Consider the following 42,642-nt stretch of genomic DNA (forward strand, 5'->3'; position numbering starts at 1 on the left):
CGCGATAGCGGAAGCTCACCTGACCATCGACGCAGGCGGCGATGTCCTGCTCACGGATGACGCCGCGGCAGGGATAGCGCCCGAGATAGACGAGTGCCTTCTCGCTGCCGACCGCTTTGCAATCGACCGCCCAGGCGCACGGATGACGAGGTGGAAGGTCAGCCCGGGCGTCTCGATGCCGGCGAGCATCTTGCCCCGGAAGACCTTCGCCAGGGCCTTGTGGTTGAACAGATAGCCTTTGCCGGTCTTGCCACGGCGCCGGGTGCGCCAGCGCTTGTGCTGCGCATCGCCGGCAGCCGCCGGCATCACCAGATGGACGTGCGGGTGGTAATCGAGCCGGCGCGTGTTGGTATGCAGCACGGCGATCACGCCGGGCGTGCGCTGCAGGTGTCGGTCGTTCTCGCTGAAAGTCCGCGCGATCTGCCAAGCACAGCGAATCAACAGATCATAGAGCACATCCGGATGCGTCCGGGCCAGTCCGCGGAATTCGGCGGGCAAGGTAAACGGGTGCTTTTGCTTTGTAACCAGTCAATCAAGTTCGTTCCGGCCTTCGGCCTCCACCGGACGCCCCTGACGGGCCGCCCCTTATTTCAGCATTATGTTTCTTGATCGCACCTGTTAACTGGTGCTATTAATGACACCAAATCGTTGTCTAGGTAATCATTATGCAAGTGAAATTTTCCGAGGATGTCATTCCTCTGTCAGACCTTAAAATCAATCCCGGAAAGGTGGTTGGTCGAGCACAGGAGACGCATCGCCCAATCCTGCTTACCAGCCGTGGCCGCGGCATAGCTGTTGTGCAGGGGCTCGAGGATTATGAGAGAACTGCCGAGGAATTGCGGTTTGTAAAGGCGGTGGCGCAGGGGCTTATGGATGTTCGCGAAGGCAACACCGTATCGTTGGAGGACGCCAAGAAAACGTTGGGCATCAAGTAAATGGAATTACGCATCGCACAGTACGCTCTTGAGGATTTACAGGCCATTCAGGAGTATTACAAAGAGCAGGATGTGCCACATATCGGTGATGATTTTGTGGCTGCTATCCTGGAGCATAGCGAAATGCTCCAACTCCACCCTGATGCTGGCCGGGTTGTTCCTGAATTCAACCTGGATCATATTCGCGAATTGATTCACGCGCCATTTCGAGTTGTCTATCTCAGGCACGCTAAAGAGGTTGTGCTCATACGAGTCTGGCGAAGTGAGAGGCAGTTCGAATTACCAGCAAACGAAACATAACCAAGCCAGTGTTCAGGTCGCGGGGCACTCCGACGCATTCATTGGGCAATTTCCGTCCATTGAGTGCGCTCCTAATTTTCCGGTGAGCAAGGCGTTAGCTACGTGAGTACAAAAAGCACACAATGTGCTAAACTTTGGCTCATGAAACCTATCACATGGAACCCAGAGAAGAACAAGCTTCTCCAAACAGAAAGGAACGTCTCTTTCGAGGATGTGGTTTTGCATATCTCGACTGGAGGCATCTTGGATACGTTCGAGCATCCGAATCAGAAGCGATATCCGGGGCAACAGATTCATGTGATTGAGATTGAGGGGTATGCGTATTTGGTGCCCTTTGTGGAGTCAGAGGATGAGGTTTTTCTGAAAACGATCATCCCGAGCCGGAAAGGGACCAAAACCTATTTGGGAGGTCAAAAATGAGTAGGCTGGATAAAGAAGAGCAAGAAATTCTGTATGCATTCGATACAGGAGAGCTGCAGCGGTCGCCAGACAGTGAAGACAGAAAACTGCGGCATCAACAGTACGCCGAGGCCATGTTCAAGAAAGATGCCCGTATTAACATCAGACTATCCTCCAAGGATCTTAGGGGGCTCCAGAAGAAAGCCCTGGCAGAAGGCATCCCCTACCAAACACTTGCTGCCAGTATCCTTCATAAATATGTGGAAGATCGCTTGCACGAGGATCGATAACTAGGCCATGCACCGGATGCCAAAACCTCCGCCTCGCGCTGGGTTTGTCACCGGTGATGGCAAGCGTTATGTGTGAGCCGCGTCGCGCAGTCCGAGGTGTTCCACAAACGGTCGGAAGTCCTTGTCGGAGAAAAGCAGAGGAAGAGATCAGCACACTAAAAGGCTGCCGGGACGTGCCTTGCGCAGGAGCACCAGTCTAAGGTCGAAACCAAGCGGCAGCATCATTACCAAGCTTTCGTTGTAGGTCAGGGGCAAGCTGCGATTGGCCTTCTTACGATCCTTGAAAACGCACAGCGTATAGCCGGACATGTTTAGGATATTGCGTCGCGCATAGCCGTCCAGCCACGAACCGTTGAAATGGTGAATGGTGAAGTTCTTTTTTTGCGGCGCCGGCGTACAGAAATAATGAACTGGGTAGATAAACGAGTAACTATCCAACACGGTTGGCTCATCGGTCTTGTAGGGCTTTTTCAGGCCGAACCTGCGCGCGTAGTACAGCGTCATGCGTTTGGTATTGGCCGTAAGGTCGAGATTGCCGTTGCGGTCCACTAGACTCAACGACGCATACTCGGCCAGCAGATCACCAATAATGGCGTTATTGGGAACCGCGCCGATGAACGCCGACATCGGATAGCGGTTGCCCTGATACTCCTCGAAGCCAGCGACAAAGTCATGTTCGCGAAACGGCTCGATATCAGCTGTCACTTCCAGATCGGAGTCGAAGTAAAAGCCGCCATAGCGGTGCAGTGCGTATAACCTCATGTAGTCCGACGCGAACGCCCACTTGCGGTGCTCCAGCGCCTGACGGACATAGGGAATGTCGATTTCCGCGAGCTGCGAGTTACCCCATTCCTTGACTTCGTAGTCCGGCAGATACTTCTTCCAGCTCTCGATGCAACGCAGAAGCAGCTCATTCTTTGGCGCATCGCCGATCCAGACGTAATGAATGATCTTTGGAATCATCTTCGCCTCCTTCATGCATTAGATAGATCGCCCGCTCCCTTAGCGCGAGCAGGAATACGAGGAGATATGAGACGTTCGTTCAAGTTTGATCTGAAGCGAGATGCCTTTTCGCAGACTTGCCGTGGGCATCCAGCAGCGTACGGAACAATTCTCCCTTCTGCTCCCACAGGCAATGCTTCTGAATGTTCTCCAGTCCCGCCTGTGCGTAAGCTCTGAGCAATTGCGGCGCATCCATCAGCTCAAGTATGGCGCTTGCAAACTCTTTGACCGCCTCATTGTAGGAGCGCGCATCGATCAACCGTCCGCCCCCGTTCTGCAGGATTTCCCGGGGTCCCTGGTGATTGAGCGCTATAGCAGGCAGGCCGCTGGCCAGCGATTCGAGCAGCACGTTACCGGAGGTATCCTGAACGCTGGTGAAGACGAAAAGGTCGGCGCCCTCGTAGAGCGGCTGGACCTCGGCGAAAGGCAACGCGCCGAGCAACTCGACTTTGCCGGCCAACCCTAGTGCAGCTACTTCCACTTGGGTCTTCTGCGCATCCGGCCCAGTACCGAGTACCTTGATCCGCAATCGCTCGTAAGCCTGAGGCTGATCTGCCTTGATCTGTGCGATGGCGTCGAGCAGCAGCTTGAGAGCCTTACGTGGCTCCAGCCGACCGACCCAGAGCAATGTGAAACTTTCCTTCGGCTCCTGCACCGCATGGCGAGCGGTTACGCCGCTCACCGCTGTTTCAAGCGTCTTGATGCATTTGTGGTGCGCGAAGCGAGGCAGCATTTCGAGGGTGTCCTGGTTGGCCACCAGGATTGACGATGAGCAGTACGATGCTAGGCAGATATACGGGTTGAACCGCAACGTGCGTTTCATCAGCGTGCGCCAGCGCTGCTTGATCCAACCCCGCCCATAGAGCGGTTTTGCCCAGGCCGGTGGTATCTGACCACCACCCACCGGCCCCCAGATGAACCGCGTTCCAGGTACCAGCCATAGCAACCCAGGCATATCCACCACGTTGTAAGTGCACTGGTGGATCACCGCGAGCGAACGATGGCGCAGCTGGTAGGCCAGCACGACAAACAATGCGGCTACTTGCCAGAACACGTAGTACGGCTTCATCAGGCTATGGTGGTGAGCCATACCGGCACAGCCGGGCAAATCGAAAGCAACGATCTCCAGACGCGCGCGGCTGGTCGGTTCGAGCGCCTCGCGCACTGGCCGCTCATGCATCCGGCGAGTGAGCAGCACGACATTCCCGTCGGAGACAGTCAGGATCTGTTTGAGCCAGTTCCAGCCTACGTATGGCTCTGAGCCCATGGACGGGTCGCAGGCAAACGCGGAAATCAAAACGCAATCTTTCATGGGCACTTCCTGTACTGACATGCGGGCGAGGATTCAGCGGGTGAGCGTTAGGAGGAGTTGTCAGCTTGGCGACTTCGCAACATCAGCCGCGCAAGACCCGGCACGCACCACTGCGGCGTTGGGCGCGCGCTGGTGTCGCGAGGTCCTGCGCGGTATCAGAAGCATCAGTCCGATAATGAAAGCGGCGAAGGCATGCGATAGACGCGTTGAGTCCAGATACGCATTCACCGATAGCGAGAACAGGGAGACAAACAACAGGGCGTAGACGTAATGATTGGTCGTCTTGTCTAGCCAGATGACGCGCAGGAACACAACGGCAAACAGTGCGTAGACGAAGACCCCAAAGCGGAAGAATACGTCGAACAAAGAGTTGTGATTAGACACCTGATGCGCCAGAAATCGTGTATCGAGCAGCGGATGCCAGAAAGCATATTTGAAGCTCACGTCGCGATAGGGGCCGCCAAATCCGACCCCGTGCAGGAACTCGGAAATACCAATCATCGAGCTGGCGCCCTTGAGCATCTCCAGGCGGATCTCCGCGTTGTCGTCGACATCCGCCATGCTGGAAGACAGATCCAGGCCCATCAGAAAGAAACCCACCACTGGCGTCAGCAAGATCACACCCAGGAAAACCGCCTTGAGCAACCCCTTCGGCGGTTTCAGAAGACAGCAGCCGGCAACAAGCAGGGCGATACCCAAAGGCGTTGTGCGGGTCGAGATGAGAAACATCAGCACCAGGTAAGCCAGCAGCATCGCCAACATCAAACCGCGCTGCCGCGGCTGGAGCGCCAGGCGAATCAGCATGAAGGCTTCCAATACGCCAACTTCGTAGGTGTAGCCGACCTTTACCTGAACAATGAGGTAAACGACACACAGAAGCAGATAGTGGAAGAGCGGCAGATTGGTGATGAAGTTCAGCAGATCCTCTCGACAGACGTAGAAGAAACGTAGGCTGAACAAAAAAACATAGTAGGACGAGACCTGCGGCGCGATGAAGCTGCGCTCATAGCCGTCCACCGTCAGCCAGGAATAGGCGGTGATACCGAGCAGCCCGAGCAGCAGCCAGTCAACCAGCGACAAACGCCTATTGATAACTACAGAAAGCAACAACAGGAGCAGTGAGATCCGCAACGCGATTACGGAGTCAATGAACCCGATCGGGTACAGCGCTACCAGGTAGCCGAGCTTCTTCATCTTGAACGCTCTCAGTCGTGCATCAATGCACCAACATCCGTTTCCGGAAGTGCCATCCAGGGTATTTACGGCTGGTCCGTAGCCATGTGGCATCCAGGTAGAGCCAGTGCAGGGGTGCTCAAAGCTTCGGAGCAGCTATGGCAAAGCTTGTCCGGGCCATACGCAGATTGGTCCTGCCTAGCCGCGCTTGGTTCCTTCGCCATAGCGATATCTTCAAGGCGTTTTGCCGCTGCATCGGAACGCACACCAACACCCTCTGGCGCTCCTAAAACAGCGCCTCGACCAGTTCGGGGATAAGGCGCTCGCCATGCTCCCCCACCGAGGTTTGCTGGAACAGATTGAAGTCACCAAGCGCCTGATGCACGACCCATCCGGCGAAATTGTTTGCCTCAGTCTGCACGCGGATCTTGTGCATGAAGTAGGCGCGTGAAGCGACATCCGGCAGTGCGGGGGTTCCGTTGTAGTTGAACTCGGAAACAACGCCGAATTCACCGACGATGATCCGCTTGGGATTGATCCCGCTCGAATCAACCCAACGTTGCAACTCGGTCCAATCCTCCCAGCGCACTCCTTCGTTCCACCACAGGTGATCGATGATTCGGCCATAACGGCTGATTTCTTCGATCTTGCGCTCGGGCGTCAACGTTGTATCCGCGCCTATGCGCGCGCTGACGTCCGTCAGCATCTGGGTCTTGCCGCCGACGTAGCGGGTAATCGGCATCGGAACGTTGTACAGGTGCGGCTGGCTGCCAGTGCCCTGATGAGTGAACTCGCCCGGTGCGTAAGGATGGAAAGCGAACATGGTGTTTTCATCGTAGTGGCTCAGGTTGAAGTACCCGAGCGCGCCATGCCAGCCGGCTTCCGGTTGGAGAATGATGGTCAGGTTCGGTGCCTTGGAGCGGCAGGCCGAGTACCAACCTGGCGCAACTGAGGTGTAATAGCTCGGTGCGAGCTGTTCGCCAGGAGGCTCGTTAAGCATCTCCAGCGCAACCTGCTCTTCCGAGAATGATCTGTTAAGAGCGCCGCACAGGGTACCGAGAGCCCTCTCAAAGCGCGCACCTGTCGTCGACTCGTTAATCACAGCGATGCGCTGCTCCCAGGTAGATGCCCAGGAAACCTGTACCCGGAAACCGGTTTCTGCCGCGCGACTGATATAGCCGGTCCAGCGCAAAATGGTGGCCTCCATACTGACTGGCGGGGCGAGGAACTCTTCCAGCGAGATCCAGATCCTCAGGGTGTTGAACCCAGCCTGCTCCAGGGCGTCCAGCCGCGCCTTTGTCAGGCCGTAGGCCGGCGCTTCCCAGTTGCTAATGGGCGGACTGACCCCGATTCCCTTGATAGGTCCGCTACGGGTAAATGCAGGGTCACCGGTGTCCGCAACGGCAACCGGTACGTTTATGAGCAGCGAGACCAAGGCGTATGCATATTCTCGGAAAGCCAACATGGTTCGGTTCCTGAGGTGCATTAATAATAATTGGAGCTGGAAACAGGCTGATGAAAAGAAACTCTGAAAGTGCTGGCGCGTTACCAATCGTCGGAAATAAGCGATATCTAAATGCCAGCTTTTGCGGCAAACGGGCATGTAAATTTGACCTGAAATCTCTAAAAACGCCGTTAGGCTTAATTCTTACGAAATATCAAAACAGTGGCACATGATTTAGAGCTGTTGCCAGTCTGTTGGTCTAGGTTTTGTCGCTTATTCCTAACAGACTTAAACGGAACTATCCTCAATCCGCAAACGAAAAACACCCAAACCCCCACAAGGTATATCTTCAGGAGAATATTACTTCTAGTTATATAGAACTGAGCTAATCGCCGTTCCGATTCATCACACCCTGTATCCACTCCCGCTACTTTTCCACGGCACACGCCTGGAAGTATTAGGTCGCTGAGAGCCATCATGCTTAAGATTTTTTTCAACCAGACGCGTCGGGGGCTAGTGCTGTCGGTTGCGTCAGCAGCTCTGTGCTGTGCACCCCTGGCAATCACTCAGGCTCATGCAGCCACTTCGGTCACGACGGAAACCGCGTTTGTTTCCAAGATCAACTCATTTACCAGCAAAGATTTCTTGCGGGGTATCTGGCGGCAATATGCAGGGCTTTCGGTTCCTGCCACTCAAGCGAGCATCGACGCATTCAAACCCGCCGTGCATCTGCGCTTCGCCGATGGGCAGGTGCGTGAGATCAGCAAAGTGTTCCGAGTCGGTAACAACCTCAGCGTCTACGTCAAGGGCGCCCTCCTTGACGGCAACAAGGTTGGCGCTCCAAACACGGTAAGCACAGTGCCAGCGCCGCGCAGCGAGCCCTCCACCTCGGCGAGGTCAGATCTTTCGCCAACAACTTCCTCAACCATTCCCGCATTCATGGCCCGAGGCGACATCAAGGGTATCGACATCACTCCACCAGTGAATGACTGGGAAGCGCCCGCCTACGGCATGACCCAGACGCGCCTGACCGCACTGTCGGCCGCGGGCTTCAATACCCTGCGGATCTGGATTTCGCTGGACGAGTTCCTAACTCCGCCGGTGAGCATGGAAGCTACCTTGTCGCGTTGGATTGGCTATATCGATCGGGCCGCGCAAACCGGCTTCCGCGTGCATGTTGCCTGGGCATCGACGTGGGATGAGCGCATCGCCCTGGTCAACGAACCTGCTCAGCAAGCGCGCTTTCATTACGCTCTCAACAGGCTTTGCTCAGCCATGGGCAGCTATTTCCCGAAGCAGCAGGTGGCGCTGGAAATGATAAACGAGCCACCGGGAGAGCATCTCACACCGGGCTATTACCGCTCAGCTGCACCGGGCTGGTATTCCGCCTGCCGCTCTACCGCTCCTGATATGACCATCATTCTGCAGCCTGAGGGTGGCTGGCACGGCGCCCTGGGGCGCTTCGATCTGAGCGATTTCGACAACAACACCATGTTTTCTTTCCACCCTTACGCACCGGGCGAGTTCACCCATCAGGGCATCGGCAGCCAACCTCACTTGTATAACGTCCCGATGCCAATCACCCGCTATGTCGGTGGCAAAACTCAGATGCTGGCAGACGTCAGCGCTCGTGTTTATGCGGATCCGCGCTTGAGTTCGGATCAGAAAAACTCGGAGATAACCCGTTACGGCCGCCTGATCAATGACCTGTGGTATGACAACGGCTCGCGCTGGGAGGACTGGTCCGAGCTACAACGTTGGGTGGTTTCGAGCGGGATCAATCCCAAGCGAATCATCGCCGGAGAATTCGGCGTCGTATCCGAGTTCAACTACAACGGAACACCTGCACTGAAAGACGTAGCCTCACGCGCGCACTTCATGCGCAAGATCCGCGAGCAAACCCAGGCGAACCAGTTCGCAGGCTGGGTCGTGCATCAGGCCTTCGGTGACTTCAATCTGTTCCAGCAGAACGCTGTAGGCGAACACGGTGACCGTCTCATCCCTGAACTGACAGAGGCGCTATTTGGTAGCCAGCCTCTACCATTAGGCCCGCCAGTAACCGGTCACTAACAGACGCGGCGCAGGGGCAGCTGCAAATCCACTCCTGCGTTATCAGCCAGCCTCCACAGCAACCGCAGCCTCGACGGAACAGGCATAGCCGTTGGGGTTGGCGGACTGCCAGCGCCAAGCATCACGCACCATCTGATCAAGACCTCGCTTGGCTTTCCAGCCAAGCTCCAGAGCCGAGAGCGATGGATCTGCCCAGCACTCGGCTACATCACCGGGCCGTCGAGCGACCACTCGGTATGGTATGGCGCGCTGGCTAGCACGCTCGAAGGCTGCGATGATTTCCAGAACGCTCTGGCCGACGCCAGTGCCTAAATTCCAGACCGACACCCCGTGACGATCGCGCAGGGCATCCAACGTTTTGACGTGTCCTTCGGCCAGATCCATGACATGGATGTAGTCCCGAACGCCGGTGCCGTCTCGGGTCGGGTAGTTGTCGCCAAACACTGAAAGCTCCGCCAGCCGACCGACTGCCACTTGGCTGAGGTAGGGCAGCAGATTGCTGGGTACGCCATTGGGGTCATCACCGATCAAGCCGCTTTCATGGGCACCAATCGGGTTGAAATAGCGCAACAGGGCGATGCTCCAGCGCGGGTCGCATGCAGCCAGGTCACGCAGCATTTCCTCAACGATCAGCTTGGACCGCCCATAAGGGTTGGTAGGCCAGTTGGTGGGGGTAGTTTCGCGTAGCGGCATCTGGCTGGCGTCGCCGTAGACCGTAGCGGAAGAACTGAACACCAGGCGATAAACCCCCGCCCGAGCCATGGCTTGATAAAGCTCGCCACTGCCACCGACATTGGTCGCGTAATATTCAAGCGGCTTGCGTACGCTCTCGCCAACAGCCTTGAGGCCGGCAAAGTGCAGCACGGCAGTAATCGGGTAACAGGCGAAAAGGCTATCCAGCAGGGCAGCGTTACGGATATCGCCGTGCACGAATATGGGCGTCCGGCCGCAAAGCGTGGCGACCCGGTGCAGCGACTCGGCCGAGCTGTTGCACAGGCTGTCCAGTACTACTACTTCATAGCCGGCAAGCATGAGCACCAGGGTAGTGTGAGAGCCGATATAACCGGCTCCTCCTGTTACAAGTATGGTCTCTCTCATCGTTAGTCCTTTGCCCAGCTGTGTCGCCAGCTCGGCGAGCTGATTGGTACGCAGAAGCTATGACCGCATCGGCTGGCAACCACGTACGCCCCGGTCGCTGGCTATACGGGTCGGTGAGGTCAATGCCGTCGGACACGCGAGAAATGCACAACCCACAGCATGTTGCCCAAGGCAAACTTCCACTCCCGGCCCTTGTGCTCCAGGTCAACCGCCCCTGATGCCGGCGCCGGCGTCGGCGCAATCGACGCGGCAGGAAGAAGCCCCAGCAGTTGGCGACCTGCAAAGACGATGAACAGCGAGTTGGTGACGAAATAGCGCTTCCATAGACGCCTCGGCTCACTGCACAGACGGTGAAACCATTCCAGGCCGCCGCGTTGCATCCACATGGGTGCTCGCCTGATGGTTCCGGCGTGGTAGTCGAAAGCAGCCCCCACACCGATCATCGCGGCCTGGATCCGACCCTGGTGCGCCGCCATCCACAGCTCCTGTTTGGGGCAGCCCAAACCGACCCAGACAGTGCCGGCACCCGATGCATTAATGAGGGTGACGATTGCATCGTCTTCTTCCTGGCTAAGCGGTCGATAGGGTGGCGAGTAGGCGCCAGCAATACGCAGCGACGGGAAGTTCTGCAGCAACACGCGCTGCAGCGCGTCAAGCGTCTCCTGCTTGCCGCCGAACAGAAAGAGCGACTCATCGCGATGGGCCGCGTCCGCACAGTACCGCCACATCAGGTCCGGGCCGTTAATCCGTTCCTGCCGCACCATGCCCAGCCGACGCAACATCCAGGCCAGTGGTGCACCGTCGGGCGTCGCCATGTCCGCCTCGTGAATGACCCTGGCGAACGTCGCGTCGCCGCGCGCTGTCACTAAGGAGTGCGCATTGCAAATGCACACGTATCGGCTTTCGCGCCGGCTTGACCATTGCGCCAGAAGAGACAGCGCCGTATGCCAACTCAGTGCGTTTATTGGCAGGCCGATCACCGAACATACGGACCCGTCGGGCGACTGTTGTTTTCCCATGTAGGTATCCCTCTGCGTTGAAGATGCACATTGCAAGCGTCTAGGCAGGTACCAACCGGTCGAACACAACTAGAGTCGCGCCGGAAAGCGTCTGCGTTGGAAATCAATCAGCCCTGTCCGGACGAGGTGCTTGCGGTAGCGACAAAGCGGGGGCGTGCAGACACACGCACGCCTGGCTAACCGACGATGAACTCAATCAGTCGTCGCTGCAGTCAGTTGTCGAGCAGGTTTTCCGCGCAATGGAAGAAGGGAGTTACAGGCGAGCGTGGGTAGTACTCGCTGTCAGTGCTCCAGGGCCGGACGTGCGCTGCGACACGCCAGCCCCAGAGAAGTTGTCAGTACGATCATCATCACCACCTGATTGACCAGAATGCCAAACATCACGCCAGCCACTCCGAAGTCTGTTACCAGCGTTCGAGCTGCAAGCAGCGCAAAGGCGGTACCCAACACATAGGCGAAGAAGATTGCTCGCGTTTGCTCCAGCGTCCGCAGCCCTGCGCGCAGCGGCAAAGCTAGCGCCACCAGCAGGTAGATCGGCACGTACCAGCCCAGCGCCTCGACGCTGATCGGATCGGCGGCACCATAGGCGAGGTTCAGCAAGGGCCTGGAAAATTGGGCCGCCAGCGCCGCGACTAACCCTGTGCTGGCCAGCAGCGCCAGACTGATCCTCACCAAATAACTGCGCAGAGCCGGGATCCCGCCCTGATGAAAGCGTTGACTGGCCTCGCCCGGCACCACGTTTTCCAGCCCAAGGAAGAAGATATGAGTCAACGCCAACAAGTTCTGCGCGCCCCGGATCGCTCCGACCGCAGCCGGGCCCAGCACGACGCCAGCGATGATTAGAAAATAGTTGTCGGACAGCCACTGCAACAGTGTCGAGCCCAGCAACCACCGCGATGAACGCCAATGTCTAACGGCCACGTCGCGGGTATTCAGCGCCTGCCCTTCAGCCCGAGGCAGCCAGCGTCCGCCCACCAGGATCGACACCAGCATGGCCGCGACGATACTCAATAGGGCCGCCTGGAATGACGGATACACTGCCACCACCATGAGCATTAATGGCAGCTGTGCGCCGTAGGCAATCAGGTCGACATAGAACGCCCGCTGCGGTGCAAGCCGCGAGAAAAGATTGCGCCGCAAAAAATCCTGTAGTTGCAGGAAGACCATGCAGCTGACCAAAGGCAGGGTGGCACCATCAGCAAGCCACTGCGGCCGATAAACGGTCGGAATCAATGACAGCGCCGCGACCAGTAAGGCAGCAAGTGCTATCAGCAGCGTTTGCAGTCTGAGCGTCGCGGCGTAATAGCCGCTGCGCCTGGTGCCACTCAACTTTGGCGCGATGGACATCATCGGCGAGACAATCAATGCGTTCTGCACGCCCATGACGAACTGCACCGCCATCCAAGCGAGTACAAACAACCCGTATTGCTCGAAACCGAGGTAGCGCACCAGCAGCACACCCATGAGGAAATTGGTGCCGCTGACCAGGGCTTGGTCGAGCAGCGCCCAATTCCATTGCGCGCCTCGTGCAAACAATGTCTTCATTGGACCTCCATGACTCGCCAGCGTAGCGACGGGCAACCGGCGCGATCAGGAGTGCACTGTGCGGTAGTCCAGCCGGTAGCAGCTCTTGCTGTACCCATACCGCGTGGACGTCCGCTCTTCCACTGAGTTGAAGATCGCTCCATGCAACTCCGTATTGTTCTGCTCGAAGCGGCGCAAGACGAGTTCAACTTCGCGTGTAGCAGTAAAATCGAAGCGCAACACCATCAGATTGATTCCGGTGTACTGGCCGATGATCAACGCATCGGACACAGCCAGCAGCGGAGGCGTGTCGATTACGACCAGATCGAATAGCTCGCCGACGCGCTGCAAAACTTGCTCAAGGGTCGGCTCGAGCAACAGTTCAGCAGGCCACAGCGGGGGCTTGCCACGCGGCAGGAAAGACAGATTCTCGACTGCGGTTGGGCGGATCGCCGCCGTCACATTGCTCTGGTTTTGCAGCACTTCAGCGAAACCATTCTCCTCGCTTAGCGCCAACGCTTCGTGCAGGTGCCCACGCCGCATGTCTGCATCGATGAGTAACACGCGCTGCCCGGCACGGGCAGCCAGGACGGCAAAGTTTAACGAGATAAAACTTTTTCCCACGGCCGGACTTGGACCGGCGAGCATGATCAGGTTGTTGCGTCGGTTCGGCAGGGACAAGCGCAGGCAGGTACGCAGGCTGCGGAGGGCCTCCGTGTATGGATCATTTGCGCGCATCAACACCGCCGGTTGTTTCGCCGGCGCACCGTCGCCCACAACACCATCAAGCTGCTTTGCCGAAAACATCGGCACTGCCGCAAGGACCGGCAACCCCAGCCGCTCGATTTCATCGATGCTCTCGATGCTCGGGAAGAGCTTGCGGCGAATAAAGACAATCGCCAACGCCAGACCGAAGCCGAAAACCAGACCGCCCAACACGACGAGCGTGCGGTTTGGCCAGGCAGGGTTGATGGTATTCACTACAGGCTGGTCAAGCACATGCACATTACCGGCAATGCCGTTGCGCATCACTTCCAGCTCCTGGGCTCGGTTCAACATCAACAGATAAATCTCATTGTTGACCTTTACGTCGCGGCTCAAACGCACCAGCTCCTGCTGGGTTTCGGGAAGGGTGCCAATTTTCCTGGACAATGACTGCTGCTCGAGCGTCAGGCTCTCGATCTGGTTGACCAGCGTCTGATAAGCCGGATGTTCGCTGGTAAAGCGACTCGCCAGCTCCGTCTGCTGCAGCCGCAGGGCCGAGATTTTCGAATCGAGCGCGACCAGCTGATTCAGATAGCCCTCGATCTCAAGACTGATGTCGACAGAACCCGCCTGTGTTTGGAAGCGGTTCAGCGCCAGTTCCGATTGTTCGAGCTTTGCCCGCATGGCAGGCAATTCTGTGGTGAGGAATTCCAATCCGCTGCTGGCATCAGCCGCAGCGCGCTCAATGTTCTGCGCCACGTAGGCTTTCATCACTTCGGCAAGAATGTTGACCGCTCGCTCTGGATCGGCATCGGTAATCGACAGCACAAAAATTCCTGAGCCTTCCTCCACTTCGTCGATCTGCAGCTTGTCCTGCAGTCGCAGCAACGCAGCCAGGCGCGGCTCCTTTATTAGTACGAATTCGCTGCCCGGCTCGGCATCGATCTGGCTGATCGCCAATTGCACGCCACCGTCGGCACTTTTCGCGCCATGCGGGGCGCTGCCGACAAGCAGCTCGCGCCCCTTGGGGTCGAACAACTGATACCCCCCATCCTGGCCGACCAGCAGCCTGAGCGGCTTATCGCGCAATACCTTGGGTACATCCAGTAACTCGATACGCGGCAGCTCATCTCGGTTTGCATCGAATATGAAATGGCGTGAAAGAAACTCACCGATGATTGGGATTGCCTTCGGCCGAACCGAAATATCCAGTGCCAGGGCGTCCACTGCCGCTCCGAGTACGGCTGCAGATCTCATCACGTGCGTCTGAGCAATGGCGGGCGGGACATTAAGTGCCACGCTTTCGTGGCGCTCGGAGAAGCTCGCAGCGCCGGGGCTCTTCGGCTCGACCTCAAGCATCGATACCGCTTCAAACAAAGGTCTCGCAGACAGCGCATAGGCTAGCGCCAAGGCTCCAAAAAGGCCTGTAATTAGCGCTATGAACCGCCAGTTATCTATAACTATGGCGAGTATCTGAACCGGGTTGATTTCCTGTCCGTCTTCTTCACTTCTGTTTGAAGAGTTTTCCGTACGCATAGAAGGTTCCTTTTTCAACCCAGCCACTAACGTTCATTCGCCCTTTTCGAGGCAAGGCTACCGCCAGACCGCGACCTAATAACGGCGCGGACAGTAAAAAACAAACGAAACGCTTATCGCAACATCAAAACTAATCATCTTCGCCGGCTATCAATATACGATAACAATGCTCCGACCTAGCCTGTCAAACTCGAGTCCGATAGACGTACAACCAGATACGATAATCCGGACGCCAAACGGCGGAACTGGGGCACCCGCCCATTTCAGGGTCCACAATCTAAATAGATAGCTACCGCACGGCCCGTCTAAAAACGACCGAGGTAATATGAAAACGCCACATTTGATTCGCGCCACACTTCATTAAAAAGGCGCAAGCCTCAGCCTAATTCAAAACAATATTATGCAGGTGCAATGCCAACTCCAGAACCTTATAAATCCTGCCTTGCAGAGCCACTGCCATTGGCCAAGACGGCCAGGAAGGTGCATCTTTCAATAATAATGTTTCAATTTTGTGCACGCTTTGCAGCCGGCGGAAGAATAACAACATAGGAAAACCAAACAATCAATCTTTAGAGCGAGTATTCATGCACTGGTTAATGCTTCTGTAACAACCATGATTAATCCGTCCCAACTTACGAGACAGGTATATTTTAGTTGAACAGGGAAAATTTGCGCGCCGCCCCTGAAAAATGCCTAGACCACTGAAAGAGATAGTGCGCAAACTGGGGATTAATTAACGATAAAACAAGCGGGAAACTCCTTGGGATTATCGACGCGCTCGCTGCCGGCCGAGTGCCTGCCTGGGCAGCACTCGTCGGCCGTAACAATCGTTGCCAGCCTGCCACGCTTGTGTTCGTCCAACAGGCGGATTCAGCACGCACATGTGCCGCGCAACGCGCCACTCAAGACCAAGCGAAGTGAACTTACCCCCCAACGGCACGATCCCCTTTTAAGCACAGTCAGAGCGATCCGGGCTGCCAGCGCATTCGCGCCGGTCATGAGGCTTGGGTCGCCAGCGATGAGGACGCTTCCGTGACCGTTATCACCCACAGCACGCATCACACGACACACAGCATCTCGCGCCATGTACCTAACCCAGTTCACGCAACGTTGCTCGGGGGGACCGTTCCGCTGTTTCTTGGCGGCCTGCTAAGCGATATCGCGTACTTCCAGACCTATGAGATTCAGTGGACCAACTTCGCGTCCTGGCTGATCGCCGGGGGCCTGGTCTTTTGCGGGTTCGCGATCCTGTTCGCGCTGGTCAATCTGGTTAAAGCCACCCATAAGAAAGGGCGGCCGCTGATCTATCTGGTGCTCCTGGCCGCTACCTGGGTACTGGGCTTTTTTAATGCGCTCGTGCACGCCAAAGACGCCTGGGCGAGCATGCCATCAGGTCTGGTCCTTTCGGTGATCGTGACCCTCCTGGCCTGTGCGGCGAGCTGGATCGGCTTTACCAATCTGCGCGCTGGAGGTGAAGCATGAAATACGCAGGCCCACTAAGCGCCCTGAGCATGGCGTTGCTATTGAGCGCATGCGGCGGCGCGGATGAGGATATCGCCCTGGTGAAAGGTGAAAACCCCAAACTTGTCGATCCTGAGCGCGGATTATTGCCCAGCATGACGATTGCCGACCCGGTCGGCTGGGGAGACAAGAAGCCAACGGTACCCGAGGGCTTCACGGTCAGCGCGATCGCGACCGATATGCAGATCCCGCGGCAAACCCTCGTGCTGCCCAATGGGGACATCCTGGTGGCCGAAGGCCGGGGCGGCAATGCCCCCAAGCTGAGGCCCAAGGATGTCATCGCCGGCTACATCAAATCCAAGGGCACCACCTCGGTCAAAAGCGGTAACCGTCTGACCCTGCTTCGCGATGCCGATGGTGACGGCGTGTACGAGTTGCAGAAGATATTTGCAGACGGCCTTAACGCGCCGTATGGCCTGGCGCTGGCTAACGGGAACATCTACGTGGCCAACCAGGACTCGCTGGTGCGCTTCGAGTATCAGGAAGGTCAGACCGAGGCCAGTAGCGAGCCGGTCAAGGTCACGGACCTGCCGCATCGGATCAACCATCACTGGACCAAGGCGCTCACCGCGAGTCCGGACGGTCGTTCCCTGTACGTTGGCATCGGCTCGAACAGCAACATCACCGAACGCGGGATGGCGGCGGAAGTCGACCGGGCCATGATCTGGCAGATCGACGCCGAGACAGGCGCGCACAAGCCCTACGCAACGGGCCTGCGTAACCCAACGGCACTGACGATTCGCCCCGACACGGACCAGCTGTGGGCGGTGGTGAACGAGCGGGACGAGCTGGGTCCGAATCTGGTCCCTGACTACCTCACCTCGGTACAAGAAGACGGCTTCTATGGCTGGCCGTATAGCTACTGGGGGCAGCACGTCGACGATCGCGTTCGCCCGCAGAACCCCGATCTGGTCGCGGCCGCGATCAAGCCGGACTATGCACTGGGCCCGCACGTCGCTGCGCTCGGCGTGGACTTTTCTTCACCGGTCATGGGCGATAAGTTTGCCGAAGGCGTGTTCGTTGGTGAACACGGCAGTTGGAACCGCGAGAATCCGTCCGGCTATCAGGTGGTCTTCGTGCCATTCAGGAACGGGAAACCCTCGGGCGAGCCGGTTGATTTCGTGACGGGCTTCCGCACCGCCGAAGGGACGCACGGCCGCCCAGTGGGCGTCACGGTCGACCCGCGCGGTGCCCTTATCGTGGCTGACGACCTGGCTAACATCGTATGGCGGGTGACCCGAACGCAGTAAGCCCAACGGCCGGCAGCTGCGTAATACGCCCGGTATAGAGCCCTGATCGCATGGCCCCACCGCAGGTGCGCTGGGGCCTTACTTTTGGAGAACAGATGGTGATGAAGCGACACTCTTTGCACCTCGTTAGCGCCATGGCGCTGGGTACGGCTTCGCTCGCAACCGCTGCGCCTGACGCCGTTGAACAGGATCAGTGGCCGTTCAGCGCAACGCCACGCGCCAGTTTCTCCGAACCCTGGGCCATGACCTTCCTGCCGGACGGGACGGCATTGATCACGGAAAAGCGTGGCGTGCTCAAGCATGTCGATGTGGAGACCGGGACGGTTCACGAAATAAAGGGCATACCCAAGGTGGCCTATGGCGGTCAGGGCGGGCTTGGTGACGTCATCCTCCACCCCGATTTCGCACAGAACAACGTTATCTACCTCAGCTATGCCGAGCATGGCGACGGTGACAACCGGGGCGCAGCCGTCGCCCGCGCAACCCTGAAGCTAAGCGACGATGGCGGCTCCCTTTCAGAGCCGAAAGTGATCTGGCGGCAGGCGCCCAAGGTCTCAGGCAAGGGCCATTACGGGCATCGTCTTACGTTCGGCCCTGACGGCAAACTCTGGATCACCTCGGGCGAGCGCCAGAAGTTCACCCCTGCACAGGACATGAACGCCAACCTCGGCAAAGTCATTCGCCTGAACGAGGACGGGAGCGTACCGTCCGACAATCCGTTCGCCGACCAAGGCGGCGTGACGGCGCAGATCTGGTCGCTTGGCCACCGCAACCCATTGGGCATCGCGTTCGATGCGCAAGGCCGCCTGTGGGAACACGAGATGGGCCCGGAAGGCGGCGACGAGCTCAACCTGATCCGCAAGAGCGGCAACTACGGCTATCCGGAAGTATCGAACGGCGATCACTACGGTGGGCGGCCGATACCCGATCACGACACCCGCCCCGAATTCATCGAGCCCAGGATTTCCTGGACACCGGTGATTTCCCCGGCCGGCCTGATCATTTACGACGGCGAACGGTTTGCCGACTGGAAAGGTGATGCGTTTATCGGCGGCCTGTCCGCCGAGGCTTTGGTCCGTGTCACTTTGAACGGCGAAGCAGCCAGCGAGGCCGCTCGCTACGACATGGGTGCGCGCATTCGCGAAGTCGAGCAAGGCCCGGACGGCAGCATCTGGCTGCTGGAAGATGGGGATGGTGGGCGTTTGCTGCAGCTCAGTCCGAAATAGGCGGGGCATCAAATAGGCTGGAGAGGCAGAACCGGCGAGACAAGTGAATAAGCTGCCGCCGTGGTGATCGAGAGCGAGCGCGACGAGGATTGACGTCGCGCGTCAAGGCACCCGTGATGGATTGGTTGTTACCGGCCGGCATGGGCCGCGAAGGCATCCTGCCGATCCCGGCGCGCAACCTGCTGGTGGTCAGCAGTGAAGAAGACTCGGCCGAGGACGGAATTATCCGAAGATCCGCTCCAGCGATAGCGATCTGATCCCCGGGGAGCGCTCAGCGGCCTGGCTGCGGACGGTACGCAGGACGATCGCCTGTATGCCGTACCGGACAGCTACTACAAGGCCTCCCGGATCTTCCACATCGACACCCGTAAAACACCTGCAGTCATCGACGGGCAGACCAAAGGGCCGACAACTGCGCTCATCGGCCCTTGGATGCACAGCACATCCCGATCAGGCAGCCATCTTTTCACACTCTTCGGCGCACTTGCGGCAGGCTTCGGCGCAGGCCTGGCAGTGGTCCATCTGATGGCTGCTGCACTCTTCGGCGCAGTCGCGGCAGACCTGAGCACAGATACGGCACATCTCTTTGGCCAACTTGCTGTCACGTGCCATCAGCGTGGCGGCGAGCGCGCAGATGTCGGCGCAGTCGCGGTCGAGCTCGATGCAACGAGCCATCATCTTCACGTCGTCTTCGCGCAGGCAGGATGCGGCGCAGGTTTCGCATACGATGGCGCAGTTGGAACAGGCCTGAATGCAAGCCTCGTACTTGGAATTAAGCATTGGGGTTCCTCCAAGGTCGATGTTCGCGAAATAGTGAGAGCGGATCGCCCCCTTCATACAGTTCGTGCCGGATACACCGCTCGAAGTTCAGTCTGATCGACCCAATGGTCCATTCACCCCATAGCGCGTTGCGCATTCCCCGCTCGGCTGCGGTCAGCGCTACAATTCCCGATCCCTTTGCCAGTTCCGCGATGCACATGACCTTCACCCTCGCCGCACCTTGCGAATATCGGGAAACCCTCCGCAAGAGCCGCTTCCTCGCCAAGGCTGCGCCCGTATCCAGTGCCGAGGAGGCTCAGGCGTTCATCCAGGCGGTCAGCGACGCCAACGCCACGCATAACTGCTGGGCGTGGAAGGTTGGCAACCAGTACCGTTTCAGTGATGACGGCGAGCCCGGCGGAACAGCCGGGCGACCCATGCTGACCGCGATCGAAGGGCAAGACTGCGACCAGGTGGTGGTGGTAGTGATTCGCTGGTTCGGCGGCATACAACTGGGGACCGGCGGCCTGGCACGTGCTTACGGCGGCTCAGCGGCGAAATGCCTGCAGGCCGGCGAGCGCGTCGAGCTGGTCGCACGGGTTCGCTGCAGCTGTCATTGCCGCTTTGCCGAGCTGGCGCTGCTCAGGTCGCGCCTGAGCGACTTTGACGCACTGATCGACAGCGAAACCTTCGACGCGGAAGGCGCTGAGCTGCAGCTGGCCTACCCCGCGGCGCAACAACCCCAGGTGCAGAAACTGCTGTCCGACATCAGCCGTGGCCGCTCGGAACTGCACCCGCTTGACCCCTGAGCAGCGCGCCTCGTTGAACTGCGCGATATCAGAGAAGTCCCTATAATCCCTATACATGTCACTCCGCCCGACGACGAGCCGGACGCAGGTGAACCGGTGGAGCCACGCGCGCCCGCCCCCACACTGAACTGACAGATTGCAGAGGCGTGCGCCTCACCGGCGCGTCTGCACTCGAAAGCCACACGGCTTCAGGCAAGCGTGTTCGTCCGCAGAATGCCCACTGCTCGTGTGCATCACATTGTGCATAACAGTGGAGCAATGCGGCCAGCTCAACGGCAGCGCAGCCTCGACACCTTCGTTCGTTTTTTTAAACGAAACGCCGAAACTGCATGTCGAGGTGCGCGAACGCCATTGATTAACAAGCACTTTTAGACCACAAACGCCTAAACCCGGATGATTTCATACCGCCATCAGACGCCTTACGGTTATCCGCAGAACAGGTGGACAAGCATGTGGATAACCCTTGGACTGAGCGTGCTCGACCGCGCCCGCTCTCGCTTCGACGACCTTGCTCATTTTTCGCACAGCCCGAACGGCACGTGACCGAACTGAACGTGCAACGCGGTGACATCAATCCATAAGCGGCAAAACCGGTGGGCTGAAGCCCACCGCGGCGGCTGGCATCTGACCCTGGGGTCAATCCAGCCCGCGTGATTAAATGCGCCTTTTCCAGATGGGGAATCTCTCATGTACGACTGGCTCAACGCCCTACCGAAAGCCGAGCTTCATCTGCACCTCGAAGGCTCGCTCGAACCCGAGCTGTTGTTTCGCCTGGCTGAACGCAACAAGATCGCCCTCCCCTGGGACAACGTCGACGCGCTGCGCAGCGCCTACAACTTCGGCAACCTGCAGGAGTTTCTCGATCTCTATTATGCCGGCGCCGATGTGCTACGCACCGAGCAGGATTTTTACGACCTGACCTGGGCGTACCTGCAGAAATGCGAAGAGCAGAACGTCGTGCACACCGAGCCCTTCTACGATCCGCAGACTCACACCGATCGCGGCATCCCGTTCGAGGTGGCGATGCGCGGTATCAGCGGCGCGCTGGCTGACGGTCGCGAGTTGCTTGGCATCAGCAGCGGGCTGATCTTGAGCTTCCTGCGTCATCTGCCGGAAGAGGAGGCGTTCAAGACGCTCGAACAGGCCATGCCTTTCCGGGATGCCTTCTTCGCGGTCGGCCTGGACAGTTCAGAAATGGGCCATCCACCGAGCAAGTTCGAGCGCGTCTTCGCCAAGGCCCGCGCCGAAGGTTTCCTCGCCGTGGCCCATGCCGGCGAAGAAGGCCCGCCGGAATACATCTGGGAAGCGCTGGACCTGCTCAAGGTCAGCCGCATCGACCACGGCGTGCGGGCGTCCGAGGATCCGAAGCTGATCCAGCGCCTGATCGACGAGCAGGTTCCGCTCACCGTCTGCCCGCTGTCGAATACCAAGCTCTGCGTGTTCGATGACATGAGCCAGCACAACATTCTGCAGCTGCTGGAACAGGGCGTAAAAGTGACAGTGAACTCGGACGATCCGGCCTACTTCGGCGGTTACGTCACCGAAAACTTCATGGCCCTGCACGACAGCCTCGGCATGACCGAGGATCAGGCACGGCGCTTGGCGCAAAACAGCCTCGACGCCCGCCTGGCCAACTGAGGGCATCGCCCTACTCAACCACATCGGAGACACCATGAAGGCCATCGGCTATTCCCAATCGTTGCCAATCGACGACCCAAGCTCACTGCTCGACATCGAGCTGCCCGAGCCCACGCCCGGCCCGCGCGATCTACTGGTCGAGGTGCGCGCCATTTCGGTGAACCCGGTGGATACCAAGATCCGCATGCGCGTGCAGCCGGAAGCCGGTCAATATCAGGTGCTCGGCTGGGATGTCGCCGGCGTGGTGCGCGCGGTGGGCAGCGAAGTCACCCTCTTCCAGCCCGGCGATGAGGTGTTCTATGCCGGCGCGCTGGACCGCCCCGGCGCCAACAGCGAGCTGCATCGGGTCGACGAGCGCATCGTCGGCCGTAAGCCCGCAACCCTGGATTTCGCGGCCGCGGCGGCGCTGCCGCTGACCTCGATCACCGCCTGGGAGCTGCTGTTCGAGCGCTTGCAAATCAGCGAAAGCAAAGATGAGCGTGACCAGCGTCTACTCATTGTCGGTGCAGCAGGAGGTGTCGGTTCGATCATGACGCAGCTGGCGCGCCAGCTGACCGGACTGAAGGTAATCGGCACGGCCTCGCGCAGCGAAACCCAGGACTGGGTGCGTGAGCTGGGCGCCCATGAAGTGATTGATCACAGCCAGCCACTGGCCGCCGAGCTGCAACGAGTAGGCATCGCCGACGTCACCCACGTTGCCAGCCTGACCCACACCGACGTGCATCTGGCGCAGATCGTCGAGGCGTTGCAGCCTCAAGGGCGCCTGGCCTTGATCGATGATCCGGCAAGCCTTGACATCAGCCTGCTCAAGCGCAAGAGCCTGTCGCTGCACTGGGAGTTCATGTACACCCGTTCGCTGTACCAGACGCCGGACATGATCGCCCAGCACCAGTTGCTCAACCGGGTCGCCGAACTGATCGACAGCGGCGTACTCAGAACCACGCTGGGTGAGCACTACGGCACGATCAACGCCGTGAACCTGCGTCGCGCCCATGGCTTCATCGAAAGCGGCAAGGCCAAGGGCAAGGTCGTCCTCGAAGGCTTCTGACCTCTGGTCGGCTGGCATGCCGCCTCAGGACGAGGCGGCCTCCTGGTTGCGCTGCGAAATCGCGATCTGGCCGGTGTACCAGGCCAGACACGCCGCCAGGCCAGCACACACCGTGATCGCCAGGGCCATCGGCACCGCGGTGCCGTTATGCATCCAACCCACTGCTGCCGATGCAAAGGCAGCGACGCAGAACTGCATGCTGCCCATCAAGGCCGACGCCAGCCCCGCCTGCTTGCCCTGCTTTGCCATGGCACAAGCAGTCGCGTTGGGCAGGATGCTGCCAAGGCTCGCCAGCCCGGCGAACAAGGGGATCAGCAACGGCCACAGCGCATCGGGCGCGCTCAGCGCGATTAGCAGCAACGCCACGCCACAAGCGAAATAGAACCAGACCAGGCGCCTTAACCAGAAACCCGGGCCGCGCAAGCGCAACAGCCGTGCATTGATCTGCGAAACGAGGATGAATCCAGCCGCATTGCTGCCGAACAGCCATCCGTAGTGCTCGGCCGGAACGCCATAAAGCTCGATGAAGACGAAGGGCGACCCGGCGATATAGGCGAACATGCCCGCCATGGCTACGCCGCCGGAGAGCGCGAAGGCGACGAATTCGCGGTCGCGGAACAAGCCAACATAACGTCCTAGCGTGCCACCGAGCGGGTGCTTCGGCGCATCGGCCGGCAGGGTCTCCGGCAGCCGCATCGCGACCGCAACGCCGCACAGCGCGCTGAAGATCATCAGCGCGACGAAGATGGCCTGCCAGCCAAAGGCGTTCATCAACAGCCCACCCGCCAGTGGTGCGAGGATCGGCGCCAGCCCCATCACCAGCATCAGTTGGGAAAAGACTTTGGCGCCCTGTACCGGATCGCAGCTGTCGCGTACCACGGCGCGTGTCACCACGATACCGGCGCAGCCTCCCAGCGCCTGGACGAAACGCGCGGCGATCAGCCAGTCCAGCGACGGCGCGAATGCGCACGCCAGCGACGCCAGTGTGAACAGCGTCACACCCACCAACAGCGGCCAGCGCCGGCCGTACCGATCCGCCAGGGGCCCATAGATCAGCTGACCAAGGGCCAGGCCGATGAAGTAAGCCGCCAGCGACAGCTGGACGTGTTCCACGTCTGTGGCAAAAGCGCGCGCAATCGAGGGAAACGCTGGCAGGTAGAAGTCGATGGCCAGCGGGCCAAAGGCGCTAAGAGCACCCAGGATGAGCAAAATCGGAAGGGGCATGGAGAGAGCTCGCGAAGCGGAAAAAGCCGAAGCGTCGACGCGCAGGAAAGCCGCGGTAGAGATCGATCATTTACAGAGAAGGTCAGATGCTGTTACATACACAGACGATTGTAAACATCCAAAGTTGCAGAAGTTGAAGGTCGAACTCCGCATAGCCCGCCCGCCAAGGCCTTATTCAATGCAGCGTCAGGCTGCCGTAGCCCTCACATGCGAAGAACCAAAGAAGACGCCGAAAAGACCCGTATCGCCCTGCTCGCCTCTGCCGAGCGGCTGTTTCTCGACAAGGGTGTGGCGCATACCAGCCTGGATCAGATTGCGCGTGACGCCGGGGTGACTCGCGGCGCCGTGTACTGGCATTTCCAGAACAAGGCGCATCTGTTTCATGAAATGCTCAACCAGGTTCGCCTGCCGCCGGAGCAAATGGCCGAGCGACTCTGCAGTTGCACCCAGCAGCAGCCGTTGGGAGCGCTGCATGAACTCTGCATCGAGGGCATCAGTGCACTGGGCCGGGACGAGCAGAAGCGCCGTGTGATGACCATTCTCCTGCACCGCTGCGAATTCACGGAAGAACTGCGCGAAGCGGAAGAACGCCACCACGCGTTCATCAATCTGTTTATCGAGCTATGCGAGAAACTGCTGGAGCGCGCCGCCGACAGCCTTTATCCAGGCATCACCCCAAAACTGGCCGCGCGCTCCTTGCACGCGCTGATCGTCGGCGTATTCAGCGACTGGACCCGCGACCCGACCCTGTTCGATCCGCAAGAGGATTGCGCCGCCCTGATCGATCCGCTGTTCCGTGGCCTGGTCAAGGACTGGGACAGTTCCGTCGCGCACTGGCCTATCGCATAAAAACGCGGCAGCGTCGGCTGCCGCGTATCGCATCACTGAACCTGATAGCCTTCTTCCTCGATGGCCTCGCGGATGGTCGCCTCGTCCAGTCCACCCTCCACTCGCACCACACCCGCCTGAAGATCGACATCGACCTTGGCATTGGCATCTCGGGACTGAATCGCCTGGGTCACGGCGCGCTGGCAATGCGCGCATGTCATGCCTGTCACGTTGAACGTCTGCATCAGGTGCTCCTCTCGTTTATTGACGACTTCAGCATGCTCAACCTTACCACGCTGATAAGGTCAATAGACTGGCTGCGACAACCAGTTACTCGACTTGACCTTCTCACAAGGTGAAGGTTGATTATTACCGGCATCAGGCCCATTCGGAGCGAACCATGACCAGCGCAACCTACACGCTGCCTATTACCGGCATGACCTGCGCCAGCTGCGCCGGGCGGGTCGAACGCGCCCTGCTGAAGGTGCCCGGCGTCGATCATGCGGCGGTGAACCTCGCCGCCGAGCAGGTCCGCGTGCAAACCCGTGAAGGCGATCTGGCCGAGCTGATACAAGCGGTGGAAAAGGCCGGCTATGGCGTGCCGGTGCAGACGCTGGAACTGGCCATCGATGGCATGACCTGCGCCAGCTGCGCCGGCCGCATCGAACGCGCACTGCTCAAAGTGCCGGGCGTACGCAGCGCGTCGGTGAATCTGGCCAGCGAACGCGCACGCGTCGAGGTGCTCGGCGCGGTAGACGCAACGGTACTGATCCAGGCCGTCGAAGCAGCCGGCTACAAGGCACAGGCCAGCAGCGATAACGAGCCCGCCACGGACACGAGCGAAAGCCGTCTGCGCCGCGAACGCTGGGCAGTGGTCGCCGCGTTGCTGCTGGCCGCGCCGCTGGTGATCCCGATGTTCGGCGACCTGCTGGGGCTGCATTGGATGCTGCCGCCCTGGATCCAATTCCTGCTCGCCACACCTGTGCAATTCATCCTCGGGGCGCGTTTTTATGTGGCCGGCTGGAAAGCCGTGCGCGCTGGCGCCGGCAACATGGATTTGCTGGTTGCGATCGGCACCAGCGCCGGCTACGGCTTGAGCCTCTACCAGTGGTGGGCCGCAGAGGCCGGGCAGATGCCGCATCTGTATTTCGAAGCGTCTGCTGTGGTGATCGCCCTCGTCCTGTTGGGCAAGTATCTGGAAAGCCGCGCCAAACGTGAGACCAGCGCGGCTATCCGTGCGCTGGAGGCGCTCAGACCGGATCGCGCCTTACGGGTGGTCGACGGCCGTGAAGAGGACGTTGCCATTGCCGCCCTGCGCCTGGACGACCTGGTACTGGTCAAGCCTGGCGAGCGCTTCCCGGTGGACGGCGAAGTGGTCGAAGGTGAGAGCCAGGCCGATGAAGCCCTGATCAGCGGTGAAAGCCTGCCGGTGAACAAGGGGCCGGGCGACCGCATCACCGGTGGCGCGATCAACGGCGAAGGCCGCTTGCTGGTGCGCACCACGGCAGTGGGGGGCGAAACGGTGCTGGCGCGCATCATTCGGCTGGTGGAGGACGCTCAGGCGGCCAAAGCGCCCATTCAGAAGCTGGTGGACAAGGTCAGCCAGGTGTTCGTCCCGGCCGTGCTGGTCATCGCCCTGCTGACCCTTGCCGGTTGGCTGTTCGTTGGCGCTCCGGCCGAAGTGGCGTTGATCAACGCCGTTGCCGTGCTGGTGATTGCCTGCCCCTGTGCGCTGGGCCTTGCAACACCCGCGGCGATCATGGCGGGCACCGGCGTCGCCGCACGCCACGGCATTCTGATCAAGGACGCCGAGGCGCTGGAGGTCGCCCATGCCGTGACAGCCGTCGCCTTTGACAAGACCGGCACACTCACCTCCGGCAAGCCACGCGTGGTGCATCTGCATGCCGTGGACGGCGACGAAGCCACGCTGCTGCAGCAGGCTGGGGCATTGCAACGCGGCAGTGAACACCCACTCGCTCAGGCGGTGCTCGACCGTTGCGCAGAACTGGGCATCACGCTCGCCGACGTTGAGCGCAGCCAGTCGCTAACCGGTCGCGGCATCTCGGGCGACCTTGATGGCCGCTCGCTGGCGCTGGGTAATCGCAGGCTGATGGACGACAGCGGCCTGCAACCGGGCGAGCTGGCGGGCAAAGCCGAAGCTTGGGAAAGCGAAGGTCGCACGCTGTCCTGGCTGATCGAGACTGCGCCGGCGTCTCGCGTGCTCGGCCTTTTCGCCTTTGGCGACAGCCTCAAAGAAGGCGCCGCTGATGCCATCGCAGCTCTCAACGCCCGGCATATTCGCAGCCATTTGATCACCGGAGACAACCGCGGCAGTGCGCGCGTTGTGGCTGAGGCGTTGCAGATCGACAGCGTGCATGCCGAAGTGCTGCCGGCCGACAAGGCGGCCACGGTCGCCGAGTTGAAAAAAGGCGGCGCGGTGGTGGCGATGGTCGGCGACGGCATCAACGATGCGCCGGCGCTGGCCGCCGCCGACGTCGGTATCGCCATGGGCGGCGGCACCGACGTGGCCATGCATGCCGCCGGCATCACCCTGATGCGTGGCGATCCACGCCTGGTGCCGGCCGCACTGGAGATCAGCCGCCACACCTACCGCAAGATCCAGCAGAACCTGTTCTGGGCGTTCATCTACAACCTGGTGGGTATTCCGTTGGCAGCGTTCGGCTTTCTCAGCCCGGTGGTGGCAGGCGCGGCGATGGCGCTGTCGAGCGTCAGCGTGGTCAGCAACGCATTGCTGCTCAAGCGTTGGCAGCCGAAGGACTAGCGTGCCGCCGCGCGCGGGCTGTGGTCGGCGGCACGCATGGACACCGCGCCGACGCAGCACACAAAACAGCCTCACACCGATTCGTCTGGATGCGCACATGAACATTGGCCAAGCAGCAGAGAAAAGCGGGTTGTCGGCAAAGATGATCCGCTACTACGAATCCATCGGACTGATCTCCCCCGCCGGGCGCAGCGCCAACGGCTACCGTCACTACGGCGAGAAAGACTTGCACCGCCTTGCCTTCATCAAGAGAGCGCGCGACATGGGTTTCTCACTGGAGCAAGTGAGCAGGCTGCTCACGCTCTGGCAGGACCGCCAGCGCGCCAGCGCGGATGTGAAAGCACTTGCCGGCGCGCATATCGAGGCGCTCAATCAGAAGATCGCTGAACTGGTGGGGTTACGCGACACCCTGCAAGAACTGGTCGACACCTGTCAGGGCGATGACCGGCCGGATTGCCCGATCCTCAAGGACCTGGAATCGGATGGATGCGGTTGAGCGGGAAGCCAAGGCCCAACCGCCACCGATCACCCTCCACCGGAGCAGCTCGGTGCCGGGCGTCGGCAGTGCGCAGTTCGCTTGGTGCCTTTGATTTTGCGGTCTGGCCCAAGCTTCAAGCTTCAAGCTTCAAGCTTCAAGCTTCAAGCTTCAAGCTTCAGGCTTCAGGCTTCAGGCTTCAGGCTTCAGGCTTCAGGCTTCAGGCTTCCGACTGCTTCTTTACGCCATCGACTGTAGATAATTCTGCAGCCCGATGCGGTCGATCATGCCGAGTTGCTGTTCCAGCCAGTAGGCGTGATCCTCTTCGGTGTCGATCAACTGCAATTCCAGAATTTCACGCGTCGGGTAATCGGCATGCTGCTCGGCCAGCGTGATGCCCTTGGCCAAGGCTTCGCGCACTTTGTATTCGAGTGCCAGATCGGCTCGCAACATCTCGGGGACCGTTTGGCCTGGCTGCATCGCCTCCGGCGTCATGTCCGGCGTGCCTTCGAGGAACAGGATGCGCTTGAGCAACGCGTCGGCATGCTGGGTTTCCTCTTCCATCTCGTGATGGATCCGCTCGTAGAGCTTGGTGAAGCCCCAGTCGGCATACATCCGCGAATGCAGGAAATACTGATCGCGCGCCGCCAGCTCCCCGCGCAGCAGTTCTTTCAGATATTCGATGACCTGTGGCTGACCTTGCATTGCGACTCTCTCCTGCACTGACATTCAAACGCCGGGCAATGATACGCCCAATCGGCGGCAGGTTGACCGCACGCAGCCCCATTGCCGCAGGCAAAACCGGCTGACCAGCGGGTCACTTCAGCATCGGCCGAACTCCAGAGCCGGAGCGGGGATCTACTAGTTTGTCGCGGCGTTTCGCACGGTCACCGCGATGCCTTGCTCGTCCCTATCGCCCAGGAGAACGGATGCCGCTTTTATCATCGAGAGGCCACTCACCGCATCTCACTGTCACCGCTTCGATCTGCATGTTGTTGGCCCTGGCTGGCTGCTCCGAGGACACGGAACCTGCGCAAGTCCCGCCACGCGTCGCTTTCGTCGAGCCGCTGCAGCGCATCGATAACGGCCCCGAGGTGCTGCGCTTTCCAGGCGTGGTCGATAGCGTGACCAGCACGCAGCTGGCATTCCAGGTGCCGGGCCGCGTCGAGCGGATCCTCGTCGACGAGGGCGAACGCGTTGAAAAAGGTCAGCCGGTGGCCAAGCTCGATGACACCGACTATGAGCTGCAACTGCGCGAAGCCGAGGCGCGGCTGCGCCAGCTGGAGGCGGATCTGACCCGCAAACGCGCCCTTTTGGCCGAGGGGATTCTCGCTCCCGCCGCGGTCGAGCCGCTGCAGGCCAATGTGGTGGCAGCGCAGGTCGCTCGTGACAGTGCCCTTCGTAACGTCAATTACAGCACGCTGGAGGCGCCTTTTGACGGCGTAATCGCACGCCGGCTGGTCGAACCGGACATGGTGGTCGCCACCGGCTCGCCCGTACTGGAACTGCAGAACAACCAGCATATCGAGGTCGCGGTCGACCTACCAGAGAGCGCGGCGCTGAGCATTCCACTGAACAGCACATTGGAGGCCGTGGGCGAACTGGTCGTCGCCAACCTGACCCTGCCGCTGGCCTACAAGGAACACAGCACCCAACCCCGCGAAGGTTCGCGCACCTACAATCTGACATTACAGGGCGAGCCGCCAGCGGGCTACAACCTGCTGCCGGGAATGGCCATGCGGGTTCGCCTCCAGCGGCCTGCCGCCTCGCCAAGCGATACGCCGCCGCGTTTTCGCCTGCCGCTCAACGCCGTGCAAACAGCGCCGAACGGCAGCCATTATCTCTGGTTGGCGGTGGACGGCCATGCCCAGCGCCTGGACCTGCAGCTCGAACACATCGAAAACGATCACGCGGTGGTCAGCGGCGAGCTGAACAACGACATGCTGGTGGTGGTGGCGGGCGGCAGCAAGCTGTCGGAAGACCAGCCGATCAAAGCCGAACGACGGAAGTAAGCGGATGGATCTAGCGCGTTACGCCATCGGCAAACCGGTCAACATCTGGGTACTGGTCCTGATCTGCCTGATCGGAGGCATCGTCGCGTTCTTCGAGATGGGCCGCCTGGAAGACCCTGAATTCACCATCAAGGAAGCCATCGTCACGCTGCAGTATCCCGGCGCGACCGCACTCGAAGTCGAGCAGGAAGTGACCGAGCCCTTGGAAAGCGCCATCCAGGAGCTTTCCGAGATCAAGGAGATCCGCTCGCGCTCGATGATCGGCCTGGCGGAAGTCCGTGTCGAAATTCAGGACCGTTACGCGGGCGAACAGCTCGATCAGATCTGGGACCAGTTGCGCAGCAAGGTCGAGGATGCACGGCAACAGCTGCCTCCCGGCCTGGACCCACCGCTGGTCAACGACGACTTCGGCGATGTCTACGGCATCTTCTTTGCCCTGACCGGTGACGGCCTGACGCTGGAAGAGCTGCATGAAGTCGCCAAGGACCTGCGCCGCGGGTTGGTCACGGCGGACGGCGTTGGCCAGGTCGAACTGGCCGGTGTGCGTGAAGAGCGAATAATCGTGGAAGTCGATCAGGCGCGCCTGGCCGCACTGAAGCTGTCTCCACAAGAGCTGGTCGCCGCACTGACCGATGCTGACGCGGCGGTGGAAGCCGGCGGTGTGCGCGCTGGCGAGTTCTTCGTCTACATCCGCCCGACCGGCGCGTTCGACTCCCTCGATGCGCTGCGGGCACTGCCAGTGGGCCAAGGGCAGCAGAGCGTCGACCTGGGCTCCATCGCCACCTTGAAACGCGAATATGCCGAACGCCCACGCCAGATCATCCGCCATAACGGCGAGCCGGCATTGACCCTCGGCATCAGCGGTGTGTCGGGCAGCAACATCGTCGAAGTCGGTCGCAGTGTCGAGGCGAAGCTGGAGTCCATGCAGCACCTGATCCCGCTGGGCGCCGAACTGCATCCGCTGTATCAACAGCACAGCATCGTCAACGAGTCGGTCAACAGCTTCGCACTCAATGTCTTTCTGTCGGTGGCTATCGTTGTCGGCGTGCTGTGCCTGGCCATGGGCGTGCGCGCAGGGGCGATCATCGGTGCGGTGCTGTTTCTCACCGTGCTCGGCACGCTGTTGCTGATGTGGATCGGTGGCATCGAGCTGGAACGCATCTCCCTCGGCGCGCTGATCATCGCCATGGGCATGCTGGTGGACAATGCCGTAGTGGTCTGCGATGGCATGCTGATCGAGAAACAGCGCGGTAAAAGCATTCTCGAAGCCTCTCGCAAGACGCTGCACCAGACGCAGTGGTCGCTGCTGGGCGCGACCATCATCGGTATCCTGGCCTTTGCCGGGATCGGCCTGTCCCAGGACACCACCGGCGAATTCCTCTTCTCGCTGTTCTACGTCATCGCCGCGTCGCTGCTGCTGAGCTGGCTGATGGCGCTGCTGGTGGTGCCGCTGTTCGGGCATTACCTGCTCGAGCGCAAGGGCGACCAAAAGGACGAAGACGCTGACCCGGACGCTGCCTACAGCGGGCCAATCTACAACCGCTACCGCCGCATCGCCGGCGGAGTGCTGGGTCGACCCTGGCTGACACTGGGCATATTAGTTGTGCTCACGACCCTCAGCGTGCTGGGCTTCAGCCGCGTGCCGCAGAGCTTCTTTCCGCCGTCGAGCACGCCGATCTTCTACCTGAACCTGTTCCTGCCGCAGGGCACGCATATTCGCGAAACCAGCCGCACCGCCAAGGATGTCGAGGGCTACCTGAAACAGCTGGACGGCGTGACCGATGTGTCGACCTTCGTCGGCGCGGGCGCGTCGCGCTTCATGCTCACCTACGCACCGGAACGACCCAACCCGGCGCTGATGCACTTTCTTGTACGGACCGAAAATGCCGAGGTAATTGCCGATCTGGTTCGCCAGGTGAATCAGACATTGCCAGGGCGCTACCCGTCTGCCGACGTCGCCGCCGCGCAATTCATGTTCGGTCCCAATGCCGAAGCCAAGCTCGAAGCGCGGATCAGCGGCCCCGACATTGACGAACTGCGTCGGCTGTCGGCCGAAGGTCAGCGAATCCTTCAGGAGCAGGGCCAGGTTTACAACATCCGCGATGATTGGCGCTCGCCCGTCCCGGTGCTGCACCCGCGGCTGGCCCTGGACCGCCTGGCCGATGCCGGGCTGACCCGCCAACAGGTGGCGCAGGCGCTGTCGGTGGCCAGCGAGGGCCAGCAGGTCAGCCTGTTCCGCGATCAGGACGACCTGATCCCGATCCTTCTGCGCGCCACGCCGGAGGATCGCGTCGAACCGGGCGATCTGCTGCAACGGCTGATCTGGAGCCCGGCCACCGGCAGCTATGTGCCGCTGGCCCAGGTCGCGGACGGCGTTGAGGCTACGACCGAGGAGTCGATGATTCGCCGTTATGGCCGCGAACGGACCATCGCCGTCCGTGCTGAACCCCGCGACGGCGAGAACACCAGTGCCGCCTTCGAGCGCATTCGTCCCCTGATCGAGGGCATCGAATTGCCGATCGGCTATTCGCTGGAATGGGGCGGCGATCATGAACAGTCGTCCGATGCCCAGCAGGCGCTGGGCAGCACGCTCGCGACGCCCTATCTGGCCATGGTGCTGATCACGGTGCTGCTGTTTGCCAAGGTCCGTCAGCCACTGATGATCTGGCTGGTGGTGCCAATGGCGCTGTGCGGCGTCACGCTCGGGCTACTGGTGACCGGCCAGCCGTTCGGCTTCATGGCCCTGCTCGGCCTGCTCAGCCTGACGGGCATGCTGATCAAGAACGCCGTGGTGCTGGTGGACGAGATCGACCGGCAGATCGCCGACGAAGTCCCTCGACTGACGGCCATCATCGAGGCCTCCGCTTCGCGCCTGCGGCCGGTGATGATGGCGGCCGGCACCACGGTGCTGGGCATGGTGCCGCTGCTGTTCGACCCCTTCTTCGCCAACATGGCCGTGACCATCATGGGCGGGCTGGGCTTCGCCACCCTGCTCACCTTGCTGGCGGTGCCCTGCCTGTATCTGCTGTTCATGCGCGTCAAACCGGAGGAAACCTGATGCCGAGCCGATTGCCCCGCACGCCGCTGGCCTGGGCACTGGCGTTGGCCCTCGGCGCCTGTTCCAGCGTGCCGGAGCGGCCGGCACCCGATGTGCCGGAGAGCTGGTTCCATGCGGTGCGCCAGCAGCCAGCCGACGCCGAGGCGCTTGCCGACTGGTGGCAGCGATTCGACGATCCAGTGCTGACAAGGCTGGTGCGCCAGGCGCTGGAGAACAACCGCGACATCCGCCTGGCCATGCTGCGCGTCGACACCGCACGCGCGCAGTTGCGGCAGGCGCGGGCGGGACTGTTTCCCACCTTCGATCTGCCCGGCTCGGCCAGCCGCCAGTGGATCGAGAACAACAACGAGCAGAACCCCAACAGCCCCATCGGCCAGTTCATTCCGGATGAAGACGTGATCACCTTCGATAATTGGGAATTGGCGCTACAGGCCAGTTGGGAGCTGGATATCTTCGGTGCCACCCGCGCGCGAACCGACAGTGCGCGCCAACAGATCCGATCCGCCCAGGCCCAGGCCATTGCGGCCCGGTTGGCGGTCGCCTCGAACATGGCGCAGGGCTACATGCAACTGCGCGCCCTTGAGGGGCAACGCGTGCTTTTGGTCGAGGGGATCGAGCTGGCAAAAGGCCTCGAACATATCGCCAGCCGGCTGTTCGAGGTAGGCGAGGTCACCCGGCTGGATGTCGAAGCCAGCACCGCTGAGCGCGCCTCGCTGCAGGCGGATCTGGATGAGCTGGAAATCAACCTGGCCGAAGCGAGGCTGGCGCTGGATACGCTGCTCGCCGAGCCACCGGGAAGCATCGCCCGGCGGCTTACAGCCAACGCCACGGTGCCGCTGGCAGACAAGCCCATCCCACCCGGGCAACCGCTGGATCTGCTGCGCAGACGTCCGGACCTGATCGCCGAGGCGGCGCAACTGCAAGCAGCCCAACTGCAATCGCTGGCCGCTCGCCGCGACCTGTTCCCGACGCTTGCATTGCAGGCGGCAGTCGGCCGTTCGGGGCTGGCGTTGGGTGATGCCTTTTCCAGCGCCTCGAATTTCGCCCGCCTCGGTGCGACCTTCGGCCTGCCCTTTCTCGACTACCGCCGGCGCGGGGCGGCGATCGACCTGGCCGATGTGGAGGGCGAGAGCGCCTACCTTGGCTTGCAGCAGGCACTGGCTCAAGCACTGGAGGAAGTGGAGCGCTCACTGGTACGCATCGACGGGCAGAAGCGCCGTCTGGACTCGCTGCGCACCACCCTCCGCCATCGTGCCTACGCCTATGAGCTGGCGCAGAAGAGCTATCGACTGGGCGAGGCGAACCTCAACGAGGTGCTCGACGCCCAGCGCGGTTCGCTACAGGCTCGCCAGCAAGCGCTGCAAGGCCGCACGGCGCTGGCAACGGCCCAGGTCGCGCTGTTCGTCGCGCTGGGCGGCGGCTGGGAAATGGAGCCGAGCGCGGTGTCGGATGCAGACAACACGAGCGAAGCGCCGGAGCAGCCGGAGCATTCGGAGCAGTAGTTCTGCGACTGCCCTAGAGTGAACGCCGGGCGCTGATCGCGAGCACGCTCGCTTCTACGACAAGCGGACCGCCGACCAGCCTTGCGAACCTCAGCGCCCGGGACGCCTTCGCTCTGTAGGAGCCAGCTTGCCGGCGATCAGGGCTAGTACAGGCAGCGAGCACACCGGGGACGCCGGCTATGAGCGCGAGCAAGCTCGCTCCTAAGAAAAGCGGAAAGCCGACCAATCTTGCGAGCCTCGGCGCCCGGAACGCCTTCGCTCTGTAGGAGCCAGCTTGCTGGCGATCTGGACTCGCACAGGCAGCGAGCATCCGGGGGAACGCCGGGCGCTGATCGCGAGCAAGCTCGCTTCTACGACAAGCGGACCGCCGACCAGCCTTGCGATCCTCGGCGCCCGGAACGCCCTCGCTCTGTAGGAGCCAGCTTGCTGGCGATCAGGACTGGTACAGGCAGCGAGCATCCGGGGGAACGCCGGGCGACGATCGCGAGCAGCTCGCTTCTACGACAAGCGGACCGCCGACCAGCCTTGCGAACCTCAGCGCCCGGGACGCCTTCGCTCTGTAGGAGCCAGCTTGCTGGCGATCCCGACGCCCATAGGCAGCTAGCATCACGCGGACACTGAACAGTGATCGCTCCAAGGTGGGACGCCCGAATAGCGTCCCTCCGTGTCTTAGATCAAGCCCCGCCAGGCGCCGCTCAGTTACGCATCCAGGGCGGCGTGGGCGGCTCGTCGCTGGGCTCGTCCGCTGCATTGCGCAGGGCTTCCTTGCGCTCCTGTTCGGCCAGGGTCGCCTTGATCTCCCGCATCACCGCATCCAGATCCGCTGCATCTTCCGGCTCGGCGAATTCCCCGCTCAGCTCGGATTCAGGCGTGAGCTTGCCGTCCTCGTACAGCGCCCACATTTCCTTGGCGTAGCGGGTGAACTTGAGCTCGGGCGCGAACTGCCCGAAATAGGCGGACATGTTGCCGACGTCGCGCTCAAGCATCTCGAAGGCATGGTTGTTGCCCGCCGCGTCCACCGCCTGCGGCAGGTCGATGATCACCGGGCCGTGCTCGTCGAGCAGCACGTTGAACTCGGAGAGGTCGCCATGCACCAGCCCGGCACAGAGCATCTTGACCACCTCATGGATCATGAAAGCATGGAACTCCCGCGCATCATCGGGATGCAGGTCGACGTCGTTGAGACGCGGAGCGGCATCGCCATCTTCACCGGAGATCATCTCCATCAACAGCACGCCATCGAGGAAGTCGTACGGCTTGGGCACTCGCACGCCGGCATCCGCCAGCCTGAACAAGGCGGCGACTTCGGCGTTCTGCCAGTTTTCCTCTTTTTCCTTGCGCCCATGCTTGGAGCCCTTGGCCATGGCGCGGGCATCACGGCTGCTACGGACCTTGCGGCCTTCCTGATATTTCACGGCTTGGCGAAAGCTGCGGTTGTTGGCTTCCTTGTAGACCTTGGCGCAACGCAGCTCGTCACCACAGCGCACTACATAAACCGCTGCTTCCTTGCCGCTCATCAGCGGCCGCAGCACTTCGTCGATCAGCCCATCCTCGACCAACGGCTCGAGTCGTTTTGGCGTTTTCATCAGCGGCTTACAGACCCTATTTGACTATGCAGATCTGCAGGTTACGGCAATCACGAACGGGCTTCCATGCTCGCCCGCAAGTTTAAAAGCGCGTTGTGGATTGGCATCGCAGGCGAGCAGGACGGACAATCGAAATCAACCACTCAAGGAGCACCGCAATGCTCGATTCCGACCGCTGCTGGCACGCCCTCTGCGACCGCGACGCAGGCTTCGATAGTCACTTCGTGTTCGCCGTCCGCTCGACCCGAATCTTCTGCCGTCCAAGTTGCCCGGCTCGCCGCCCACGACGTGACGGCGTCAGCTTCTTCAGCAATGCCGCAGATGCCGAAGCCGCCGGCTATCGTGCCTGCAGGCGCTGCTCGCCACAGGGGCAAAGCCCAGCCGAACAGCTCGACGCCCTGGTCATCGCCGCCTGTCGCCTGCTGAATGAAAGCCCCGAGCCGATGACGCTGGACCAATTGGCCGCGCGTATCGGTCTGTCCCCGTCGCACCTGGCTCGCGCATTCAAAACCCGCACCGGTCTCACGCCCCGCGCCTGGGCTGTGGCGCGCCGCCGTGAGCGACTGGAGACGCGTTTGCCGGCAGCCGATTCGGTACTGGGCGCAGCGCTGGATGCGGGCTATGGCAGTACCCGTGGCGCCTATCAGAACATCACGGCACTGAGCCCGGCGCAGCGTCGCCGCCAGGGTGCCGGTGAATCGCTGCGCTATGCCGTCAGCGCCTGTCCATTGGGGCTGTTGCTGATTGCCGCCAGCGACCAGGGAATCTGTGCGCTGCTGTTCGGTGACGACGAACAGACGCTGCTGAGCGAATTGCAGTCGCGCTTCGCCGCAGCCGAGCTGCTGCGCGACCAGGAAGGCCTGGGCGAATGGCTGCACTCGATCCTGGCTCAGCTGGAAGAGCCCTCACGCGCCGCCCGGCTGCCGCTCGATCTGCGCGGCAGCGCGTTTCAGCAACGGGTCTGGCAAGCGTTGCAGGAGATTCCCCCGGGCCAAACCCGGCGTTATGGTGAGCTGGCTGAACGCCTCGGCAGCCATGCGCGAGCCGTCGCCCGGGCCTGTGCGAGCAATCCCGTCGGGCTGCTGGTGCCCTGTCACCGCGTCGTTGGTGCCAATCAGGCACTGACCGGCTATCGCTGGGGCATCGAGCGCAAGGCCGCGTTGCTCGAATCGGAGCGCGAGGACTCGGGAGCCTGACGGCGATCTGGCGGTCCGATAGTGCATGCCCCTGGAATCGAGAGCCGCCATGACCGAACTGAAACGCTACCGCATCCACTATCTGATCAACGGCAATCCGGCCTCGCTGACGCTCAGCTCCTTCGAACAGCCGGACATGGAACAGGCCGAACTGGAAATTCTGCTGCATCATGTCCGCGAGCCACGCGCGGCAACCGATGCTCCTTGGGAGACTCCAACGCGGCCCAGCGAGGACAGCCGCATGGCGGAGCTGGGGGTCAGCGACATCCAGATCGAGGAAGAGCCGAATCGCTGAAGGGGTCCCGCCGTTCATACCAGACCAGGAGAAACCGTGCGCCTGATCGACACCCACACCCATCTCGACTTCGACCCTTTCGACGCCGACCGCGGTGAGGTGCTGACCCGCTGTGCGGCGGCTGGAGTCATGCGCGTTCTGGTGCTTGGCGTGCATCAGGCGAACTGGGACAGGGTCTGGCAGATGGCGCAGGACGAACCGGCCGTCTATGCCGCGCTGGGTCTGCACCCGGTGTTCCTGCAGGATCACCGACCGGAGCATGTCGACGCGCTGCGCGACTGGCTGCAGCGCCTTCGCGGGGAGGACAAGCTCTGCGCCATCGGCGAGATCGGCCTCGACTACTTCATCGAAAACCCGGACAAAGAACGCCAGCAACAGCTACTCGAAGCGCAGTTGGACTTGGCCATCCAGTTCGAACTGCCGGTGCTGCTGCACGTGCGTCGCGCCCACGCGGCGATGATCGCCACGCTGAAACGCTACAAGCTCAAGCGCACCGGCATCGCCCACGCCTTCAGTGGCAGTTGGGAAGAAGCCCGGGAATACATCAAGCTCGGCTACAAGCTCGGCCTGGGCGGCGCCGGCACCTGGCCCCAGGCGCACCGCATGCGCCGGGTGCTGCAGCAGCTGCCGCTCGAGAGCATCGTGCTGGAAACCGACGCCCCCGATATCCCGCCCCACAGCCACGCCGGCCAACGCAACAGCCCGGAATTCCTGCCGGACATCTGCCGCGAATTGGCCGAACTGCGCGGCATCAGCCCAAACGAGCTGGCAGATGCCAGCTATCGCAACAGCTGCGAGTTGTTTGGCTGGAAGTGATCGCTCGGTCCAGGCCCACTCTGTCGAACATCACTGCCTAGGCACAACACCGATTAGCGGCTAGGCGCCGCTTAACAAGCGGCAGGGTCAGACGCGGAACGCGCCGATCAATTGCTGCAGGCGTCCAACCAGTTCGGTGAGCTCGCGACTCGCTTGCTCGGTATGGCCTGCGCCCTCGGCGGTGCGCTGCCCAGCCTCGTTGATCGCGACAATGTTGCGATCGATGTCATGAGCAACGGCGGTCTGTTGCTCGGCGGCCGCGGCGATCTGCTGATTCTGGTCAACGATGACACCGACCGCACCAAGGATATTTTCAAGTGCCTGCTGAACCTGGGCCGACTGGCTGACCGTTTGTTCAGCCATCGAGTGGCTGGCGTGCATGGTCTTGACCGCGGCACCGACGCCGCCCTGCAGGCGACCAACCATCTGCTCGATTTCTTCGGTGGACTGTTGGGTGCGCTTGGCCAGGCTGCGCACTTCATCAGCCACAACAGCGAAGCCGCGGCCCTGCTCGCCTGCGCGTGCCGCCTCGATCGCCGCGTTGAGCGCCAGCAGGTTGGTCTGCTCGGCCACGCCCTTGATGACATCCAATACCTGGCTGATGGCTTTGCTGTCGCTTGCCAGCTGATTGATCACACTGACCGATTGTTCGATCTCGGCGGCCAGGAGGCCGATGCCGCTCACCTGCGCCTCGACCAGGGTACGACCGCTGACGGTTTCCTCATTGACACTCTGAGCGCTGCCCACTGCGGCTTCAGCACTGGTGGCCACTTCCTGCGCGGTCGCCGACATCTCGTTCATTGCCGTGGCGACCTGCTCGATCTGCCCTCGCTGTTCGGACACCGTCTGGTTGCTCTCGCCAGAGACGGTTTCCACGCGCGAAGCCTGACGCTCCACTTCGCCCACTGTATGTCCGACGCGCTCGATAAGTTCGCGGATTTTCGACACCGTCTCGTTGAACACCTGACCCAGCTCACCCAGCTCGTCGCGGCTTTGCACCTTGAAACGCGCTGTCATATCCCCTGCGGCCACTCGGTCCATGGTGGCACCGAGGCTGCGCAACGATGCACGAGTAGACATGTAGAACGCGCTGTAGAGGTAGACGATCAGTACAAACACCACTGCTAGTGCGGCCAACAGCAGCACCATCAGTAATTGCTTCTGCTCCAGGCGCTGTTCGAGCTGGTCATCCAGGAAGCCGAGGATGGCGTCGTTGAGCGCATAGGTTTTCGCCATCTCGGTGCTGATCAGGTCGTAGAAATTTTCCCAGGGCTGATCCAGCGCCTCGGCCATGATCACCTGATCTTGAAAGATGTCGCTGCTCGACTGCAGGGAGCCGCGACTGGCGGTGGCCTGGCTCTCGAGCTGGCGCTGCGCGGCGGGGCTACTGCCTAGCACGTCCTGCAGTTGGGCACCGTATTGCGCTTGCTGCTTTTCCAGCTCCAGCAGCAGGTCGTCCAGCTTGTTGCTGGCATCGGAATTCAGGTAACCCTGGCCGAACGTATAAGAGCCCACCGAGCGACCTTCGCCGAGCGTGGCGGTTATTGAGGGCGTTACGGAGGTCAGAAGCTCGGCCAGCAATCGTACGTCTCGCTGACTGTCCTGGCTCAATCCCGACTGGCTGGCGATCAGCTTGATCATGACCTGAGCCTTGCCCAGCAACGCACGGGCCATGGCGGTCTTCGTCTGCAGCGACTGCTGCGACTGAGCTTCACGCAGGGCAGCATCGAGTTCATCTCGACGCTGGGTGAATTCAGCGACCTGCTCGGGGTTATCGCTGGCCGGCGTCAGGTTCTGCATCCGCGCGGAAATCTCTCGTTCAGCATTGGCCAGTCGAGTGATCAGCGCCTGCACCTCACCGGTCTGGCCAATGATGCCTTCGATCTCGACCAGATCTTTCCAATCTTCCATCTCGCGGCGTAGCTGCAAGGCCGTGCCAAGCAGCTCCAGGCTGCGCAACTCAGTTCGAGTGCCCAGAAACTCACCGTACGAATCCCGTACCAAATAGAAATTGGTCAGCAGCATGGGGACGAAAAAGAGCACGCTGATCAGGCTGAACTTCATGCCGAAGCTCAGACGGTTCATCAGGGCGATGGCCGGATACAACAGACTTTTCAAAAGACGTCTCCCAATTTTTGTTGTATTGCCATCAGCGTCGAGACTGCGGCAGGGCTCGTCAGAGAAGGGTGCGAGAAAACTTATACGGGATATCGGACGGGGCTCATGTAACTTAAGGTAATGGCAGAGTGACACCCCGACAACTGGCAGAAGACCCGCCGATTCCGGCATATCCACCGCACTTATGCGGAGCATCCGTCCCGAGCGCGGAGCGGCATCGATTCGCTAGAGGAACAGGATCCAGAGCGCGATCGCCGTGTACCAGAGGATGCGAGCGCGCACGAGCAAGGCGGCGAGACTGTCGAGGCGCCCGATGCCCGCTTGGCCGGCGTAGGGCTCGTCCAGGTCAGCCGCCACTGGGCCGACCTCGGCCAGGAGCTGCCGAGCAGGAACACCCCAGTGCAACAAATCAGCCAGCATGGCACGATTAGCCGCGACGAAATTGCCGACCAGGCCGAAGCTGGCCAGCAGCACCCGCACCGGTAGCCAGTCGAAGGCATGCCTGAACTGGCCCGCCCGCTCGCGTATGGCCTCGGCCTTGGCGTGCTCGATGGTCAATGCAAGCAGCCGATAGGCGAGCGCCGCCACGGGACCAAGCAGTACGTACCAGAAGATCACCGCAAAGAAGCCTTGATGGCTGCGCCAGAGCAACTGTGCTTCCACGGCCCGTAACAGGCCCGGCGCATCCGTCGCGCTGAGCCCCAGGTCACGCTCGGCGACCAGTGCTGCAGCTTCGTCATCACCGCGACGCCAGGCATCGCGGAACGGCCCGAGCTCGCGCTTGACCTGGCCTCGACCCAGACTGTAGAGCAGCACCAGCAGGTGCAGGGGCAGGCTTAGCCAGCCATAGGCCAGCGGCTCGAGCGCCATCAACAGCAGGCCAAGCAACAGCGCCGGCAGCACCACCAGAAGGAACAGGCTCAGCCAGGGCTCACGCCTCGACTCCGCACCACCCTCGACGTGCGCCAGCCAGCGCAGCCAAGGCCCGTCATCCTGCACCGCACGTCGCCAATCGGTAAGCTTATCGATGGCCAGGGCCAAGAACACCACGAGAAAAATCATCTATCGAATCCTGTCAGGACAATTCAGGCAACGATCGAGGCCGTGCGCAAACGTTGCCAATCAAATGCGGAACCGGGATCGGTCTTGCGTCCCGGCGCGATATCGCTATGGCCACAGACGCGCTCCGGCGTGATCGCCGGATAGGCCTGCTGAAGCAGGCGACACAGTGAGATCAGGCTGTCGTACTGGGCTTCACTGAACGGCGTTTCATCAGTGCCCTCCAGCTCGACCCCAATGGAGAAGTCGTTGCAACTTTGCCGGTCACCGAAACAGGAAACACCGGCGTGCCAGGCGCGCTCCAGACAAGAGACGAACTGGGTGATCGCGCCATCACGTTCGATCAGGAAATGCGCCGACACCTGCAGGGTAGCTATTTCTTCGAAGAAGGGATGCTCGTCGCACGGCAGGCAGTTCTGGAAAAACTGTTGGACTTTCCCGGTCCCGAACTGGCCAGGCGGCAGGCTGATGTTGTGAATGACCAGCAGGGAAATCTCGCCATCCGGACGCTGGTTGAAGTTGGGCGAAGGGCAATGGCGTACACCTCGGCACCATCCTGTCGCATGATCCAGCTGCATTGGTGCGAAACCTGGGTAACCTGCGGGTCTGCAGGCTAGCGCCTGCAAGCTGCAA

The 42,642-nt window shown here is 60.8% G+C and carries 37 protein-coding genes and 1 pseudogene; 21 read left to right on the plus strand and 17 right to left on the minus strand.

Annotation, left to right across the window (positions count from 1 at the left end; all coding sequences use genetic code 11):
- Nucleotides 1-504: pseudogene (locus NA637_RS11965) on the minus strand (IS91 family transposase); the annotation flags it as partial.
- Nucleotides 505-665: 161 nt separating this feature from the next.
- Here NA637_RS11965 and NA637_RS11970 point away from each other — a divergent pair.
- From NA637_RS11970 to NA637_RS11985, 4 genes are all read left to right on the plus strand, one after another.
- Nucleotides 666-935: a type II toxin-antitoxin system Phd/YefM family antitoxin gene (locus tag NA637_RS11970; RefSeq protein WP_256072461.1), complete on the plus strand. Its 270-nt coding sequence runs from the start codon at nucleotides 666-668 to the stop codon at nucleotides 933-935.
- Nucleotides 936-1,235 carry a type II toxin-antitoxin system RelE/ParE family toxin gene (locus NA637_RS11975; protein WP_256072462.1) on the plus strand — a complete coding sequence of 100 codons (300 nt, stop codon included), beginning with the start codon at nucleotides 936-938 and terminating at the stop codon, nucleotides 1,233-1,235. It begins immediately after the preceding gene.
- A gap of 243 nt (nucleotides 1,236-1,478) precedes the next feature.
- On the plus strand, nucleotides 1,479-1,655 hold the full coding sequence (locus NA637_RS11980; RefSeq protein ID WP_256072463.1) for a hypothetical protein: 177 nt from the start codon (nucleotides 1,479-1,481) through the stop codon (nucleotides 1,653-1,655).
- Entirely contained in the window at nucleotides 1,652-1,924 is a 273-nt protein-coding gene (locus tag NA637_RS11985; protein ID WP_256072464.1) for a hypothetical protein, read from the plus strand. Before NA637_RS11980 ends, NA637_RS11985 begins: the two co-directional genes overlap by 4 nt.
- A gap of 147 nt (nucleotides 1,925-2,071) precedes the next feature.
- Here the strand turns inward: NA637_RS11985 and NA637_RS11990 are convergent, their stop codons facing one another.
- From NA637_RS11990 to NA637_RS12005, 4 genes are all read right to left on the minus strand, one after another.
- Nucleotides 2,072-2,887, minus strand: a complete 816-nt coding sequence (locus NA637_RS11990; protein ID WP_256072465.1) for a glycosyltransferase family 32 protein — start codon at nucleotides 2,885-2,887, stop codon at nucleotides 2,072-2,074.
- A gap of 79 nt (nucleotides 2,888-2,966) precedes the next feature.
- Nucleotides 2,967-4,238, minus strand: coding sequence for a glycosyltransferase family 4 protein (locus tag NA637_RS11995; RefSeq protein WP_256072466.1), 1,272 nt, complete (start codon nucleotides 4,236-4,238; stop codon nucleotides 2,967-2,969).
- Nucleotides 4,239-4,298: 60 nt separating this feature from the next.
- Complete coding sequence (locus tag NA637_RS12000; RefSeq protein ID WP_256072467.1) at nucleotides 4,299-5,432, minus strand: hypothetical protein; 1,134 nt, start codon at nucleotides 5,430-5,432, stop codon at nucleotides 4,299-4,301.
- Between the two features lie 265 nt (nucleotides 5,433-5,697).
- Nucleotides 5,698-7,014, minus strand: coding sequence for a cellulase family glycosylhydrolase (locus NA637_RS12005; RefSeq protein WP_256072468.1), 1,317 nt, complete (start codon nucleotides 7,012-7,014; stop codon nucleotides 5,698-5,700).
- 318 nt (nucleotides 7,015-7,332) lie between these two features.
- Here NA637_RS12005 and NA637_RS12010 point away from each other — a divergent pair, with 318 nt between their 5' ends.
- Complete coding sequence (locus NA637_RS12010) at nucleotides 7,333-8,925, plus strand: cellulase family glycosylhydrolase (RefSeq protein ID WP_256072469.1); 1,593 nt, start codon at nucleotides 7,333-7,335, stop codon at nucleotides 8,923-8,925.
- Nucleotides 8,926-8,967: 42 nt separating this feature from the next.
- Here NA637_RS12010 and galE read toward each other — a convergent pair whose 3' ends face one another.
- The 4 genes from galE to NA637_RS12030 all read right to left on the minus strand — a co-directional run bounded on the left by galE (nucleotide 8,968) and on the right by NA637_RS12030 (nucleotide 14,834).
- A complete protein-coding gene (gene galE / locus NA637_RS12015; protein WP_256072470.1) occupies nucleotides 8,968-10,023 on the minus strand; it encodes a UDP-glucose 4-epimerase GalE in 1,056 nt (351 codons plus the stop codon).
- A gap of 119 nt (nucleotides 10,024-10,142) precedes the next feature.
- Nucleotides 10,143-11,042, minus strand: coding sequence for a WecB/TagA/CpsF family glycosyltransferase (locus NA637_RS12020; RefSeq protein WP_256072471.1), 900 nt, complete (start codon nucleotides 11,040-11,042; stop codon nucleotides 10,143-10,145).
- A gap of 282 nt (nucleotides 11,043-11,324) precedes the next feature.
- Entirely contained in the window at nucleotides 11,325-12,587 is a 1,263-nt protein-coding gene (locus NA637_RS12025; protein WP_256072472.1) for an MATE family efflux transporter, read from the minus strand.
- A gap of 45 nt (nucleotides 12,588-12,632) precedes the next feature.
- Entirely contained in the window at nucleotides 12,633-14,834 is a 2,202-nt protein-coding gene (locus NA637_RS12030) for a polysaccharide biosynthesis tyrosine autokinase (protein WP_256072473.1), read from the minus strand.
- Between the two features lie 1,005 nt (nucleotides 14,835-15,839).
- On the opposite strand from NA637_RS12030, the gene NA637_RS12035 reads away from it, so the two are divergent.
- From NA637_RS12035 to NA637_RS12050, 4 genes are all read left to right on the plus strand, one after another.
- Nucleotides 15,840-16,289, plus strand: a complete 450-nt coding sequence (locus NA637_RS12035; protein ID WP_423836724.1) for a DUF2231 domain-containing protein — start codon at nucleotides 15,840-15,842, stop codon at nucleotides 16,287-16,289.
- A complete protein-coding gene (locus tag NA637_RS12040; protein ID WP_256072474.1) occupies nucleotides 16,286-17,578 on the plus strand; it encodes a PQQ-dependent sugar dehydrogenase in 1,293 nt (430 codons plus the stop codon). Before NA637_RS12035 ends, NA637_RS12040 begins: the two co-directional genes overlap by 4 nt.
- Before the next feature lie 101 nt (nucleotides 17,579-17,679).
- Complete coding sequence (locus NA637_RS12045; protein ID WP_256072475.1) at nucleotides 17,680-18,804, plus strand: PQQ-dependent sugar dehydrogenase; 1,125 nt, start codon at nucleotides 17,680-17,682, stop codon at nucleotides 18,802-18,804.
- 116 nt (nucleotides 18,805-18,920) lie between these two features.
- Nucleotides 18,921-19,061, plus strand: a complete 141-nt coding sequence (locus tag NA637_RS12050) for a hypothetical protein (RefSeq protein ID WP_256072476.1) — start codon at nucleotides 18,921-18,923, stop codon at nucleotides 19,059-19,061.
- A 193-nt stretch (nucleotides 19,062-19,254) separates the two neighbouring features.
- On the opposite strand, the gene NA637_RS12055 is transcribed toward NA637_RS12050, so the two are convergent.
- Entirely contained in the window at nucleotides 19,255-19,584 is a 330-nt protein-coding gene (locus NA637_RS12055) for a four-helix bundle copper-binding protein (RefSeq protein WP_256072477.1), read from the minus strand.
- A gap of 197 nt (nucleotides 19,585-19,781) precedes the next feature.
- On the opposite strand from NA637_RS12055, the gene NA637_RS12060 reads away from it, so the two are divergent.
- From NA637_RS12060 to NA637_RS12070, 3 genes are all read left to right on the plus strand, one after another.
- A complete protein-coding gene (locus NA637_RS12060; RefSeq protein WP_256072478.1) occupies nucleotides 19,782-20,372 on the plus strand; it encodes an IMPACT family protein in 591 nt (196 codons plus the stop codon).
- A 687-nt stretch (nucleotides 20,373-21,059) separates the two neighbouring features.
- Nucleotides 21,060-22,010, plus strand: a complete 951-nt coding sequence (locus NA637_RS12065) for an adenosine deaminase (protein ID WP_256072479.1) — start codon at nucleotides 21,060-21,062, stop codon at nucleotides 22,008-22,010.
- Nucleotides 22,011-22,044: 34 nt separating this feature from the next.
- The gene (locus tag NA637_RS12070; RefSeq protein WP_256072480.1) at nucleotides 22,045-23,058 is read left to right on the plus strand and encodes a zinc-binding alcohol dehydrogenase family protein; all 1,014 of its coding nucleotides are present in this window, start codon (nucleotides 22,045-22,047) and stop codon (nucleotides 23,056-23,058) included.
- A gap of 24 nt (nucleotides 23,059-23,082) precedes the next feature.
- Here the strand turns inward: NA637_RS12070 and NA637_RS12075 are convergent, their stop codons facing one another.
- Nucleotides 23,083-24,282, minus strand: a complete 1,200-nt coding sequence (locus NA637_RS12075; RefSeq protein ID WP_256072481.1) for a Bcr/CflA family multidrug efflux MFS transporter — start codon at nucleotides 24,280-24,282, stop codon at nucleotides 23,083-23,085.
- A gap of 207 nt (nucleotides 24,283-24,489) precedes the next feature.
- Between NA637_RS12075 and NA637_RS12080 the strand changes: the two genes are divergently transcribed.
- A complete protein-coding gene (locus tag NA637_RS12080; RefSeq protein WP_256072482.1) occupies nucleotides 24,490-25,131 on the plus strand; it encodes a TetR family transcriptional regulator in 642 nt (213 codons plus the stop codon).
- 32 nt (nucleotides 25,132-25,163) lie between these two features.
- On the opposite strand, the gene NA637_RS12085 is transcribed toward NA637_RS12080, so the two are convergent.
- Nucleotides 25,164-25,355, minus strand: coding sequence for a heavy-metal-associated domain-containing protein (locus NA637_RS12085; RefSeq protein WP_256072483.1), 192 nt, complete (start codon nucleotides 25,353-25,355; stop codon nucleotides 25,164-25,166).
- Nucleotides 25,356-25,510: 155 nt separating this feature from the next.
- On the opposite strand from NA637_RS12085, the gene NA637_RS12090 reads away from it, so the two are divergent.
- The gene (locus tag NA637_RS12090; RefSeq protein ID WP_256072484.1) at nucleotides 25,511-27,892 is read left to right on the plus strand and encodes a heavy metal translocating P-type ATPase; all 2,382 of its coding nucleotides are present in this window, start codon (nucleotides 25,511-25,513) and stop codon (nucleotides 27,890-27,892) included.
- A 97-nt stretch (nucleotides 27,893-27,989) separates the two neighbouring features.
- Nucleotides 27,990-28,388, plus strand: coding sequence for a Cu(I)-responsive transcriptional regulator (cueR, locus tag NA637_RS12095; RefSeq protein WP_256072485.1), 399 nt, complete (start codon nucleotides 27,990-27,992; stop codon nucleotides 28,386-28,388).
- Between the two features lie 219 nt (nucleotides 28,389-28,607).
- Here cueR and bfr read toward each other — a convergent pair whose 3' ends face one another.
- A complete protein-coding gene (bfr, locus tag NA637_RS12100; RefSeq protein ID WP_256072486.1) occupies nucleotides 28,608-29,072 on the minus strand; it encodes a bacterioferritin in 465 nt (154 codons plus the stop codon).
- 224 nt (nucleotides 29,073-29,296) lie between these two features.
- On the opposite strand from bfr, the gene NA637_RS12105 reads away from it, so the two are divergent.
- The 3 genes from NA637_RS12105 to NA637_RS12115 are packed head-to-tail and all read left to right on the plus strand — an operon-like array spanning nucleotide 29,297 to nucleotide 34,939.
- Nucleotides 29,297-30,379: an efflux RND transporter periplasmic adaptor subunit gene (locus tag NA637_RS12105; RefSeq protein ID WP_256072487.1), complete on the plus strand. Its 1,083-nt coding sequence runs from the start codon at nucleotides 29,297-29,299 to the stop codon at nucleotides 30,377-30,379.
- Between the two features lie 4 nt (nucleotides 30,380-30,383).
- Nucleotides 30,384-33,437 carry an efflux RND transporter permease subunit gene (locus tag NA637_RS12110; protein WP_256072488.1) on the plus strand — a complete coding sequence of 1,018 codons (3,054 nt, stop codon included), beginning with the start codon at nucleotides 30,384-30,386 and terminating at the stop codon, nucleotides 33,435-33,437.
- On the plus strand, nucleotides 33,437-34,939 hold the full coding sequence (locus NA637_RS12115) for an efflux transporter outer membrane subunit (RefSeq protein WP_256072489.1): 1,503 nt from the start codon (nucleotides 33,437-33,439) through the stop codon (nucleotides 34,937-34,939). The genes NA637_RS12110 and NA637_RS12115 overlap by 1 nt, the downstream gene beginning before the upstream one ends.
- 695 nt (nucleotides 34,940-35,634) lie before the next feature.
- On the opposite strand, the gene NA637_RS12120 is transcribed toward NA637_RS12115, so the two are convergent.
- Nucleotides 35,635-36,525, minus strand: a complete 891-nt coding sequence (locus tag NA637_RS12120; protein ID WP_256072490.1) for a PA4780 family RIO1-like protein kinase — start codon at nucleotides 36,523-36,525, stop codon at nucleotides 35,635-35,637.
- A gap of 158 nt (nucleotides 36,526-36,683) precedes the next feature.
- On the opposite strand from NA637_RS12120, the gene ada reads away from it, so the two are divergent.
- The 3 genes from ada to NA637_RS12135 are packed head-to-tail and all read left to right on the plus strand — an operon-like array spanning nucleotide 36,684 to nucleotide 38,832.
- A complete protein-coding gene (ada, locus tag NA637_RS12125) occupies nucleotides 36,684-37,721 on the plus strand; it encodes a bifunctional DNA-binding transcriptional regulator/O6-methylguanine-DNA methyltransferase Ada (RefSeq protein WP_256072491.1) in 1,038 nt (345 codons plus the stop codon).
- Nucleotides 37,722-37,770: 49 nt separating this feature from the next.
- Complete coding sequence (locus tag NA637_RS12130) at nucleotides 37,771-38,016, plus strand: hypothetical protein (RefSeq protein WP_256072492.1); 246 nt, start codon at nucleotides 37,771-37,773, stop codon at nucleotides 38,014-38,016.
- A gap of 36 nt (nucleotides 38,017-38,052) precedes the next feature.
- The gene (locus NA637_RS12135) at nucleotides 38,053-38,832 is read left to right on the plus strand and encodes a TatD family hydrolase (protein WP_256072493.1); all 780 of its coding nucleotides are present in this window, start codon (nucleotides 38,053-38,055) and stop codon (nucleotides 38,830-38,832) included.
- Nucleotides 38,833-38,919: 87 nt separating this feature from the next.
- On the opposite strand, the gene NA637_RS12140 is transcribed toward NA637_RS12135, so the two are convergent.
- From NA637_RS12140 to ampD, 3 genes are all read right to left on the minus strand, one after another.
- Nucleotides 38,920-40,950: a methyl-accepting chemotaxis protein gene (locus NA637_RS12140; protein ID WP_256072494.1), complete on the minus strand. Its 2,031-nt coding sequence runs from the start codon at nucleotides 40,948-40,950 to the stop codon at nucleotides 38,920-38,922.
- A gap of 225 nt (nucleotides 40,951-41,175) precedes the next feature.
- The gene (ampE, locus tag NA637_RS12145; protein ID WP_256072495.1) at nucleotides 41,176-42,012 is read right to left on the minus strand and encodes a regulatory signaling modulator protein AmpE; all 837 of its coding nucleotides are present in this window, start codon (nucleotides 42,010-42,012) and stop codon (nucleotides 41,176-41,178) included.
- A gap of 23 nt (nucleotides 42,013-42,035) precedes the next feature.
- Complete coding sequence (gene ampD, locus NA637_RS12150; RefSeq protein ID WP_256072496.1) at nucleotides 42,036-42,587, minus strand: 1,6-anhydro-N-acetylmuramyl-L-alanine amidase AmpD; 552 nt, start codon at nucleotides 42,585-42,587, stop codon at nucleotides 42,036-42,038.
- Nucleotides 42,588-42,642: the final 55 nt, after the last annotated feature.

Origin of the sequence: Stutzerimonas stutzeri, assembly GCF_024448935.1 — a bacterium.
GTDB lineage: Bacteria > Pseudomonadota > Gammaproteobacteria > Pseudomonadales > Pseudomonadaceae > Stutzerimonas > Stutzerimonas stutzeri_AO.

Bases quoted from the DNA above. Each gene is read 5' to 3' on its own strand.
- NA637_RS11970 (WP_256072461.1), top strand. From the start codon at position 666: ATGCAAGTGAAATTTTCCGAGGATGTCATTCCTCTGTCAGACCTTAAA.
- NA637_RS12025 (WP_256072472.1), bottom strand. From the start codon at position 12,587: ATGAAGACATTGTTTGCACGAGGCGCGCAATGGAATTGGGCGCTGCTC.
- NA637_RS12005 (WP_256072468.1), bottom strand. From the start codon at position 7,014: ATGCCCGTTTGCCGCAAAAGCTGGCATTTAGATATCGCTTATTTCCGA.
- NA637_RS12120 (WP_256072490.1), bottom strand. From the start codon at position 36,525: ATGAAAACGCCAAAACGACTCGAGCCGTTGGTCGAGGATGGGCTGATC.
- NA637_RS12010 (WP_256072469.1), top strand. From the start codon at position 7,333: ATGCTTAAGATTTTTTTCAACCAGACGCGTCGGGGGCTAGTGCTGTCG.
- bfr (WP_256072486.1), bottom strand. From the start codon at position 29,072: ATGCAAGGTCAGCCACAGGTCATCGAATATCTGAAAGAACTGCTGCGC.
- NA637_RS12000 (WP_256072467.1), bottom strand. From the start codon at position 5,432: ATGAAGAAGCTCGGCTACCTGGTAGCGCTGTACCCGATCGGGTTCATT.
- NA637_RS12040 (WP_256072474.1), top strand. From the start codon at position 16,286: ATGAAATACGCAGGCCCACTAAGCGCCCTGAGCATGGCGTTGCTATTG.
- NA637_RS12045 (WP_256072475.1), top strand. From the start codon at position 17,680: ATGAAGCGACACTCTTTGCACCTCGTTAGCGCCATGGCGCTGGGTACG.
- NA637_RS12050 (WP_256072476.1), top strand. From the start codon at position 18,921: ATGGATTGGTTGTTACCGGCCGGCATGGGCCGCGAAGGCATCCTGCCG.
- NA637_RS12020 (WP_256072471.1), bottom strand. From the start codon at position 11,042: ATGGGAAAACAACAGTCGCCCGACGGGTCCGTATGTTCGGTGATCGGC.
- NA637_RS11990 (WP_256072465.1), bottom strand. From the start codon at position 2,887: ATGATTCCAAAGATCATTCATTACGTCTGGATCGGCGATGCGCCAAAG.
- NA637_RS12060 (WP_256072478.1), top strand. From the start codon at position 19,782: ATGACCTTCACCCTCGCCGCACCTTGCGAATATCGGGAAACCCTCCGC.
- galE (WP_256072470.1), bottom strand. From the start codon at position 10,023: ATGAGAGAGACCATACTTGTAACAGGAGGAGCCGGTTATATCGGCTCT.
- NA637_RS12110 (WP_256072488.1), top strand. From the start codon at position 30,384: ATGGATCTAGCGCGTTACGCCATCGGCAAACCGGTCAACATCTGGGTA.
- NA637_RS12085 (WP_256072483.1), bottom strand. From the start codon at position 25,355: ATGCAGACGTTCAACGTGACAGGCATGACATGCGCGCATTGCCAGCGC.
- ampE (WP_256072495.1), bottom strand. From the start codon at position 42,012: ATGATTTTTCTCGTGGTGTTCTTGGCCCTGGCCATCGATAAGCTTACC.
- NA637_RS11985 (WP_256072464.1), top strand. From the start codon at position 1,652: ATGAGTAGGCTGGATAAAGAAGAGCAAGAAATTCTGTATGCATTCGAT.
- NA637_RS12130 (WP_256072492.1), top strand. From the start codon at position 37,771: ATGACCGAACTGAAACGCTACCGCATCCACTATCTGATCAACGGCAAT.
- cueR (WP_256072485.1), top strand. From the start codon at position 27,990: ATGAACATTGGCCAAGCAGCAGAGAAAAGCGGGTTGTCGGCAAAGATG.
- NA637_RS12065 (WP_256072479.1), top strand. From the start codon at position 21,060: ATGTACGACTGGCTCAACGCCCTACCGAAAGCCGAGCTTCATCTGCAC.
- NA637_RS12070 (WP_256072480.1), top strand. From the start codon at position 22,045: ATGAAGGCCATCGGCTATTCCCAATCGTTGCCAATCGACGACCCAAGC.
- NA637_RS11975 (WP_256072462.1), top strand. From the start codon at position 936: ATGGAATTACGCATCGCACAGTACGCTCTTGAGGATTTACAGGCCATT.
- NA637_RS12075 (WP_256072481.1), bottom strand. From the start codon at position 24,282: ATGCCCCTTCCGATTTTGCTCATCCTGGGTGCTCTTAGCGCCTTTGGC.
- NA637_RS11995 (WP_256072466.1), bottom strand. From the start codon at position 4,238: ATGAAAGATTGCGTTTTGATTTCCGCGTTTGCCTGCGACCCGTCCATG.
- NA637_RS12115 (WP_256072489.1), top strand. From the start codon at position 33,437: ATGCCGAGCCGATTGCCCCGCACGCCGCTGGCCTGGGCACTGGCGTTG.
- ada (WP_256072491.1), top strand. From the start codon at position 36,684: ATGCTCGATTCCGACCGCTGCTGGCACGCCCTCTGCGACCGCGACGCA.
- NA637_RS12090 (WP_256072484.1), top strand. From the start codon at position 25,511: ATGACCAGCGCAACCTACACGCTGCCTATTACCGGCATGACCTGCGCC.
- NA637_RS12055 (WP_256072477.1), bottom strand. From the start codon at position 19,584: ATGCTTAATTCCAAGTACGAGGCTTGCATTCAGGCCTGTTCCAACTGC.
- ampD (WP_256072496.1), bottom strand. From the start codon at position 42,587: ATGCAGCTGGATCATGCGACAGGATGGTGCCGAGGTGTACGCCATTGC.
- NA637_RS12105 (WP_256072487.1), top strand. From the start codon at position 29,297: ATGCCGCTTTTATCATCGAGAGGCCACTCACCGCATCTCACTGTCACC.
- NA637_RS12080 (WP_256072482.1), top strand. From the start codon at position 24,490: ATGCGAAGAACCAAAGAAGACGCCGAAAAGACCCGTATCGCCCTGCTC.